The organism is Brevibacillus borstelensis (assembly GCF_003710865.1).
Classification (GTDB): domain Bacteria; phylum Bacillota; class Bacilli; order Brevibacillales; family Brevibacillaceae; genus Brevibacillus; species Brevibacillus borstelensis.
Map to the genome: position 1 here is coordinate 115,344 of NZ_RHHO01000037.1, position 57,671 is coordinate 173,014.

The 57,671-nt window shown below is 50.7% G+C and carries 51 protein-coding genes (2 of these 51 cut by a window edge); 40 read left to right on the forward strand and 11 right to left on the reverse strand.

Annotation, left to right across the window (positions count from 1 at the left end; translation table 11 throughout):
- The 18 genes from EDM54_RS18125 to cobU all read left to right on the forward strand — a co-directional run.
- Positions 1 to 581, forward strand: partial view of an AAA family ATPase gene (locus EDM54_RS18125; RefSeq protein ID WP_122958587.1) — the 3' portion only. Its footprint begins 304 nt before the window's first position; the window shows 581 of its 885 coding nt (coding positions 305-885); its start codon lies off the left edge, out of view; its stop codon occupies positions 579 to 581.
- Positions 568 to 1,842 carry a vWA domain-containing protein gene (locus EDM54_RS18130; protein ID WP_122958588.1) on the forward strand — a complete coding sequence of 425 codons (1,275 nt, stop codon included), beginning with the start codon at positions 568 to 570 and terminating at the stop codon, positions 1,840 to 1,842. Before EDM54_RS18125 ends, EDM54_RS18130 begins: the two co-directional genes overlap by 14 nt.
- A 4-nt stretch (positions 1,843 to 1,846) precedes the next feature.
- The gene (locus EDM54_RS18135) at positions 1,847 to 3,037 is read left to right on the forward strand and encodes an XdhC family protein (protein WP_122958589.1); all 1,191 of its coding nucleotides are present in this window, start codon (positions 1,847 to 1,849) and stop codon (positions 3,035 to 3,037) included.
- Positions 3,038 to 3,089: 52 nt separating this feature from the next.
- Positions 3,090 to 3,785 (forward strand): nucleotidyltransferase family protein, encoded by a 696-nt coding sequence (locus EDM54_RS18140; protein WP_003386900.1) that lies wholly within the window; start codon positions 3,090 to 3,092, stop codon positions 3,783 to 3,785.
- Positions 3,745 to 4,632: a 5-oxoprolinase subunit B family protein gene (locus tag EDM54_RS18145; RefSeq protein WP_003386899.1), complete on the forward strand. Its 888-nt coding sequence runs from the start codon at positions 3,745 to 3,747 to the stop codon at positions 4,630 to 4,632. The genes EDM54_RS18140 and EDM54_RS18145 overlap by 41 nt, the downstream gene beginning before the upstream one ends.
- On the forward strand, positions 4,625 to 5,593 hold the full coding sequence (locus EDM54_RS18150) for a 5-oxoprolinase subunit C family protein (protein ID WP_003386898.1): 969 nt from the start codon (positions 4,625 to 4,627) through the stop codon (positions 5,591 to 5,593). The genes EDM54_RS18145 and EDM54_RS18150 overlap by 8 nt, the downstream gene beginning before the upstream one ends.
- Positions 5,594 to 5,618: 25 nt before the next feature.
- Positions 5,619 to 5,873, forward strand: coding sequence for an acetyl-CoA carboxylase (locus tag EDM54_RS18155; RefSeq protein WP_003386897.1), 255 nt, complete (start codon positions 5,619 to 5,621; stop codon positions 5,871 to 5,873).
- 70 nt (positions 5,874 to 5,943) lie between these two features.
- Positions 5,944 to 6,711, forward strand: coding sequence for a LamB/YcsF family protein (locus EDM54_RS18160; RefSeq protein ID WP_003386896.1), 768 nt, complete (start codon positions 5,944 to 5,946; stop codon positions 6,709 to 6,711).
- Positions 6,712 to 6,972: 261 nt separating this feature from the next.
- Positions 6,973 to 8,967, forward strand: coding sequence for a sigma 54-interacting transcriptional regulator (locus EDM54_RS18165; RefSeq protein WP_081924465.1), 1,995 nt, complete (start codon positions 6,973 to 6,975; stop codon positions 8,965 to 8,967).
- A 14-nt stretch (positions 8,968 to 8,981) separates the two neighbouring features.
- Positions 8,982 to 9,869: a 5-oxoprolinase subunit B family protein gene (locus EDM54_RS18170; RefSeq protein ID WP_003386894.1), complete on the forward strand. Its 888-nt coding sequence runs from the start codon at positions 8,982 to 8,984 to the stop codon at positions 9,867 to 9,869.
- Between the two features lies 1 nt (position 9,870).
- Positions 9,871 to 10,845, forward strand: coding sequence for a 5-oxoprolinase subunit C family protein (locus EDM54_RS18175; protein ID WP_024984776.1), 975 nt, complete (start codon positions 9,871 to 9,873; stop codon positions 10,843 to 10,845).
- Between the two features lie 225 nt (positions 10,846 to 11,070).
- A complete protein-coding gene (locus EDM54_RS18180) occupies positions 11,071 to 11,457 on the forward strand; it encodes a response regulator (RefSeq protein WP_003386890.1) in 387 nt (128 codons plus the stop codon).
- Between the two features lie 151 nt (positions 11,458 to 11,608).
- A complete protein-coding gene (locus tag EDM54_RS18185; protein WP_122958590.1) occupies positions 11,609 to 12,970 on the forward strand; it encodes an ethanolamine ammonia-lyase subunit EutB in 1,362 nt (453 codons plus the stop codon).
- Between the two features lie 21 nt (positions 12,971 to 12,991).
- Positions 12,992 to 13,864 (forward strand): ethanolamine ammonia-lyase subunit EutC, encoded by an 873-nt coding sequence (gene eutC / locus EDM54_RS18190; protein WP_003386888.1) that lies wholly within the window; start codon positions 12,992 to 12,994, stop codon positions 13,862 to 13,864.
- Between the two features lie 408 nt (positions 13,865 to 14,272).
- The gene (locus tag EDM54_RS18195; protein WP_122958591.1) at positions 14,273 to 15,262 is read left to right on the forward strand and encodes an ABC transporter substrate-binding protein; all 990 of its coding nucleotides are present in this window, start codon (positions 14,273 to 14,275) and stop codon (positions 15,260 to 15,262) included.
- A 1-nt stretch (position 15,263) separates the two neighbouring features.
- Positions 15,264 to 16,310, forward strand: coding sequence for a FecCD family ABC transporter permease (locus EDM54_RS18200; RefSeq protein ID WP_122958592.1), 1,047 nt, complete (start codon positions 15,264 to 15,266; stop codon positions 16,308 to 16,310).
- A complete protein-coding gene (locus tag EDM54_RS18205) occupies positions 16,307 to 17,089 on the forward strand; it encodes an ABC transporter ATP-binding protein (RefSeq protein ID WP_003386885.1) in 783 nt (260 codons plus the stop codon). Before EDM54_RS18200 ends, EDM54_RS18205 begins: the two co-directional genes overlap by 4 nt.
- A 42-nt stretch (positions 17,090 to 17,131) precedes the next feature.
- Positions 17,132 to 17,713 (forward strand): bifunctional adenosylcobinamide kinase/adenosylcobinamide-phosphate guanylyltransferase, encoded by a 582-nt coding sequence (gene cobU / locus EDM54_RS18210; protein ID WP_122958593.1) that lies wholly within the window; start codon positions 17,132 to 17,134, stop codon positions 17,711 to 17,713.
- A gap of 82 nt (positions 17,714 to 17,795) precedes the next feature.
- Here the strand turns inward: cobU and EDM54_RS18215 are convergent, their stop codons facing one another.
- The gene (locus EDM54_RS18215; protein ID WP_051567420.1) at positions 17,796 to 18,041 is read right to left on the reverse strand and encodes a cold-shock protein; all 246 of its coding nucleotides are present in this window, start codon (positions 18,039 to 18,041) and stop codon (positions 17,796 to 17,798) included.
- A 195-nt stretch (positions 18,042 to 18,236) separates the two neighbouring features.
- Between EDM54_RS18215 and EDM54_RS18220 the strand changes: the two genes are divergently transcribed.
- Both EDM54_RS18220 and EDM54_RS18225 read left to right on the forward strand, forming a co-directional pair.
- Positions 18,237 to 19,337: an inositol-3-phosphate synthase gene (locus EDM54_RS18220; protein ID WP_122958594.1), complete on the forward strand. Its 1,101-nt coding sequence runs from the start codon at positions 18,237 to 18,239 to the stop codon at positions 19,335 to 19,337.
- Positions 19,338 to 19,603: 266 nt separating this feature from the next.
- Positions 19,604 to 20,353 carry a sugar phosphate nucleotidyltransferase gene (locus EDM54_RS18225; protein WP_003386879.1) on the forward strand — a complete coding sequence of 250 codons (750 nt, stop codon included), beginning with the start codon at positions 19,604 to 19,606 and terminating at the stop codon, positions 20,351 to 20,353.
- On the opposite strand, the gene EDM54_RS18230 is transcribed toward EDM54_RS18225, so the two are convergent.
- Positions 20,293 to 21,333 carry a glycosyltransferase family 4 protein gene (locus EDM54_RS18230; protein WP_024984772.1) on the reverse strand — a complete coding sequence of 347 codons (1,041 nt, stop codon included), beginning with the start codon at positions 21,331 to 21,333 and terminating at the stop codon, positions 20,293 to 20,295. The two genes, EDM54_RS18225 and EDM54_RS18230, sit on opposite strands and share 61 nt — an antisense overlap.
- Before the next feature lie 265 nt (positions 21,334 to 21,598).
- On the opposite strand from EDM54_RS18230, the gene EDM54_RS18235 reads away from it, so the two are divergent.
- The gene (locus EDM54_RS18235) at positions 21,599 to 22,558 is read left to right on the forward strand and encodes a GDP-mannose 4,6-dehydratase (protein WP_003386877.1); all 960 of its coding nucleotides are present in this window, start codon (positions 21,599 to 21,601) and stop codon (positions 22,556 to 22,558) included.
- Between the two features lie 381 nt (positions 22,559 to 22,939).
- Here the strand turns inward: EDM54_RS18235 and EDM54_RS18240 are convergent, their stop codons facing one another.
- Both EDM54_RS18240 and EDM54_RS18245 read right to left on the reverse strand, forming a co-directional pair.
- Entirely contained in the window at positions 22,940 to 25,180 is a 2,241-nt protein-coding gene (locus tag EDM54_RS18240) for a glycosyltransferase (RefSeq protein ID WP_031933319.1), read from the reverse strand.
- 38 nt (positions 25,181 to 25,218) lie between these two features.
- A complete protein-coding gene (locus tag EDM54_RS18245; protein WP_122958595.1) occupies positions 25,219 to 26,346 on the reverse strand; it encodes a glycosyltransferase in 1,128 nt (375 codons plus the stop codon).
- A gap of 222 nt (positions 26,347 to 26,568) precedes the next feature.
- On the opposite strand from EDM54_RS18245, the gene EDM54_RS18250 reads away from it, so the two are divergent.
- Genes EDM54_RS18250 through EDM54_RS18255 form a run of 3 tightly spaced genes read left to right on the forward strand, consistent with a single transcriptional unit; the run spans position 26,569 to position 28,470 of the window.
- Positions 26,569 to 27,684, forward strand: coding sequence for a class I SAM-dependent methyltransferase (locus EDM54_RS18250; RefSeq protein WP_122958596.1), 1,116 nt, complete (start codon positions 26,569 to 26,571; stop codon positions 27,682 to 27,684).
- Between the two features lie 16 nt (positions 27,685 to 27,700).
- Positions 27,701 to 27,856: a hypothetical protein gene (locus EDM54_RS27055; RefSeq protein WP_227277727.1), complete on the forward strand. Its 156-nt coding sequence runs from the start codon at positions 27,701 to 27,703 to the stop codon at positions 27,854 to 27,856.
- Positions 27,857 to 27,867: 11 nt separating this feature from the next.
- Positions 27,868 to 28,470 (forward strand): FkbM family methyltransferase, encoded by a 603-nt coding sequence (locus EDM54_RS18255; RefSeq protein WP_228006726.1) that lies wholly within the window; start codon positions 27,868 to 27,870, stop codon positions 28,468 to 28,470.
- Positions 28,471 to 28,534: 64 nt separating this feature from the next.
- Here EDM54_RS18255 and EDM54_RS18260 read toward each other — a convergent pair whose 3' ends face one another.
- The gene (locus EDM54_RS18260; protein WP_003386872.1) at positions 28,535 to 29,320 is read right to left on the reverse strand and encodes an SAM-dependent methyltransferase; all 786 of its coding nucleotides are present in this window, start codon (positions 29,318 to 29,320) and stop codon (positions 28,535 to 28,537) included.
- Between the two features lie 306 nt (positions 29,321 to 29,626).
- Here EDM54_RS18260 and EDM54_RS18265 point away from each other — a divergent pair, with 306 nt between their 5' ends.
- The 9 genes from EDM54_RS18265 (at position 29,627) to EDM54_RS18305 (ending at position 39,943) form a co-directional block, all read left to right on the forward strand.
- Positions 29,627 to 30,082 carry a dTDP-4-dehydrorhamnose 3,5-epimerase family protein gene (locus tag EDM54_RS18265; protein WP_003386871.1) on the forward strand — a complete coding sequence of 152 codons (456 nt, stop codon included), beginning with the start codon at positions 29,627 to 29,629 and terminating at the stop codon, positions 30,080 to 30,082.
- A gap of 43 nt (positions 30,083 to 30,125) precedes the next feature.
- Positions 30,126 to 31,100 (forward strand): dTDP-glucose 4,6-dehydratase, encoded by a 975-nt coding sequence (gene rfbB, locus EDM54_RS18270; protein ID WP_031933322.1) that lies wholly within the window; start codon positions 30,126 to 30,128, stop codon positions 31,098 to 31,100.
- Positions 31,101 to 31,150: 50 nt separating this feature from the next.
- Entirely contained in the window at positions 31,151 to 31,996 is an 846-nt protein-coding gene (gene rfbD / locus EDM54_RS18275) for a dTDP-4-dehydrorhamnose reductase (RefSeq protein WP_170208347.1), read from the forward strand.
- Positions 31,997 to 33,187 carry a glycosyltransferase family 4 protein gene (locus EDM54_RS18280; RefSeq protein WP_031933324.1) on the forward strand — a complete coding sequence of 397 codons (1,191 nt, stop codon included), beginning with the start codon at positions 31,997 to 31,999 and terminating at the stop codon, positions 33,185 to 33,187.
- A complete protein-coding gene (locus EDM54_RS18285) occupies positions 33,184 to 34,677 on the forward strand; it encodes a glycosyltransferase family 4 protein (RefSeq protein ID WP_122958598.1) in 1,494 nt (497 codons plus the stop codon). The genes EDM54_RS18280 and EDM54_RS18285 overlap by 4 nt, the downstream gene beginning before the upstream one ends.
- A gap of 262 nt (positions 34,678 to 34,939) precedes the next feature.
- Positions 34,940 to 36,946: a glycosyltransferase gene (locus EDM54_RS18290; protein WP_122958599.1), complete on the forward strand. Its 2,007-nt coding sequence runs from the start codon at positions 34,940 to 34,942 to the stop codon at positions 36,944 to 36,946.
- A 143-nt stretch (positions 36,947 to 37,089) separates the two neighbouring features.
- Positions 37,090 to 38,106 (forward strand): glycosyltransferase family A protein, encoded by a 1,017-nt coding sequence (locus tag EDM54_RS18295; protein WP_051994743.1) that lies wholly within the window; start codon positions 37,090 to 37,092, stop codon positions 38,104 to 38,106.
- The gene (locus EDM54_RS18300) at positions 38,103 to 39,146 is read left to right on the forward strand and encodes a glycosyltransferase family 4 protein (protein ID WP_039071403.1); all 1,044 of its coding nucleotides are present in this window, start codon (positions 38,103 to 38,105) and stop codon (positions 39,144 to 39,146) included. Before EDM54_RS18295 ends, EDM54_RS18300 begins: the two co-directional genes overlap by 4 nt.
- A gap of 17 nt (positions 39,147 to 39,163) precedes the next feature.
- Positions 39,164 to 39,943: a carboxypeptidase-like regulatory domain-containing protein gene (locus EDM54_RS18305; protein WP_122958600.1), complete on the forward strand. Its 780-nt coding sequence runs from the start codon at positions 39,164 to 39,166 to the stop codon at positions 39,941 to 39,943.
- A 169-nt stretch (positions 39,944 to 40,112) separates the two neighbouring features.
- On the opposite strand, the gene EDM54_RS18310 is transcribed toward EDM54_RS18305, so the two are convergent.
- The gene (locus EDM54_RS18310) at positions 40,113 to 41,324 is read right to left on the reverse strand and encodes a glycosyltransferase family 4 protein (RefSeq protein ID WP_003386859.1); all 1,212 of its coding nucleotides are present in this window, start codon (positions 41,322 to 41,324) and stop codon (positions 40,113 to 40,115) included.
- Positions 41,325 to 41,361: 37 nt separating this feature from the next.
- Positions 41,362 to 43,098 (reverse strand): phospho-sugar mutase, encoded by a 1,737-nt coding sequence (locus tag EDM54_RS18315; RefSeq protein ID WP_031933330.1) that lies wholly within the window; start codon positions 43,096 to 43,098, stop codon positions 41,362 to 41,364.
- Between the two features lie 242 nt (positions 43,099 to 43,340).
- On the opposite strand from EDM54_RS18315, the gene EDM54_RS18320 reads away from it, so the two are divergent.
- Positions 43,341 to 44,714 carry a sugar phosphate nucleotidyltransferase gene (locus EDM54_RS18320; RefSeq protein ID WP_024984756.1) on the forward strand — a complete coding sequence of 458 codons (1,374 nt, stop codon included), beginning with the start codon at positions 43,341 to 43,343 and terminating at the stop codon, positions 44,712 to 44,714.
- A 221-nt stretch (positions 44,715 to 44,935) separates the two neighbouring features.
- On the forward strand, positions 44,936 to 46,672 hold the full coding sequence (locus EDM54_RS18325) for an amidohydrolase (RefSeq protein ID WP_003386855.1): 1,737 nt from the start codon (positions 44,936 to 44,938) through the stop codon (positions 46,670 to 46,672).
- Between the two features lie 156 nt (positions 46,673 to 46,828).
- On the opposite strand, the gene EDM54_RS18330 is transcribed toward EDM54_RS18325, so the two are convergent.
- The 3 genes from EDM54_RS18330 to EDM54_RS18340 form a co-directional block, all read right to left on the reverse strand.
- Complete coding sequence (locus tag EDM54_RS18330; protein WP_003386854.1) at positions 46,829 to 48,055, reverse strand: MFS transporter; 1,227 nt, start codon at positions 48,053 to 48,055, stop codon at positions 46,829 to 46,831.
- A gap of 336 nt (positions 48,056 to 48,391) precedes the next feature.
- Complete coding sequence (locus EDM54_RS18335; protein WP_003386853.1) at positions 48,392 to 49,084, reverse strand: response regulator; 693 nt, start codon at positions 49,082 to 49,084, stop codon at positions 48,392 to 48,394.
- 12 nt (positions 49,085 to 49,096) lie between these two features.
- Positions 49,097 to 50,278, reverse strand: coding sequence for a sensor histidine kinase (locus tag EDM54_RS18340; RefSeq protein WP_307723541.1), 1,182 nt, complete (start codon positions 50,276 to 50,278; stop codon positions 49,097 to 49,099).
- A gap of 205 nt (positions 50,279 to 50,483) precedes the next feature.
- On the opposite strand from EDM54_RS18340, the gene EDM54_RS18345 reads away from it, so the two are divergent.
- The 3 genes from EDM54_RS18345 to EDM54_RS18355 are packed head-to-tail and all read left to right on the forward strand — an operon-like array spanning position 50,484 to position 55,309.
- Positions 50,484 to 50,900: a MarR family winged helix-turn-helix transcriptional regulator gene (locus EDM54_RS18345; protein ID WP_003386851.1), complete on the forward strand. Its 417-nt coding sequence runs from the start codon at positions 50,484 to 50,486 to the stop codon at positions 50,898 to 50,900.
- A 19-nt stretch (positions 50,901 to 50,919) separates the two neighbouring features.
- Positions 50,920 to 54,048, forward strand: a complete 3,129-nt coding sequence (locus EDM54_RS18350; protein ID WP_031933333.1) for an efflux RND transporter permease subunit — start codon at positions 50,920 to 50,922, stop codon at positions 54,046 to 54,048.
- Positions 54,049 to 54,073: 25 nt separating this feature from the next.
- Positions 54,074 to 55,309, forward strand: coding sequence for an efflux RND transporter periplasmic adaptor subunit (locus tag EDM54_RS18355; protein WP_024984751.1), 1,236 nt, complete (start codon positions 54,074 to 54,076; stop codon positions 55,307 to 55,309).
- Between the two features lie 164 nt (positions 55,310 to 55,473).
- On the opposite strand, the gene EDM54_RS18360 is transcribed toward EDM54_RS18355, so the two are convergent.
- Entirely contained in the window at positions 55,474 to 55,845 is a 372-nt protein-coding gene (locus EDM54_RS18360) for a winged helix-turn-helix transcriptional regulator (protein ID WP_003386848.1), read from the reverse strand.
- Between the two features lie 200 nt (positions 55,846 to 56,045).
- Between EDM54_RS18360 and EDM54_RS18365 the strand changes: the two genes are divergently transcribed.
- Both EDM54_RS18365 and pgoN read left to right on the forward strand, forming a co-directional pair.
- Entirely contained in the window at positions 56,046 to 57,242 is a 1,197-nt protein-coding gene (locus tag EDM54_RS18365) for an MFS transporter (RefSeq protein ID WP_024984750.1), read from the forward strand.
- Between the two features lie 39 nt (positions 57,243 to 57,281).
- On the forward strand, positions 57,282 to 57,671 hold the 5' end (the start) of the coding sequence (gene pgoN, locus EDM54_RS18370; RefSeq protein WP_003386845.1) for a glyoxal/methylglyoxal reductase. Its footprint extends 453 nt past the window's final position; only the first 390 of its 843 coding nucleotides appear in the window; the start codon lies at positions 57,282 to 57,284; its stop codon lies beyond the right edge, outside the window.

The following is a 57,671-nucleotide window of genomic DNA, read 5'->3' on the forward strand; positions in this document are numbered from 1 at the left end:
AGCGTGAGGAGGAAATTTTTGGCCCGGCTTTCCTGTTGAAAAGGCCCATCCTTGAAGCTTTGACAGATGAAAACCGGGCTCCCGTCCTCTTGATCGATGAGATCGATCGTGCCGATGAGTCATTCGAAGCGTTTTTGCTGGAAGCCTTGGCCGAGTTTCAGGTCACGATTCCCGAGCTGGGGACAATCCGGGCGGTGCATCGTCCCTATGTCATTCTCACCTCGAACAGGACCCGTGAACTGAGTGATGCCCTGCGGCGCAGATGCCTCTATCAATGGCTGGCGTATCCGGATATGCAGAAAGAAGCGGAGATTTTGCGGGTGAGGCTGCCCGATATAAGCCAGCGCTTGGCAGAGCAGATTTCGCTCATGATGGCAAATCTGAGAGCACTCCCGCTGCAGAAGGTGCCGGGCGTAGCGGAAAGCCTCGACTGGGCTCAGGCGCTGATCAAGCTGCATCGCAGCGAGCTCGATCCATCTGTCGTGCAAGCGACGATGGGGTGCTTTGTCAAATACCGCGACGATTGGGAAACGGTGGAGGAGCAGCTGCGTTCGGGGAGGTTGCTTGTTGAAAAACGGTGATGCCAATTGCCTGGCACAAAATAGTTTGTCGCACCATCTGATTTGTTTTTCCCGGATATTGCGGGGAAGAGGCGTACTTGTCAGCCCGCAGCAAACGGCCGATGCGCTCCAATCGTTAGCTGTGCTGGATATTTCCGATGAAGCCCTGTTTCGCTACGGACTGCGCCTCAATCTCTGTTCGAGCCCGGAGGAGCAGCAGATATTCGACGAGGAGTACGAGCGGTACTTCCATGAAGAAGCCATCCGGGAGGACAGAAAGCCATCTCCTGAAATGGCAAAGCGAAAATCGCAAAAAGAGCAGTCTTCCCCGCCTGAAGCCTCTGCCCGGTCCGAGGAACGGCAACCAGACTTGGCTGATGCCGTTTGGAGGCCAGTTGATCAGGAGCTGGAGGCCGAAAGCACAAGGCAGGTCGGAAGACACGTCATTCCGACAGCGCCCTGGGAAGCAAGGAAACAAGTGCTCGTGCGCATCCCGACAAAGCGAAATCCGCTGATGGAGGAAGGTGCCAAGCAACTCATCGCGGAATTCCGGTTGAGGCAAAGGAGGGCGTGGCGACGCCAGCTTCGCGGCGCGCTGCTCGATTTTCGCCGTACCATTCGCAGTGGTTTGCAGACGGGAGGAGAGCCGCTCCTCCTTTCTTGGAAAAAGAGGAAGCCGCGAGAAGCCAATTTCTTGCTCTTTTGCGACGGAAGCAGGTCCATGAGCGGTTTTGCAGAAACGTTCCTGCAATTTGCCTATGCCTTGTCTGCCCGTTCGCGTCAGGTAGAGGTCTTTCTTTTTTCCACGAAGCTGCGGCGGATCAGCAGAGCGCTCCGGCATGCGAGGCAAGCTGATCAAACGGGCCAAACAGGTCAAACAGGTAAAACTGCTAAAACTGCCAATACGGCCAAAACGGCCAAAACCTCACCCCCTACCGTCATCGCAGAGTCGGCGGAATGGGGGAGCGGAACCCGCATCGGTGAATCTCTCCATACCTTTGTTCGGTTATACGGCGGCCGCCTGCTTAGAAAAGATACAGTAGTGCTAATCGCAAGCGACGGTTTGGATACCGGCGATGGGAGCAGGCTTGAGGAAGCCATGAAAACCATCTCCACAAAAGCTGCATGTGTGATCTGGCTAAATCCGCTGCTCGATGTGCCCGGCTATGAGCCGATTGCCCGCGGGATGCGTACGGCCCTGCCCTACATCGATGTCTTCGCATTTGCACGAGATCTTGGCTCGTATCGTACATTGGCCAAGACCATTCGTCTTTGGAGGTGAGTACATGAGAGATCATGCATGGATCATAAACATGATAAAGGAAGCGAAAACTTCCGGGAAGCGATACGCGATGGCAACAGTCGTACATGTCAAAGGATCGGCTTATCGCCGTGAGGGAGCCAAAATGCTTGTCGATGAGGAGGGGAAGTGCACAGGCATGATTTCGGGCGGCTGCCTCGAAGCTGATGTGTCGGAAGTAGCCAAACAAGTGCTGGAGACGGGGGCGCCAACTGTAAAAACGTATGTCATGGACGAAGACCTGGTCTGGGGCTTGGGACTTGGGTGTCCCGGTACGGTAGAGATCTACATTGAACCGCTGCTGCATGCCTGCTCTGCAAGCGATGAGCGGCAAGCATCAGCGGAGGGCAGCTTTGGAAATCAGGATGTGCCTACGCACGGCGATTCCGTTTATGACGCGTGGCTGTCTGCCATAGAGGATGAACGCGCAGGAATTCTCTTTACCCGATTGGACACGGTTGGAAGCGGCCAGACACCAGCGCCTTTTCGGCTGTTCGTGCCTGAGGCGGGAGAGAGTATTGGAAGTACCGGCGATTTGTCATTGGACTGGCTCGTGACTGCCAAAGCCAGGCAGCTTTTCCTCCAAAAAAATCCGAAGTCTGCTTCGCTCCGCGTTCCTTTCTCGGAAGAACGGGAAGCTGTAGTTTTTGCAGACGTGTATATTCCGCCTGCGGAAGTGATTATTTTCGGGGCAGGGCATGATGCCGTACCACTCGCAAAAACAAGCGTTGCCGCAGGATTTCGTACGACGGTGGTCGACCCGCGTCCGGCGTACAATACGGAAGACAGATTTCCTGGAACGACACGCCTGTTGACAGATGACAAAAACGGATTTGAGCCGTTAAAGATTGGGAATCGCAGCTATATCATCATCATGAATCACCATCTGGAACGGGACATCGAAGCTCTCCGCTTTTCCCTGCAAACGGAAGCGCCGTACATCGGGGTTCTTGGTCCGAGAAGCCGATGTGACAGAATATTGAAAATAATTGAGGGGCGTGGCGATCTTCTTCGGGAGGAACGGCTTGCCCGCCTGCACAACCCTGTCGGCCTGGACATCGGAGCGGAAACCGCGGAAGAGATCGCACTGAGCATCGTCACCGAAGTACTGGCCGTCCACAACGGACACCAGGGCCATTTTTTGCGCGGAAAAGAGAGAATTCACCAGCCTTCCTAGGTTTGGCCGGATATGTCGGAAAGTCAAGCCTGATACAGGCAGGAGGTTATTTGTGAACATCCAAATCGACGCGGTCATTTTGGCTGCCGGCTCGTCCTCCCGGATGGGCAGGCCAAAACAATTGCTCCCTCTCTCGGGTATGTTTCTGCTTGAACATGTGATCCATCAAGTGGCGGACTTTCCCTTTGCCCGTATTTTTACCGTAATCGGGCATCGGGCGGACTTGATTCAGGAGAAGATTCACATCGCAGACGACAGGTTTCAGTGGCTGATCAACCGTGACTATCAAGCGGGGCAGGGAACATCACTGGCTCTTGGACTCAGGCAAGTGACCGGTACACATCCGGCAGCCATGGTGTTTCTGGCAGACACTCCTTTTCTTCGGGAAGAGACGGTCCGCACGATCATAGAGTGTGGTCAGGAGCAGCTGCAGCAGGCCCCTGATCCATTCATGGTTCAGCCATACTTCGGAGATACCCCTGGACACCCGGTATTTTTTGGACACCTGGAAAATGGGCTGGAGTCGGTTGGGCCAGGCGATCGGATCGGGCAGAGGCTTGGGGAACAAATCAGACGTTTTCCGGTGCAGGTCGATGACCCGGGTATTTGCTTTGACATCGACACGCCGGAAGCGTATGAGCGAGCGGTCAAAATAGCGGCATTGAATAATGAGAAGCACGCGAATTTACATGGGGGTGAAGAAACCGATGAATCAGTTGCAGACGCGATACGAATACGGCGGGGATGAATTTGTCTTTGTCCAGCTTTCCGAGGAGATGAGTCTGGAGGCGAATTTTAAAGGTATGGCCATCACCAGGGAGTTGAAGCAGCGCGAGCTTCCCGGGATTGTAGATATTTGTCCGGCGAATGCCTCCTATATGGTGCGCGTCGATCCAGACGTGCTGCATCCGGAGGAGCTGATCAAGGAGCTGAAGGATATCGAGCAAAAGATGGCCGATCTGGACCACATTACGATTGCTTCCCGATTGGTGGATGTTCCCGTGCTGTTCGAAGACCCGTGGACACATGAAGCGGTCATGCGTTTTCGCGATCGGCACCAGGACCCGGAATCGACTGATCTGGAATATTCCGCCCGAGTGAACGGCTACGACAGTAAAGAAGCGTTTATCGAGGCGATCACGAGCGCTCCCTTTCTGGTCTCCATGATCGGATTTGTCCCCGGTCTGCCCTGGTGTTTCCAGATGGTCGCCCGGGAAAAGCAGATCGAGGTGCCGAAATACGTTCGTCCGCGCACGTTTACGCCGGAGCGCACGTTTGGCTTTGGCGGAGCGTTTGCCGTGATCTACCCGGTGCAGGGAGCAGGCGGGTATCAGATGTACGGGATTGCCCCTGCGCCGATTTATCAAAAGGAACAAACGCTGCCGGACTTCCGTGACTCGATGGTGTTCCCGCAGCAAGGGGACATTTTCCGTTACAGGAGTATTACGCGGGAAGAGTACGACCAGATCCGCAGCGAAGTGGAGAATGGTACCTTTGTCTACCGGAAAAAAGACTTTTCCTTTACCCCGCAAGAGGTTTTGGAAGACCCGGACGCATTCTCGGAAATGGTGCTGAGGAGGTTGTACCATGATTAAGGTAATCAAGCCTGGCTTGCAAACGACCGTACAGGATCAGGGGCGCATCGGCCTCTATGAGATCGGCATGCCACCATCCGGCGCCATGGATAAGTTCTCTTACACGGTTGGCAATCTGCTGGTCGGTAATCAGCGGAATGCAGCCGCTTTGGAAATCACGTACCTCGGTCCGGTCCTGCAGTTTGGACGAAAACTGCGAATCAGTATCACAGGCGGAAATATCCCGCCCAAAATCAACGGACAGCCGGTGGCGATGTGGGAAACGCTCGAAGTGCAGGAAGGAGATACGCTGTCGTTTGACTTTGTACAGTCGGGAGCGAGAACATACCTCGCCGTGGAAGGCGGCATTGACGTGCCGGTTGTGATGAATTCCCGCTCTACCTACACCTTGATCGGGATCGGCGGCTTTCAGGGCCGTGCGCTCGCGGAAGGCGATGAGCTTGCGGTGGGAGATATGCATGAAAAAAAGGTGCCGGTAGGAACGAGGATTGATCCTTCCCTCATCCCGGTGTTTCAGAAAACACATGAGATCCGCGTCGTCGTCGGACTCTGCAGCTATCGTTTGACAGAAGAGAGCAAGGCGGTCTTTCTGGAAAGCGAGTGGACGGTTACGCCGGAAGCCAACCGGATCGGGTATCGGCACAAGGGAGAGCGCCTGAAGTTTGTCGAGCGGCAGCAGCCGTTCGGGGCAGGCAGCAACCCTTCCAACGTGACGGACCTGGGCTATCCGATCGGGTCGATTCAAGTGCCGGACGGGGTAGAGCCGATCGTGCTTCTGCATGATGCGGTTACCGGCGGCGGATATGCGACCATTGCCACAGTGATCAGTGCTGACTTGAACCGGATGGCGCAGATCAAGACAAATGAAAAGGTAAAATTTGTTTCCGTTACGCTGGAAGAAGCGATAGGTGCAAGACGAAATCTCCGCGACCAGTTAATGAAAATTGCCGATGCGATCTGATAATGAACAAAAAGGAGGACTTGTCATGAGTGATAAAAAAGCGATTCTTTCCCCGCTTCCCGGTGTGTTTTACCGAAAGCCGAGCCCTGAATTGCCCGATTACGCCAAGGAAGGGGATGTCATCAAAGCAGGAGAGGTCGTCGGATTGATCGAGGTCATGAAAAACTTTTACGAGATCAAGGCGGAAGAGGATGTCCTCATTGAGCAGTTCGTGGTCGAGAACGAAACAATCGTCGATGCCGGCCAGGAGCTTGTTCTGGTAAAAAGCCAGGCGTCTTGATCGGAATGCGGACCCATAGGCTTGTTTTCTGAGCGGGATATAGAACGTGGGAAAGGGGGATCTATCGTAGATGAGAGTAGACCTCAATTGCGACATGGGAGAGAGCTTTGGTCTCTATCAGCTTGGACAAGATGAAGAAATGATGAAGTACATCTCCTCGGCAAATATTGCCTGCGGCTTTCACGCCGGCGATCCGCACGTCATGAGACGGACTGTGGAGCTTGCCAAGGCGAACGGAGTCGGGATTGGCGCTCACCCCGGGTTTCCAGACTTGATGGGTTTTGGGCGAAGATATATGAAATGCACACCGGAGGAAATCCGCGATTACGTCATGTATCAAACCGGAGCCCTGCGAGAATTCGCTGCATGGACAAAGACTGAGCTGCAGCATTGCAAACCCCACGGCGCCCTGTTCATGATGGCGATGGAAGATGAGCAGATTGCCAGAGCTATTCTGGAAGGTCTGGCCGCTCTCTCCGAAAAGATGATTGTCTTTGCGTTAAACGGTTCGGCAGTGGAGGAAGTGGGACGGCAGATGGGCATGCCAATCGCCCGGGAGGTGTACGCCGATCGGGAGCACACAGCCAATGGCTCCATTGTTCTCACTCGCCGGGGGCCTTCGATTACAGACAAGGAGGGAATGGCCCGTCGCGTCGTCCGCATGGTCACAGAAGGCCGGGTCCTGACGCCGGATGGCGAGGATGCTGAAATCAAGGCTGACACGATCTGTATCCACGGCGACACGCCTGGTGCAATCGATCTGATCAAGGAAATTCGTGCGGCGTTTGAACAGGCCGGGATTGAAGTGACACCGGTACGGGATTTGCTGTTTCATTAAAGAACGATTTCAGAAGGTCGATATCTTTTCATGGGGCAGGAAGCTGATCGGAGGAAGAACCGGTCAGCTTTTTCTATGTTGGACAGCATATTTCAAAAGTGAAAGAACGGAGAAGGTGTGGTAAAATGTAAAATGAGTGAAAAGTCGGAAAAGTAAAAATAATCGTCCGGAGGGGTCCTTGTGCTCGTTTGGAAAGATGTTTTACAAAAGGTTTCCGCACCAATTTCGAAAGACCGGACTTTGCAAGAGGCGATACTCGCCATGGAAGAACAAAAGGGAGAGCTGCTTTTCGTCAGCAGCGAAAACGATGAGATCATCGGGTATGTGGACAAGGATTCTCTGTTGAAACAACTGCAGAGCCAACAGTCGTTGCAAGGGAAAATTGCGTATCGGGCTGATATGGTGAAGGTGCCGGAAGAAGGGGCCATTTCGTTTTATCACAACATCTCTGTCGTACTCGGGGTTAATGAATCCGGAGCGATTACGGGCTATACGACAGCCAGGGATACAAAGAATCTGTTGAATGTATACAAGCTCCAGCAGGTAAACCGCATCTTTGACAGCTCCGGGATCGGAATTATCACGACCGATTCCGATTTTGAAATCACTTTCATGAATGAAACTGCGGAACAAATCCTCGGCCTTCCCAAACACGTCCTTCTCTATCGCAACTATAAAACGCTGATCACGGTCGAAAGAGATCTCGATGAAGTGCTGACCGGGAAACAAATGGTAATGGTCGAGTGCTCGATCAATTTTAAACGGACAAGCGGCAATATTTCCCCGTTGTATGAAAACGACAAGATTATCGGGATCGTTCACCTCTTCTCCAATCGGGAGAAGCTCGGGGATGCCGTCAACGAGCTCGAGTTTCTCCGCAATTTCAACGATGACTTGAAAGCTGTGTATTCATCGACGAACAAGCAGATTACCGTCGTCAATCGGGCAGGAACCATCATTCGCGTGGCGGGTACTTTTTTGCAAGGGTTTTGGCAGCAGGAGTCAGCAGAAAAACTGATCGGGAAAAACGTCTATGAGCTGGAAAAGGAAGGCGCCTTTTCTCCCAACATCACCGATTTGTGCCTTGCCCAAAAGAAGCGTTTGTCGCTGATCCAGGAGGCGAAAAACGGGAAAAAAGTCTGGTCGGTGGCGACGCCAGTCTTTCACGGAGACAAAATCGAGAAAATCGTGATTCTGTCGGAGGACATTACGAGCATTCACGAGCTGCGCGCCGAGCTGGAAATGGCCAAAAAGCAATCAGAGGAATACAAGCAGGAGCTGGACCAGCTATTGACACAGAAACATGACGGTCAGCGCAAGCTCATCTTTCGCTCGCAAGTCATGGAACGGTTGGTGGACGAGTGCAGGCATATCGCCAAAGTGGATTCGACCGTGCTGTTGTCCGGCGAGTCCGGTGTCGGCAAGGAGGTCTTTGCCAAAGCCATCCACGAGTACAGTCACAGACACAACGAGCCGTTCATTCGGGTAAATTGCGGCGCGATACCGGAAACCTTGATGGAAAGCGAGCTGTTTGGTTACGAAAAAGGAGCGTTTACTGGCGCAGACCAGCGGGGAAAGCCGGGACTGTTTGAGCTTGCTCACAAAGGAAGCATCTTTTTGGATGAAGTAACCGAGTTGCCTTACAACATGCAGGTAAAGCTCTTGCGTGTCCTGCAGGAAAGAGAGATGATGCGGGTCGGCGGCACCCGGACAATTTCCATCGATGTGAGAGTGATTGCGGCCACGAACCAAAATATTCACGAGCTGGTACGGAAAAATTTATTCCGCGAAGACTTGTACTACCGCTTGAACGTCATTCCCATCGATATTCCGCCCCTTCGCCAGCGTACTCTGGACATCATTCCGTTGTCCGTCCATTTTTTGCAGGTTTACAACCAAATGTACAAGCTGGACAAGGTATTGACCAAGGAAGCGCTGCATGTCCTGGAGGGATACCACTGGCCCGGGAATGTTCGGGAGCTGCAGAACATGATCGAGCGTCTGGTGGTGACGGCGAGGGAGGAGCATATCAGTGCCCGCGATGTGCTGTCCAACCTGTACGAAAGCAAGCCGCGCGATCAGGAGAAAAAACCGATCGTCCGTGAGATTATTCCTTTGAAAGAGGCGGTCGAGGAAGTAGAGACGCAGCTGATCAGTCTCGCCTTGCAAAAGTACGGGACCGCTGCCAAGGTCGCCCAGATTCTGGGCGTCAGCCCCGCGACCTTGAGCAGACGGATGCAAAAGCTGCTTTCCTGAAAGGAGGGGTGACGATGTTCACACTGCCCGAGACGAGATTCGACTTTGGCGGAGATGAATACATCTATGCGGAAATTTCCCGAGACATGAGCGAAGAGAGCAACTTCAAAGCACTGGCGATCACGAGCGAACTGCGAAGAAGGCAAATCCCGGGCATTCTTGACATCTGCCCATCCAATTCTTCGTACCTGATCCGTTTTGATCCGGAAGTGATCCCGGCAGCGAATTTGCTCGATTATTTAAAGGAAATCGACATGACCAAAAGCAACCCTGCCGCTTTGAATCTCGAAGTCCGTATCGTCGAGATTCCAATCTGGTACGACGATCCGATCACGAGGGAGTACAGCAGACGCTTTCAAGAGCGCAACATCATCAAAGAAAACATCAGCAACTTTGAGCTCGTGATGAAGCTGAACGGCTTCAAGGAAAAGGAAGCCTTTATCGAGGCGCATTCCCGCAGTCCATACTTAATCTCGATGATGGGCTTTATTCCGGGAACCGCATGGGAGTACCCGCTGGGCCTCAGGAAGGATCAGATCATCCAGACACCCAAATACGCAAGTCCGCGGACGGATACGCCTGGAAGAGCTGTCGGCCTCGGAGGAGCCTTTACGGTGATCTATCCGCTGTCCGCTCCGGGCAGCTACCAGCTGATCGGAATGGCCGCGGTGCCAGTCTTTGATCAGTCAGGCAAGCTTGAGGATTTGCGCGACTCGTTTTTCCTGGCCAGGCCCGGTGACATCTGGAAGCATCGTCCGGTTGAAGAGCGGGAGTACAAGCAGATTCTTTCGCAAGTAGAAGCCGGGACGTACCGTTACCGGATGAAATACGTCGATTTTTCCCCGGAGGAATACTTCGCGAAAAGAGAAGCGTACATCAAGCAAGTAATGGAGGACTTTTAATATGCTGCGGATCAGGGATGGCGGCTTGCAGACACTGGTTCAGGATATGGGCAGAAAGGAGTTTTATCATCTGGGGGTGCCGCCTTCGGGAGCCGCTGACAAATACTCCTATGTACTGGGCAATATTTTGCTGGGGAATCCGCATGATTACGCCGCCTTGGAAATTACGCTGCTCGGTCCGGTGATTGAATTTTGCAAAAGGACGGTAATCGCCATAACGGGAGCTCCATGCGAGGTGAGGCTCAATGAGCAGCCGGTGCCGATGTGGGAATCGCTGGTGATCCAGGAAGGAGATATGCTCGCATTTCGGATGACCACGCAGGGAGTCAAAACCTATCTATGCGTATCCGGAGGCATTCAAGTGCCGGATGTCCTCGGCTGCAAGTCGACCTATGTGCTTAGTCAATTAGGCGGCTTTCACGGCAGAAAGCTGCAGGCGGGCGACGAGGTGCAGATCGGAGAGCCTTTGCCCGGCGTTTTTCACCAGGTTGGCCGGCGAATTCCCGACGAATACATCCCTGCATTTTCGAATGAGATGGACATCCGGGTGGTGGTGGGCTTATCCAGCTACCGCTTGAGTGATGAAGGGATAAAAACATTTCTCAACTCGGAGTGGCAGGTGGGGCTGGAGTCAAATAATATCGCCTACCGATATACAGGGGCCACCGTATCGTTCAAACCGTTCGATCCGCCGTTTGGAGCGGGAAACAACTCATCCAATGTCGTCGATATCGTCTACCCTATTGGCGCGATCATGGTGCCAAACGAAAAAGAATTGATCCTGCTTTTGCGCGATGCGACGACAGGAGGGGGCTTTGTCACGATCGGAACGGCCATCAATGCTGATCTCGACTTGATCGCCCAATCCAGGCCGAATACGAAAACGCGGTTTTTGGCAGTCACCGTGGACCAGGCAATCGAAGCGAGGTTGTCCAAAAAGCGAAAAATTTTGGCCGTGCAAGAGCTGCTCCGTTAAAACCACGTTTTTGCCAGAGGACATTAGGACTGGCGGACGACATGAATAATCGGTATAATATGATTATTCCAACTATTATTTGGTGCTTCTTGCCCTACGCATTTCGGCAGTCTTTCATGGCAACAGCCGTCTGTAAACCGTGATGGCGACAATGGCGTCAAAGTCTCGGGGAGAAGGACGGAAAATGGGCGGCCACGATCCATCTCATGTAAAGGGGGAGGAGAATTGCGTCAGCGCTACAAAATACTGGTCATCGACGATGAGCCGATCACCCGGATGGATATCCGGGAAATGCTGCAAGAAGTAGGCTATGACGTTGTAGCGGAAGGCAGAAATGGTAAAGAAGCGATCGAATTGACGCAAAAGTGGAAGCCCAATCTCATTATTATGGACGTAAAAATGCCGATCATGGACGGCCTGAAGGCGACAAAAATAATTCGGGACACCTCAAACTCGGCTGTTCTGCTTCTCACGGCCTACAGCCAAAGAGAAATGCTCGTCGAGGCAGAGAGGGCCGGCGTTTGCGGCTATCTGGTCAAGCCGGTTTCCGAAGAAGAGCTGCTGCCTGCTGTAGAGATGATGATTGTTCGTCACAGACAGGCAGAGGCGTGAGCATTCACCTGCGAACCGTAAAGTTGATATTGGAAAAGCGACGGCGCTTTGAGTGGGGACAACCATGTTGTCCTGTATTCAAGGCGCTTTTTCTTTTTGTACTGCCCATGAATAAAGACCGCTTGCCAGTCAAGCGAGGGAGGAACGAGATATGAAGTTGTCTTGCGTAATCCGGAAGCAGCACTATCAATTTTCATCTGTCAAAGATGTTTTGGCCAAAGCAAGCGAGGAGAAGTCGGGTGACCAAATGAGCAGGATCGGCGCCCAGTCGGCCCTGGAGAGGATGGCAGCCAAAGTAGTGCTGAGCGAGATGCTGCTATCTGACATCTATGAAAATCCCGTTATTGCCTATGAAGACGATGAGGTCACACGCATTATTTACGACGATCTCAATTTGACCGTCTACAATGAAATCAAGCATTGGACAGTGGGTGAACTGCGCGATTACATTTTGTCTCGAAAAGCCCGCATGCCAGAGCTGACCAGGCTTAGCCGCGGACTTACCAGCGAGATGATAGCGGCGGTAGCCAAGCTGATGTCCAGCATTGATCTGGTCATGGCTTCTCAAAAGATGAGGTACCAGGCCTATTGCAACACATTGATTGGAGAGCCGGGGCGCCTTGCCTTCCGCTGTCAGCCCAATCATCCGATCGACGACCCGGAAGGCATCCTCGCCTCGATCAAAGAGGGGCTCTCCTACGGATCAGGCGATGCAGTCATCGGAATCAATCCGAATAACGATTCGGTTGAAAGCGTTACCAAGCTGCTCGTCATGTCGCATGAATTCATTCAACGCTGGCAAATCCCGACGCAAAACTGCGTACTGGCTCACATTACTACGCAGATGCAGGCTCTCCGGAACGGCGCTCCTATCTCGCTGATGTTTCAAAGCCTGGCCGGTTCGCAAAAGGCAAATGAGGCCTTCGGTGTCTCCAAAGAAATTTTGGACGAGGGCATGGAGTTGATGCTTCGCTACGGAACGGCGACCGGTCCCAATGTGATGTATTTTGAAACAGGGCAAGGGTCTGAGGTATCTTTGGATTCACACGAAGGAGTCGATATGCAGACATTGGAATCTCGAACCTATGGTTTTTGCAGGCACTGGAAGCCGTTTATGGTGAATAACGTTTCCGGCTTTATCGGTCCGGAGACGCTGTATGACGGCAGGCAGATGATCCGGGCGGATCTGGAGGACTTGTTTATGGGGAAAATGCACGGACTGCCGATGGGCATCGCTCCCACCTATACGAATCACATGTACGCAGACCAAAATGATCAGGAAATTGCCGGCATGCTGACTGCTTTGGCAGGGGCGAATTTTTACATGGGCGTGCCCGGGGGAGATGACGTCATGCTCAGCTACCAGGATACGAGCTATCACGATGACGCGAGCCTGCGGGAAATACTCGGGCTGAGGCCGTTGCGGGAATTTGAACAATGGCTGGAAAAGATGGGGATCATGGAGGACGGCAGGTTGACTGAGTATGCAGGAGATCTGACGATTTTTGATTAGAGTGGCGGGAGGCGAAGAAACATGAAGCAGGTTAATCTTGATGAGCTTGTCGATCGCGTGTTGGTTGAGCTGGCAAAGCAGAGTTCCTCGTCGGCAAAAAAAGAGCCACTTCAGGCGGGGGCTCATTCAAGTGATCCCATATACTTTCCGGAGGACAAAGAAATGGGGGTCGAGAAGCCGAAGGACCGGGAGTCGCTGGAAAGAGCGATGAGTCGGACACCTGCACGTATCGGGATCGGCCGCGCGGGAACGAGAATGAAAACGCGGAGCTACCTGCAATTTCGGATTGATCAGGCAGCAGCCCGAGACGCGGTGACGAAGGATATCGGCGAAGATCTTCTGCGTGAGCTGGGTCTGCCCATCTTGCAGACGAAATCTGCCGATATGCAGGAATACCTCATGAATCTGGAATCGGGGCGCAGACTATCCGATGAATCCGTGCGATGGCTGGAGCAGAACGGGGATAAAGGAAAGGATGTGCAAATCGTCGTATCCGATGGACTCAGCACATCGGCGATCGAAGCGAATATTCCCGATCTGCTTCCCGCCCTCCTGCAAGGTTTGGCTTTGCGCAACATTAGCACGGGAAAACCTGTATTTGTAAAACGGGGACGGGTCTGGGTACAGGATCAGATCGCCTCTATCGTCAAGTGCAAGGCGGTCATATCGCTGATCGGCGAGAGACCTGGACTTGCTACCGCGGAGAGCCTCAGCGCTTATATGATCTATCAGCCAAGTGCACAGACAGTGGAATCTGACCGGACGGTTATTTCCAATATCCATCGAGGGGGGACGCCGCCGATCGAGGCTGGGGCCTATCTGGCAGAGCTGCTCGATGATATTCTGCGTTATCAGGCAAGCGGCGTGACTCTTGCCAGGTTGAGATCAAGATAAGCTGGGGCGAGCCACTGGGGCTGAGACAGATGAGAATGATGAACCAGATGAAATGACTGAGCGGGTGAAAAAGACGAAATAGATGAAATGACTGAACAGAAGAATTGACAGAACAGTTGAATTGACAGAACGAATGAACTAACTGGATGCGGAAGGGCGGTTGCAGAAGCAAACCGCCCCGAAACCAAATGACAGAGGAAAATGAGGAAAGAAGCATGCCTCTGCTGCGGACAAGAGCGGAGATATGTTTCTTTTTTCATGGCCGCAATGATATAATGATAGGCGCCCTGATGTACGTGCCCTCTGTTTTCCACTTAGGAACAAAGGGCGTTTCGCTGCGTCCGGGCTGCGGGATACAGGGTTGAGCGACCGGTTTCCTCGTATTTCTTGAAAGAAGGGAAGATTCGTATGAAACGCTGCATGTTTCTCCTGTTTTCACTGTTCGTGGCGATCAGCCTGGCGGGATGTGGGGAGGGTAGCCAACCGGCGAAACAATCCGAGCAATCATCCACACAACAACCACCTTCTCAAAGTACAGAGGCGAAGAGCGAAAAAGCAACAAGCTATCCCTTGACAATAAAGGATTCTACCGGTCAAGAGCTGACTTTTGCCAAGGCGCCGGAGCGGATCGTCTCTGCCTCGCCAGCTGAGACGGAAATCCTGTTTGCGCTTGGGCTCGGCGATAAGGTCGTCGCTGTTTCCGATTACGACGACTACCCCGAGGAGGCAAAATCGAAGCCGAAGGTGGGCGGGGTTCTCTCGCCTAATGAAGAAGCGATCCTCGCGCAAAGCCCGGATCTCGTCGTTGGCGGTATTTCCATGAAAGAGGATGTCGTCACAAAATTGCGGTCCCTGGACCTGCAGGTCATTACGCTGCGTCCGAAAGTGGTTCAGGATATCATGGAAAACATTTTGCTTTTGGGACAAATTACAGATCATCAAGTTCAAGCGGAAGAACTGGTTTCCCGGATGAAAGCCGATATCGGCAAGGTGACAGACGCTGTCAAAGATTTGAAGCCGGAAGAAAAGAAGAAGGTGTATTTGGAGTTTTCAGCAGGGTGGACAGTCGGGAAGGGCGAGTTCCTGGACGAGTTGATCACGATGGCAGGAGGCATCAACATCGCCTCCGACACCCAGGGCTGGAACCCGGTCAGCGAAGAAAAAATTGTGAAGGAAGATCCGGATGTGATCTTGTTTGCGCAAGGCTTCACAGATGAAAAGACAGGCGAAACGTTGGACCAAACCATTCGGAAAAGAAGCGGCTGGGACAAAATCAAAGCGATCCGGGACAACCAGGTGATCGGCTTGGACCATAATATTCTGTCCCGACCAGGTCCGCGCATCACACAGGGATTGTACGAAATGGCCAAAGCCATTTATCCGGAGCGGTTGAAATAAAATGAAAGCACGCTTCCTGTTGTTCGGAGGGGCAGGTGTACTGCTCCTCTTTCTGTCTGTCGGCATGAGTCTTTCGCTGGGCTCGGCAGAACTGCCGCTCACACAGGTCTGGGGCATTCTCCTGCATAAGCTGCCGGGAATTGGGACATTGATAACTGTCCAATGGCCGGAGTCTGCCGAGCAAATCGTCATGAAGGTTCGTTTTCCCCGCGTTCTGCTGGCTGTATTGGTGGGGGCTTGCCTTTCATTGGCCGGGGCGGGCTTTCAAGGGATATTGCGCAATCCGCTGGCTGATCCGTACACGCTCGGGGTCGCATCCGGCTCTGCGATCGGAGCGGCGACGCTTATTTTATTTGGATGGCAGTTCAGTTTGCTCGGTCAGTGGTCCGTTCCGCTCGCTGCCTTTACGACGGGTCTGATCAGCTTGTGGCTGGTAATCAGGCTGGCGCATTCACAAGGCAAAATACATATTGAAACGCTGATCTTGTCAGGTGTCGTTGCTCAGGCGTTTCTCGGGTCGATTGTCTCCTTTCTCGTCTCCCTGTCTGACCAGGTCGTCAATGAGATCGTCTTTTGGCTGATGGGAAGCCTGGCTTTCCGCGGGTGGTCTTTCTCGGTCGTATTGCTTCCCTGTCTGCTTCTCGGTCTTATCATTCTGATGGGGTATGGACGGACGTTAAATTTGTTCGCTCTCGGCGAGAGGCAAGCGGCGCATCTCGGTGTGCAAGTGGACCGTACGAAGCTGGTTGTACTCACAGTGTCGACCCTGCTGACAGCCGTAGCGGTATCCGTATCGGGAATTATCGGATTTGTCGGACTGGTTGTACCGCATCTGGTGAGACTGATGGCCGGACCTGATTACCGCCTGCTGCTGCCTATGTCAGCGCTCTACGGGGGAATCTACGTACTGTGGGCCGATACTCTGGCCCGTACGCTGCTCAGCCCGACAGAAATACCGTTGGGCGTCGTGACGGCTTTTCTGGGTACACCTTTCTTCGCTTATTTGCTGCGGAAAAAACAGCGTGCCGGAAAGGAGGGAGAAGCTTGATTCGCGTCGTGGATGTGTGGAAGTCATACAACGGCAAGTCCGTGCTGCAGGACATCGCCTTTGAAGTGAAGCCGGGCGAGTTTTTCGGGATTATCGGTCCAAACGGGAGCGGCAAGTCTACCCTTCTAAAGCTTCTGTCTGCCGTGGAGGCGGCTGATCGCGGACAAATCTGGCTGAGGGGAAAACAGGCCGAAGCGCATCAGCGCAAGGACTTGGCTGCGTGGCTGGCTGTCCTGCAGCAGGAGCCGTTGCCCTCTATCGGGTTCAGTGTGAGAGAGGTCGTGGAAATGGGCAGGTTTCCGTATCAAAGCTGGCTTGGGACGGAACGGGGAGACTCGGCTCCGCTGATTGATGGCATTTTGCAGACGCTGGGTCTGACGGAATTGCAGCATCGGACATTGGAAAAATTGAGCGGCGGGGAAAAACAGCGCGTCGGACTGGCCAAGGTGATGGCTCAAGAGCCAGAGCTGCTGCTGCTGGATGAGCCGACCACCTTCCTGGATATCGGCTATCAAATCCAGTTGATGGACACCGTTCACCGTTGGCAAAGGGCGGAGCAGGCAACAGTAGTTGCGGTACTGCATGATCTGAATCTGGCTTCTCTGTACTGTGACCGGATTCTCCTGCTGGACAAGGGACGGCAGATCGGGGTAGGAAAACCCGGCGAGCTGCTTCGCGAGGACTTGATTTATGAGGTTTACGGGATCAGACCTATCATTCTCGACCACCCGTTCCATCATTTGCCCCAGATGCTGCTCCGATCTGCAAAAGATTCATAAATCGAGCCGGCGTCTGCTTTTTTCAGACAAGGAGGCTGTACGATGATTTCGTTGATAACCGGAGGCGTCAGAAGCGGAAAGAGCAGGTTTGCGGTGAGCTATGCAGCCCATCTGGGGCAGAGTGCGTTGTACGTAGCAACCGCCACGATTGGCGATGAAGAGATGCGTCAGAGGATTGAGCAGCATCGGGCGGAGAGAGCGCGCTCAGCATTTCCGTGGCTGACAGTGGAAGAGCCGTTCGATTTGTGCGGCCTTTTGGACAAATGGAAGGGCGAGCCTCCTATTATTAACCGGGAAACAGTGATACTCGTAGATTGTCTGACGCTTTGGCTGTCAAATTGGCTGCTTCGGTATGAGCACGAACGGCCGGTGGAAAACGTCACTCGCCTGATCGGAGAATTGACGGACACAGTAAAGACCTTCCCCGGTACGGTCTTGCTCGTGTCCAATGAGGTAGGGTACGGCGTCGTCCCGGACCATTTGCTGGGGAGACAGTTTCGAGATTTGGCGGGTATTCTTAATCAGCAGGTAGCCAGCATCAGTGACCAAGTATTTTTGGTCACAGCAGGAATCCCGATCGAGATAAAAAGCCGGGCGTATCGCTTCGATACGGGCTGTCAATAGCCACCATTTAGATGGAGCGGCATGTATTTTTTGAAGGCGAAAGGCCTACCTAAAAAAAACGGGTAGGCCTTTTTCCTGTACCTTATTTGAACACGTTCCAGGTAAGCGGAGGAAGCATTCTCATATCTCTCATCATCGAGGAACTGCAGATGGGGCAGGTCGGCTCTTTTTCAAAGGTTAGATTTTCCCTCATCCAGCAAGAGCAATCATCCTTGCTGCAGGTCCAAATGGCCGTTTCCTCTTCCACCACGGGCTCCTGATTTCTTTTTGAATACAACTGCAAACACCTCCAGCTTGTTTCCGTAGCAATGCAGCTTGAAACACTCATTTTCCGGTCGATTTCTAATCTTTCTTCGGTGGTGTTCTAGTACTCCCTATACTATATGACAATCTCTGTATTTTATTCAGGAAAAATAGTAAATACAGCGTGGTTCACTTCGGCGGAAAGCTTGCATAAACTGCAATAGTTATCGTACGGCGTAAATTCGGAGAACCACATGGATGGTTGAGAAATAAGGGAGGAATGAACGTGCCTGGAATAAAAGTCGCGATAGTCGGGGTCGGAAACTGTGCCTCCGCTCTGTTGCAGGGGATCACCTATTACAAGCACAGGAGCAACGGAGAAGATGAGGGGTTGATCCACCGCTCGATCGGCGGGTATCTCCCTGGAGATATAGAGGTTGTCGCAGCATTTGATGTCGATAGTCGCAAGGTGGGAAAACCTCTGCACGAAGCTGTTTTCGCTCCTCCCAACTGCACCAATGTGTTTGTGCGAGAAATCGACCAATCACCCGTTATGGTCAAAATGGGCCATCTCCTCGACGGCATGTCTCAGCACATGCACATGTACCCGGTGGAAAAACGGTTTCACTTGTCAAACGAGCCCGCGTGTGATGTTGTCGAGGAACTGAAATCCAGCGGTGCGGAGATGGTCATCAACTTTCTTCCGGTCGGGAGTTTGGAAGCCAGCAAATTCTATGCAGAGGCAGCGCTTGAGGCAGGTGCAGGTTTTATCAACTGTATACCAGTCTTTATCGGATCGGACCCTGTTTGGGTGGAGAAATTTGAAAAAGCCGGGCTTCCGATTATTGGCGATGATATCAAGTCCCAGGTAGGGGCCACCATTATCCATCGCGTCCTGACGAGGCTTTTTGCCGAACGAGGTGTCAAGATTGACCATACGTACCAAATCAATATCGGAGGCAACACCGACTTTTTAAATATGCTAAATCGCGATCGGGTGACAATGAAACGAGTGTCAAAAACCGAAGCGGTCCAATCCCAATTGGAAACGCCTCTCCATGAGGAAGATATCTATATCGGTCCCAGCGACTATATAAGCTGGCTTCAGGATAATAAAGTCTGTTATGTCCGGATGGAAGGAACCCAGTTCGGGGGAAACAAAATCAGTGTGGAATTGAAACTTTCGGTCGAAGATTCGCCAAACAGCGCAGGGGTTGTGATCGATCTGATCCGCTGCTGCAAACTGGCGTTAGACCGCGGGATAGCGGGGGCATTGACCTCTGTCGCCGCCTATACGATGAAACATCCGCTCGTGCAGTATACAGACGAAGCAGCCCGCAGCCTTTTGGAAGCTTTCATCGAGGGGAAAGAAGACCGTTAGTGAAAATGCCTCTCCAGCCAATTACCGGAGGGGCATTTTGATTGATGCAGACAAAGGACAGTCGCCGTTTCCAATCCGGAGCAGGCTTAATATGATGAAAAAGATAACAGGGAATCACGCAAGACTTTTGCCTACAGTCAGGTGTGCCATTACGTGCCAACTATAGGTGTCACGATTCTGGACGGGCAGTTGGCATTTATACAAGAGCGCTGGCAAGTGAAAACAGGAAGGCAAAGCGGTGTTTTCGGGGAAGGAGGAGGAGATCCGTGAAAGGCATGATACTCGCTGGAGGAAAAGGAACCCGGCTGTACCCGCTAACGAATGTTGTCAATAAACATTTACTGCCGGTCGGAACATTCCCTATGATCTTCCATCCCATCTACAAATTAAGGCAAGCGGGTATCACCGACATCTTGATCATTACGGGAAAAGAAGATTTGGGCTATTTTTCGCGGCTTCTCGGGAGCGGCAACGAGTTTCAGGTCCGTTTCACCTACCGTGTTCAAGACCGGCCGGGTGGCATAGCGGAAGCAGTCAGCCTGGGAAAAGAATTCGTGGGCGATTCCCCCTTTGTCGTCCATCTCGGTGACAACCTGTTTCAAGCCGAGTTGGCCCCTTTTATCCATCAATTTGCCAAGGGGCGGGAAAAAGCGCACCTCCTGTTGGCGGAAGTAGCTGATCCCCAACATTTTGGCGTTGCAGAATTCGAGGGACAGCGTTTAATAGCGATCGAAGAAAAGCCGGTCAACCCGAAATCTCCATTTGCGGTAACCGGCATTTACATGTACCGACCAGACGTATTTGACATCATCGAGAAAATCCATCCCTCCTCGAAAGGAGAGCTGGAAATAACAGATGTGAATAACCTCTTTATTTCCGCGGGAGAAGCTACCTATCATATCTTGCCCGGCTGGTGGGAGGACGCAGGGACGCTGCAGTCCTATCACCGTGTGAATCAACGGCTCCAATCCGTGAACCTTTTTTCCAGCTCCAGCACCAGGCCCTTTAATGAATAGTGGACAAATGCTCTTTCTCTCGCATACGTGCTCATTCTCTGCCACTCGATGGGATCGCTCAAGAGCGTAGTCACCGTATCCGCGAATGTCTGATAGAAGCATGAATCATAATCAGGCAATGTATAAATCAATTTCCCGGTCTTGCCGTCTTGGACTGTAGTGGAAAGGGCGCCCTGATTGGTCGCGATGGTCGGTGTTCCTGCTGCCTGGCACTCCATGGAAGCCAAGCAAAACATCTCATAGGGACCGTCGCAGGGGTATATATGAATCATGCTTGTTTTTTGCTCATGGACCAATTGCTGCTGCGAGACTTTTCCCAAATAGGTAACGCCCTCCATTCCCTTAAACAATTCGCGATACGGTTCTGTTTCAGGCTTGAATCCCCATAAGCTGTAATCCATGGTGATGACGAGCGATACATCAGGTATCTTTTTTTTGATCAGGGAAAAAATCTGCGGAACATGCCTCAATCCGCGGTCAGGAGCTGAACAGAATATGAGTTTGTTTTTTGTTTTCGGGAGGCAATCCCAGTAGTCTTCTGTCTGTATCCCGAGGCGGGCCTCGTATATCTTGCTTTTGTCGATGTGAAAAATATTGCTCATCATTTTCGTATGGAATGGACTGATGGTGATGACTTTGTCAATAAAGGGAAGGTCTTTTTCGACCGTATTGTCACCGGGATCGATGCACCAGTGAAGCTTGCATGCCGCATTTACTCCGCTACTGGGCAATGCGCATCTGTAACTGACAAACACATCCCAGAATTGGTCGCTCCTATACGTTTGATAGTTGCGGTAGGTGACGCCGTTGTATCGGCCCTCTTTGGTTGTGCTGTTGAAAACAGTCACCTCGTGGCGCTTTGCCAGTTCTCTAGTCATTCTGATAAGCGTCGATTGAGATCCACCGACCCCTTTATTTTCAAGATCATTGTCGTTCCAATCAAATGACGAATCGTAATAAAACGCAATTTGCATAGACATCACGATCCTCTTACTCATTGTTTTGCCGCTTCTAACAGCATATGAAAGGAGCTAGTACGCTTTTCCAACAGTTTCTGACGATTGTAGGGGCGAAGAAGTCCCGTTCGTCATAAATTGCGGGTGTGTGGAATATTTCAATACCAATGCTGCAACCTGCATGAGTTCTGTCCCTTCATGGGGGACCGTACATCAAAGGGGATCATGCCAGCCCAGAACACCGCCAGCATGGCCCAAATAATTTGACTGAGGATCAGGGAGGAACACGATGCCAAAAGCTCTAATCACCGGAATCACCGGATTTGCCGGAAGCCACCTCGCAGAATGGTTGTTAGCGAACAAAAAGGATATGGAAGTATACGGTACCTATCGACTCAGGAGCAGAATGGATCACATCAAGCATATCCAGGATGACATCCATATGGTCGAATGTGAGTTGAAAGACCCGCGTTCCGTTGATGAGATGATCAAAGCGGTTAAACCCGATTACATTTTTCATCTGGCCGCTCAAAGTTTTGTACCGACGTCATGGAATGCACCGGCGGAAACGTTAATCGTCAATCAAATTGGTCAAGTGAACCTTTTTGAGGCTATACTAAAGCATCAACTGGATTGCACCGTTCAAATCGCTTGTTCCAGTGAAGAGTACGGGCAAGTATATGCGCATGAAGTCCCGATTAAGGAGGATAACCCGCTCCGTCCGCTAAGCCCTTATGCCGTAAGCAAAGTAGGGCAGGATTATTTGGGCTATCAGTATTACCAGAGCTACGGTCTCAAAACGATACGTACCCGAACCTTCAATCATACAGGCCCGCGTCGAGGCGAAGCGTTTGTGACTTCCAACTTTGCCAAGCAAATTGCAGAGATCGAGAAGGGGATCAAACCTCCTGTTCTGTACGTTGGCAATCTTCAGGCGAAAAGGGACTTCACGGATGTCAGAGATGTCGTCAGAGCCTACTGGCTGGCCGTGGAAAAAGGTGTCCCGGGCGAGGTGTACAACATCGCGTCGGGAGTTACCTACACGATTGAGGAAATGTTGAATAAGCTTCTTTCACTGAGCCAGGCAGCCATTACCATTACGCCAGACCCAAGCAGAATGAGGCCATCTGACGTTGAAATCCTGCTTGGGAATTACGACAAGTTTCATCAACAAACGGGATGGAAACCGGAAATTCCTTTTGAGCAAACCTTGAAAGATCTGCTCGATTACTGGCGTGCCCGCGTATGACCGCGAAATGCTGATCGAAAAATTGGATGGGAAAACGGAAGTAGGGGGGGAGAATTTCCCTCTCTTTTTTTGTTGATAGGCGGATGAGAAGCGACAGGGACATCAGGAGCGACAGGGCTTGTGCCCTCAAAAGGAACAATCGCCCCGCAAAAACTTACCTGGTTCGTTTCCGCCTGCTGATCAAAGCCGAGAGCATCGGGATGCAAAAAAACCGCCTCTGAAAAGGCGGTTCCGCACAACAAGCATCGTCAGTTTCACTTTGGTTCTCCCGCCTATTTGCAATAAAGCGGCGATGGTTGATGCATCCAAACGGGTTTACTGTTCGGCGGGGACCGGGGTCCTTCTGCTTATACCAACTACCTGCTTGGGGCCTTGCTATATTCAGGAGGAGGCTTCAATCGCTTTGTTCAGTTGTTCGATATACTGTTCGACAGAATGGCACCTCGATACGTACTCTTTGGCTTTCCGTGACATCCCTTGGCGGAGGTCTGGGTCTTGATAGAGCTTCAGCATTGCGGCAAACAGTGGCTGGTCGTCAGGCAGGGGCGACGGTACCTTGAGGACCACCTCGTCGGAAATCTCGCGAAAGGATCCGATATCGGAGACGATCGACGGAATCCCCAGGCTTAGCGTATCCAGCAATGTAGCGGAGGACTCGCCGCAAGTAGGATAGCGCAAATTGATGACGGCATCTGCTTGGGATAACTGCTGATAGTACTCCTCATTTGGCAAGTAACCGAGGAAGGTCACGTGAGATTGCAGTTTGAGCGATGTGACCAGACTTTTCAAGGTATTGGCGTAATCGGAGTCAAAGCTTCCGACAATTCGGTATTCTACGTTGTCATGCCCTTTGCTCACAAGCATTTTGATGCAGCGGATAGCTGACTCCAGACGCTTGTGCGGGCCGGAAAAGCCGAAACTGGCAAAAACGAACCGGTTGTTGCGATTCTTTGGCGATTGGAAAGGCATACTGGCGGGGAGACGGGCCATAATTACGGATTCGACCCCGTCATTGACCAGAGCGTCGTAACAATAGCGATTATGGACCACGACCGACTTTGCTCCGTTTATATAAAACTTATTGATGATATGATCAAATTGACTTCCCATGTTTCCGCTCAGGACAGCACGGAGCAGGGAATCGTCACCGTCTTTTGCTTCTTCTTTGATCATGGTGAGGTAAGTGTCCAGATCATTTTTATCAAGCGCCCACCACTGGCCGAGCCCGTGCAAATTCAGGTCGTGAAGCACGACCACCCCATGGTATTTCCTCAGATACGGGATGATATACGCATGGTAAAAACTGTTTCCCATCTGATACAAAATCGCATCGTATTCATCCGCTTTTTCCGGGAACATGCGATGATGATAAACATTTGCTGTACGTGCAGTATCTGAAAGCTCGGGTGTGTAGCCATCGTCGATATACAGATCGCAATCGTAGTTTTTCAGCAGGGATGGAAGGATACTTGCCATATAATTGGCGATTCCGGAGTGAATCGGTGGGAGAGGTGAAAAGATTGCGATTTTTTTACGGACAACGAGCTGGTACCCATCCATTACTTTGCGTGCAACTTCGCTCCATTGGAATTGCTCTGCTCGAACAAAGCCTTTTTTGCGGTATTCGATTTGCAGGTCCGGGCTTGTTAGCATCTTGTAGATTCCCGACGCGATTTCGTCTGTGCTGTGCGGATTGATTAGATAAGCAGCATCGCCCGCAATCTCGGCCAGCGATGAATTGTTGGAAGTGACCACAGGCACGCCGCAAGCCATCGCCTCCAGTACAGGCAAGCCGAAGCCTTCGTACAAAGAGGGAAAGGCAAACAGAGCGGCCCCATTGTAAAGCTTGACTAAATCACTGTCGGGCACATAACCGGTGATAATCAAGTCGTCGGCCGTGCCGGCATTCTGCGCGACCTTCTTCAAATGTTCGACGTCAGTAGGAGAAACATCGCAGCACAGCACGAGTTGATAGGAAAAGTGTAACGCTTGGTTTGCCTTGGCAAAGCCCTCTATCAACTTGTCTGTATTTTTTCGAAAATCCATGCCGCTTGTACACATGACATACGGCTTTCTGATGCCGTAACGGGAGTTGACCTCCATTTGGTTACAGTTAGGAATACATGTAAACTGTTCGTTCATGCCTCCCATGACTACATGGATTTTTTCAGGATCCATGCCTGCAAGCTTGACAGCATCCTGCTTGGTAGCCTCCGATATCGCAAAAATGATATCGCAGGATTTTACGAATTCCAATACATTTCGATAAAATTCGCGGTATTGCGGATTCGATAAATAGATATGCTGGTAAATCCAAGGGATCATGTCGTAGAGAGTAGCGGCAACCCTCGTTTTTCCATACCATTCTCTGTTCATCATGGCAAAATTGGTCCATTCAAACGGACTCAAAATATGGAACAGATCGATTTTATTTTGCCTGATAAAAAGCTGCAGTTGCTCCCTTAGCTGTTCGTGACTGACGCTCAGGTCCGGATAAAAATAAAAAAAAGAATGGTCTCCACTTTGAAGGGCGATATGCTCCAGCAAGCTTTTGGAATATCGACCGATTCCTCTTACATTGCTCACATTTTGTGAAAATGTCATATCGAACGCAATGTTCACCTTTGATCACTCTCTTCTGTAGAATGCAGGTTTCGTTTTTATTGATGAAACAGCTCTTTTATGACTTTGCCGATGGAGGCGGGGGAGTAATGGAGATGCATATCCAAGGCGGCTTTTGTGGCAAGCTGCCTGCATCTGTCTTTGTTGACATAAGCTTCTCGCATCACCTTTCGCACTTTCCCCACATCGACGTCCGCCCATTGATGATTCAAGTAGTATTCGGGCCTTGCGTCTTGGAGCTTTTGGTTAACGGGAACCAGCTTCTTCTCCGTTTCGATCAGAAAGCTGTTTGCATCATTCATAAACTGTGTGGATCCGCCCCAATTTAGGGCAATCGCCGGTTTGCCAAGTGCCATCGCCTCCATGATGGGCATGCCCCACCCGCAAGCGCGATCCATTGAGATGTAAATGTCACAGCTTTGGTACAAGTCGATGAGTTGGTCCGCACTAACCGCTTCGATCAGGAGGACAATCTGGTTTTTATTGCGCTTCTTAGGAATATAAGACGAGATTTCCTTGCGGACAAACTCGGGTGACTGCCCGCTGTGAATGTATACTTTCAAGATCAAGGAGACGTTTTCTTTGGACGAAAATTCTTTGCAGAAAGCCTCGATCAAAAGATCGTATCCCTTTCGAAAGTCGAACCCGAATACATATAAAAAGGTAAACGATCCAACCGAGGGTGCCGGAGCAAACTTGGTGTAGGGGCGTCCCGGAAAGTACTTGGTTACTTCGATGGGGTAAGGTACCACCCTCAACTTTGAAGGGGCTACGCCACTACGGGTAAACGTGTTGAAATTAAACCGCGACGGAACCCAGACTTCATCCATCAGATTGATCGAGGATGCCCAGCCTTCGGGTAGACGATCGGTTTCAAAAAGTGTGATGCCGATGTTTTTGACAACGTGGGGGACTTGGTAAGAAAGTCGAAAAATGTCGGGTAACCCGTGTCGGATCAACACGACCCTGTTGCCGATCTGGTCAGTGGACAAATTTTCCAACCAGCGCATGGTCGTTTCGCCGATTTCCGCGTGCTTGGGACCATAAGCGTCAATATAAACGGGAATCCCTATCGTCTCTAGCGCCCGCAAATAATTTCGCGATACATTTCCATATCCCCCCATGTCATAAACAGGGCCGATCCAGTACACCCCTGTATACTTCATGTACAACTACATCCCCTTTGTCAGTCGCTAGCAATTGCGTTATTAACAAGTATATAAAGGACGGACAGGGAGTGTGTTGGGTACGTGTATCAAAATGGCAAAAATTAAGGCTTGCAATCAGGCTCGCTATCCGTGATGGTTGCGTAAAACCTTGATTTCAGACCGTGCATATATTACAGCGATGCTTCCTAGAGTCTTAATGTTTGGAAGGGGGGACGCCTAATGGGGATTATCGGACATGACACCCTGCCTTTTTTCATTTACCAGAACAAGCAGCTTACGTACAATCCAATCCACTTTCAGAACTTTTCCGAAAGAGCGGTTGAAGTCCCAATCGCTATTGATTTTCTTAAACGGATAGGAAAGGAGAAGCGAATTCTCGAGGTAGGCAACGTCTTGTCGAATTATGCTCCACTGCTCTCCCAACATCCAGAGATCGGCGAGATTGACGTTCTAGACAAATTTGAAAAGGGACCTGGAATCATGAACGTCGATTTGATGGATTTTAACGAAAAATACGACGCGATCGTATCGATCTCTACAGTAGAGCATATCGGGCAAAATGCGTATGGAGAACACAGCTCTGGTGACCGGGAAGCACCGCTGAAAGCGATCTTGAAAATTTATAACTTGCTTCATCCGGGGGGAAAAGCGTTGATTACCGTTCCCTTTGGTAAGCTGATGGACATGGGGTGGTTGATACAATTCAGCAGTGAATACGTGGCTCTTCTCGTTGACAAATACGGCATCCCGCGGGAAGCGTTATCGATGAGTTTTTTAAAAAAACTGGATGCTGATACATCCGTAACAATTTGCCAGCAAGTCTGGATTCAATGTGAGGAGCGGGAGCTGGAAAACACGTATTTTCAAAGTCCGTTCCCGTTTGCGAACGGAATTGCCGTGATCGAACTGGACAAAGTGGCAGAAACGAGAGCTGTCATTCAAGGTCGGCCAGAGCCGTTGCACTACCGTTCGCCGGTTAATATCCCAAACTACTATTACACTCCTTTTTACAAATTGTTTCCATACGATCTGAACGGGTGGTTCGTAGTGGATCAACCTGGCCTCGCTTTCTACGGGCCATTTATAAACTTGCCACGTCAGGTATATCGATTTGAAGCATGTATTGAAATGAAAGGAGAAGGGGAATTCACGCTGTATATTATGTCAGACTCGGGCAAGAAAGTACTGTGGGAGAGGAGACTGTCCAAATCCTCCGTGATTAGGGATCTGATTTATTTGAACCATGAGGAAAAAAATGTGGAAGTCCGCTTGCATAAACACGATCCCACAAGTTGTACGATTCGCATTCCCAACATGTTCCTGTCACAACTATAATTGAGGGGTGTTTTATTTGGAGCGATCTCATATTTATCTGGGAGACCATACGGTAGTAACGAGGTTGAAGAATGGACCATACATGTTTTTGGATAGCCGCGATCCGGTGAACGTCGTCATCATGCTAGTGGGCTACTGGGAAGAATGGTTGACCAATGCTTTTATGTGGTGATCAAACCAGGTATGACAGTGGTTGATATCGGAGCCCATCACGGCTACTACTCGCTGTTGGCAGGGATGCTTGTCGGCCCGACCGGGAGTGTGTATTCCTTTGAGCCGAATCCGTTTCACCATAAGAATTTTTTGAAAAGCGTTTCGATCAACGGCATGTATGGCCGTGTAAAATTAAATAAAGTGATGTTATCCGATAGCAGAGGACAAACCGAGATCTGTACGTCCGGCGAGGGAGGAACAAGCATCGAATTCCAAGGTCTTGGAGAAATGACTGGAAATACATGCATGACTGTAGAGAAAGGCATTTTGACTGATTACTTGCCCAATCTGAAGGCAGATGTCATTAAAATTGATATTGACGGTTCAGAACCGCTTATTATGGACAGTTTATGTGAAGTCATTGACCACAATCCCGGGATCCTCATCTTTATGGAGTATTGCCCGAAAATATGGCCTGTGAGCTATGAGCCCATGTCAGTTCTGAGACGGTTCACGGATCGCGGCTTCCGTTTCCATATTCTGCATGATGACGGTAGAATCGTTGAGACGAACATAGCAGAGCTTGCCGCCCATAGTGCGGTTGAGCACCTAGATTTATTACTATTCAGGTGAGCCCGAGAAAGCCACAGAAAGCAGAAACACCGTGCGGTATTCTATCGCACGGTGTTTCTCAAATTTACTCCGCCTTTTTAATGATCAGCCCGATAGAGGTGGAGACGTATTGTCCCAATAGCAGTCTGAGATGCAAGTCATTTGAGTAGGGAGGCACATCGACATACGATTCGATCTCTCCGGTACCTACTGAATAATCGATCTCGATGGAATGTCCCTGTGCCCGCAGTGCCTCCACCATCCATTCGATGTCCTGCAAGCGAAAAATAACAGTGATGCCGCTTTCGATAGTATCGTCGTTCGAGGAGAGATTGAATTCTGTCGTATGAACCGCGACACCGCCCGGCTTCAAGCAATTCATTTGGTTCAGAATAAATTGCTTGCCCAGTTCAATCGAACCGACATGCTCGAACGAGCAGGAAGACCAGGTGAAATCGTACTGGTTGTAATACTCGGGCCCGATTTCGTTCATGTTCAGCGTTTTGAATGTCACCAGATTCTGAAACTGAACCGGATCGCATATCCCTCGTTCGTTTATTTTTTCCATACTGCTGAAATGCTGGTCAGTCTGGACCCATCCCTGGGTGAGAGCACTGTCATAGTCAAGGTCAGTTGCCACGATTTCGCAACCGTGCGAGGCAAATAACGGAATCAATGGTTCTGTTCCGACGCCAAATCCGAGCCCTTTTTTACCGGGAGCCAATATTCCCCGCTCGAGCAAGGCTTGATAAATGTAGCAAAACTCCCACAGCTTTCTGTGATAGCGAAACGGTTCCTTCAGCCTTTCACAGGCTTGACGGAACCAGGGAGTATCAAAGTCTTGCTGTTTGCACATTTGAGACTTCAGCACGATGCAAATCGCCCCTTTACTGGTGATTGGTGATGGAAAAACTACTCGTTTACTATATGCCGACAGGCAGGAAAAGTTATAGGGGTTTGAGACTATATCACTCCTTAAGAACAGGGAAAAGGGGAAATGACGGCTTTATAACACCGGTAGCTAGACGTGAATCCCGATGGCCTCTTGAGGGATTAGGTCGTTTTTGTCCGAAGCATTCAAGAGCGTTTTCCATCATCACTACATAGCATAAAGTAAGAAGATAAACATGAAAGAAAGGATTCTTCATCAGATCAGAGGCAAGAAGGGAGGATTCCTTTGATCGAAGGTGTGAAAACGAAGAAGCTAATCAAGCATTGCGACGATCGGGGTTATTTCATGGAAATGCTGCGTGATGATGACGGGTGGCTTGCCAGCTTTGGCCAGCTATCCGCTTCGCTTAGCTATCCCGGTGTCATCAAAGCGTTCCATTACCATAAGCAGCAAGACGATATCTGGTTTTTTCCGAAGGGGAACGCCCAAGTGGTACTGCATGATCTGCGTGAACATTCTCCATCCTTTCAGCAAACGGAGGTGTACTACATGGGCGAACACAACCCGATTTCTCTGTTTATTCCCCGTGAGGTCGCCCATGGCTATCGCGTGCTCGGCAATGAACCTGCGATGATCCTTTATGTGACCAATCGATCATACAATCCGGAACAACCTGACGAATACCGGATTGCTTTCGACGATCCCGTAATCGGTTTTGACTGGTCCACCAAGTTCAGGTGACGGGCTTTTTCCATAGAGAGAAGCTGCCATAAGGAGGGAGAAGATGAGGCTGCTCATAACAGGAGGAGCGGGCTTTATCGGTAGCAACTTTATCCGGTATATGATCGAGAAATACCCTCATTATCAGATTGTCAATCTGGATCTCCTGACGTATGCGGGGAGCAGGGAAAAACTGAAGGATGTCGAGTCCCATCCACACTATGCATTTGTACAGGGAAATATTTGCGACTCGCGATTGGTAGATGCACTGGTGTCCGGCAAAAGCGAGGCATATGGAACGACTGCACCGGCTCCTGTTGACGTCATTGTGAACTTTGCTGCTGAATCCCACGTGGACCGCAGCATAGCCGATCCCGGGGTCTTTATCCGGACGAATCTGGTCGGAACCCACGTACTGCTGGAGTCAGCCCGCACATACAAGGTGAAAAAATTCGTGCAAATATCGACCGACGAGGTGTACGGTTCACTGGGAGACACAGGATGTTTTACGGAGGAATCGCCGCTTTCTCCAAACAACCCTTATTCGGCCAGCAAAGCAGGAGCCGATCTGTTGGTCCGCGCCTATCATGAAACATACGGGTTGCCCGTCAATATTACACGCTGTTCCAACAACTTCGGTCCTTATCAGCATCCGGAAAAACTGATTCCGCTTATGACAACGAATGCTTTGCTGGGCAAAAAGCTTCCGATCTACGGCGACGGCGGACACGTGCGGGACTGGCTGCACGTGGCAGACCACTGTTCGGCTGTAGACCTCGTCATTCATTCGGGAAGGCCAGGGGAAATTTACAATATCGGCGGCAACAACGAACATAAGAATAGCGAGATTGTCCGAAAAATTTTGGCGGTATTGCAAAAACCGGAGAGTCTCATTGAATTTGTCGAGGATCGGCCCGGACATGACCGCCGGTATGCGATCAATGCCGATAAGATACGCAGGGAACTCGGATGGCGCCCCGTCTATGAATTTGCAACTGCGCTCCGAGAGACAGTGCTTTGGTACAAAAACAGGCTTTGATCATGGACATGCGTCTAAAAACCCGGGTTTCCGGAAACAGGGTGGGAAGCATGAAAATCTTGGTGACAGGTGCAAACGGCCAATTGGGTCGTGAGTTGGTCAAGGTTCTTTCCGCTCATCACCAGGTGATTGGCTGCACCCGCAACGAACTGGATGTTACCGATTTGTCCAAAGCTCGGGACATCGTACAGGAAGCACGGCCAGAGATCGTCGTACACACGGCTGCCTACACCCATGTCGATCAAGCAGAAGCCGATCAAGACCGCGCATTTCTCGTGAATGCGTACGGAACGCGAAATATGACGGTAGCCGCTCAGCAGGCAGGGGCAAAGATGATGTATATCAGCACGGATTACGTATTTGACGGCCGCAGTACTAAGCCATACCGGGAGTACGACTTTGTAAATCCTGTGAACGTATATGGCAAATCGAAGCTGGCTGGCGAGGACATGGTAAAAACTTTATCAGACAATTATTTCATCGTACGGACCTCCTGGGTATACGGCAGACATGGGAACAACTTTGTAAAGAACATGTTGCGGTTGGCTGAAACGCGCACGGAGATCGACGTTGTTTGCGACCAAGTGGGCTCTCCGACCTATGCGCCGGAATTGGCCTGGTTTATAAAAGAGCTGCTGGAGAGCGAGAAATATGGCATTTATCACGTTTCCAATACGGGAGCTTGTTCCAGATATGAATGGGCAAAAGCGATATTTGCTGCCGCGGGATTGGGGGTAACCGTACGTCCGGTTGACACGGCAAAATTTCTCCTCCCCGCCGCAAGGCCTGCATACTCCGTTCTTGACCACATGGCCATACGCTTGAACGGGTTCTCGACCTTGCGACATTGGAGAACCGCATTAACCCAATTTATTGATGAGCTAAGGAGCATTTAAATGAACATCAGCGCACCGTCTGCAAGTGAACGGGTGGTCATGCTTATCAGCCATCATGCACACCCGGAGATCGTAACAGGGGCGGAAAAAGTACTGCTTATGCTTGGCGCTGCACTTCTGGAGATGCGGCTGAAGGTAGTCTGGATAAGTCCGGGACCTGGACTGTCCGTAGTGCGGGCGGATCAGATGGGGATGGAATCGCGCATCATCCCCTTTCCTTTATTGTGGAGTTTCATTTACAGTCCCGGTCGTTTGGGAGATGAGATCGGCATGCTTCAGATGAGAGCAGAAGGGAGTTTGCTCGATCAAGCGATTGCTGAGATATCCCCGAGCCTGATCATTGCCAACAGTGCCATAAACGCATTTCCGTTGGTCATCGCCCAAAAAAGGAAGATTCCCGTTTGGTGGTATATTCACGAAACCGTCCCGAGCAAGCCGGAGACATTGCCTCTTTTGGCTTTGATCCACGGTCATGGCGATCGAATCCTCGTTCCATCCGCGATCATAGCACAGTCTCTGGCGTCAGCAGGACAACGGCAGATTGATCTGCTTCCCTACGGGGTTGTCATTCTTGATCATTTGTTTGTGAGGGAGAGAAGAAAAGTGGTCCGTCAGACCTTGAGCTGGACTGATTCAGATGCCGTGATCGGATGGTTTGGCTCTATCTATGCCGGAAAGGGACTGATTGAGCTGATCAGAGCCTGCCGTTCTCTCAAAAGCCAGGAGAAAATCGTATTGTTGGCGGCGGGAAACATAGGAGACGACGATTACTTTCGAATGTGCCAGGAAGAAGCAAAATGGATGGAGGCGGTCGAATATCACTATCTGGGTGCGCTTCCGGATATTTCGGATTTGCTGCTCGCAGTCGATATGGTCGTCGTCCCGAGTCTCGTCGAAGAAGCGTTTCCCAACGTCGCTCTGGAGGCAATGGCACTTTCAATCTGTATTGTCGCCTACAAATCAGGCGGTCTGAAGGAAATCGTCATCGACGGGAAGACAGGAATGTTGATCGACAAAGGAGATACCGCTTCGCTTGGCGCCGCGATACAGAAATTGATCGACGAACCGGATATACGGGCGGCTATGGGGCAGCAGGGGAGACAACGGGCTGTTGAATTGTATCATTATGACAACTTCAAGAGGCTGGTCAACGCGATGATCAGTCAACAAGGCGGGAGGGGTCCTGTTTGAAAATTCTGCTTGCTTCCTATTTTCCTTTTCCTCACGTTGGCGGAGTAAATCGCTACATAGATACGCTAAAAAAAGAGCTTGAGGAAAATGGACATCACGTCGACATTCTCGCCCATCATCAGGACATGCGAACCATTTACAAGTACAGTCACATCCGAGATGAGTTTGGACGGAGCCTGACCGGGCGTGAAATCGATAAAACGACGAACAGTCACGAAAAGCGCTTGACGATTAAGGATGTCATTGACCATCAGATGTTTCAGTATTTTGAAAGGCATCTTCCTGGCACCGAACCCGCCATTCGCTGGCGGGAAGTCGAGCGATACACGTTTGAAGTATCGGCTGCCTTGCTCGATCTCCAGAATTACGATGTGATACACACCCAAGACATCCTGTCCACACGCGCCCTGTCTCGTGCGAAGCCGCACCATATCCCCCTCGTCGCGACCATTCACGGCATCCTTGCAACGGAATATATCCATTCAGGAGCAATCGCAAGCAAGGAAAGCCTGAAATGGAAGTATGCCGCAGCCGAAGAGTATGTCGGTCACATGTCCTCCGATGCGACGATTGTACCGACCAGATGGCAAAAGAAGATACTGGGGGGCGAATACGGCGTCCATCCAGACAAACTCACCGTACTCCCTTATGCATTGGATTTGCCCCCGTTTTTAACCCGTTTCGACTTTGAACCGTACCCGCCTTTGACTGCAAATCAGCAGGCGGGAGGGAGATTGATTATCGCTTGTCCTGCGCGGCTCGTTCCGGAAAAGGATCATAAGACATTGATCGAGGCTTTGCGCATCGTAAAGGAAAGGGAGAGCAACTTCGTCTGCTGGCTTATCGGGGACGGAAAGTTGAGAGATGAGCTGGAGATGCAAGCGAAAAAATCAGGGGTATGGGATCATCTCGTTTTCTTCGGGGATCGATATGATGTCGAGGCTCTACTGAAATTATCGGATATCGTCGCGCTGGCGTCGATACAGGATATGCACCCGTATACGCTGATGGAAGCGCAAGTGGCAGGAAAACCATGTGTCGCATCTGATGCCGGGGGGATTCCCGAGGTAGTCTGCCACGAAGAAACAGGCCTGATCTTCCAGACGGGCAACAGCGTCCAACTGGCCGAAAGCCTGATTCGGCTGCTAACCAATCAGGAATTGCGTTTCACACTGGGTATGAACGCTGCCGGACGGGCTCGAATCCGTTTCTCTTCCAAAACCATGTTTGAAAAGACGATGGGGATATATGTTCAGGCAATCGAGAGAAAAAAGCACGGATCGGAAGAGCGGCGGGAGCAGCCGGATTTGTCTGGCAAGCACGGTTTGGTCTCCAAGAGAATAGATCGCTCCGGGAAGGCAGAGAGTATTTTCTCCTTCGACATCGATCCGGCAAAATTTGATGCTGCGCAATGGAGCAACGTGCTCAAGAGGGTACCGCCCGACTATTCGATACCGGATCCGGCCTTTATAAAAACATTGACGGAATGAAAAGAGGGGCATTTCCCCTCTGTTTGATCGCACAGAAACACCTGGCAGCCTTCAAGTGTTCACACAAAAGGCTTCGGCTTGCAAGAAGCATGTTCACCGCGTGAAAGGCGCGTTTTTGGTCGGAATGGCCAGTTTCCATCAGGTCACTTGTTTCATAAAAATAGATGTAAGCATAAGTGGTTCACTGTGTAATGATGGCTATTCGGCCTGTCCTGATACAAACGTGACGACAACATGGAGGTAACCACCCGGAGGCAAAAAAATGAATGAAAGAAGTCAGCTTCAAGAACAGCTTGCCACTTTCCTGAAGGTAAAACTGGGCGTTTTTCTTGCCAATCCCAGCTCGACGCTGCAGTATCCGAACTGGGAACAGCCAGTTGTCTCTATCATTCTGGTCGCTTACAACAAAGCTGCGTATACGTTCCAATGCCTCGAAACGATAAAAGCCCACGCTGATGTCCCTTATGAGGTTGTCATCGTCGATAATGGCTCAAGTGACGAAACAGTCCACCTTTTGAAAAGGACCCACCAGGCAGCTATCATCCGCAATGAGCAGAATGAGGGCTTTGTGAAGGGATGCAATCAGGGAGCTGCCGCTGCGCGCGGGAAATGGCTGCTTTTTCTTAACAACGATACACAGATCACTCCTGCATTGCTGTCTACGCTGCTCCGGACTGCGGAAACGACAAAACATTGCGGAGCCGTAGGGGCCAAAGTCATCTTCCCCGACGGACAACTCCAGGAGGCGGGCAGTATCATTTGGCGAGACGGCTCTTGTGCGGGATACGGTCGGGGAGATCAACCTTTCAAACCGGAGTATTCGTATGTGCGCGAGGTCGATTATTGCTCCGGTGTTTGTTTGTTTCTCAAAAAAGACGTATTTATGGAAGCGGGGATGTTTGACGAGCGTTACCACCCAGGATACTACGAAGAAACAGATTTGTGCATGAAGCTGCGGGAGCTCGGTTATCGGATTATGTATCAACCTGCTGCTGTCGTCATTCACTATGAATTTGGAAGCAGTTCCCCGGAACAGGCCATGCTGCTTCAGGCCAAACACAGGGAAGTATTTGCCGGGCGATGGAATCACCGGCTGCAGGATTACCATTTACCCGGAGCCGGTGCGAGCATCCGGGCCAGAGAACATCAGCGGGACAAAAAATGGAAGGTGCTCGTAGTCGATGACCGGATTCCAATCCCTGCGCTTGGCTGCGGATATCCGCGAAGCTGGATGCTGTTGCAGGGGCTGGCCGACGCGAATGTTTCCGTGACGCTGTTTCCTTTGCAATTTTCGGAGTCAGTGCAGCCCTACACGGAACAGTTGCAACAAATGGGAATCGAAGTCATTTACAACACGGGCGATCAACAGATAAACTTCCGTGACTTCTGGGAAGAAAGAAAGGATGCGTATGACCAGGTGCTGGTCAGCAGACCGCACAACATGCGGGAAATTGCCGGCATCATGCAAAACACCAACCCCAAACCCCAGATCGTGTACGATGCGGAAGCTCTCTTTTTCCACAGGGAAATCGGCCGGCAAACTGCGCTGGGCATCCCACTGACTGAAGAAACCGTACAAAGCCTGATTCTGGAGGAAATGCAATTGATGGCCCTGGCAGACAAGGTGATTTCGGTATCTGAACGGGAAAGGAAAACCATTCAAAGTCTCGGTGTGAAGCAGGTCCAGGTGCTGGGCCACCGTATCGAAGTCCAGCCAACGCCCAATCCATTTTCACAACGTCAAGATTTGCTATTTGTCGGAAGCTTTACGCCAGGATCGCCGAATGAGGATGCGGCACTTTATTTTGTAAACGAAGTCTATCCGCTCGTCTTCAAGGAATTGGGAGTCAATCTGTGGCTCACCGGCACAAATCTGCTGGATTCGATCAAAAACCTGGCTTCCGATCACATCAAGGTCACCGGGACCGTCCCTGATCTGCAGCCATATTACAATCACAGCAAAGTGTTTGTCGTGCCTACCAGATTTGCTGCCGGAATACCCTTGAAATTGCTGGAAAGCATGTCATACGGCGTCCCGGCTGTTGTGTCCCCTCTCATCGCGGATCAGCTCGGTTTAACGGAAGATACGGTGCTGATCGGAAGGGATCCTCGGGACTATGCAGATAAAATCATCGCTTGCTACACAGATAGTCTGGTATGGGAGCGCCTTAGAACCAACGGCCTGAAATTTGTAGAAACCGAATACAACGCGAGGCTGTTTCACCAGCAGATTCTGGATATACGAGAGGTGCAAGGAGCGAGCGGATGAACCGCGGGTGACGATCGCTCACAGGTCTCGTCTCAGCTTCTCCGGATGGAGTCAGATGGGGTGGATGGAAAGCGCGGTTTCACGTGGCGAAAAAGTGTCGCAGCACCAGATGAGCGACGGGGAGGACAGAAGGGGGGATGGAAATGGGGCAGGTCGATGTTTCCATTATTCTTCTGACGTATAACGGTATCCGGTATATCGATGAAGTTCTTCGCGCGATCTATCGGCAGCAAACAAGCTTTCCTTTTGAAGTGATTGCCATTGATTCCGGCTCATCGGACGGAACAGTCGACGTGCTGATGTCATATCCCGTCCGGTTTTATCCCATTGACAAGAAACAGTTCGGACATGGAAAAACACGGAACTACGGGGCCGAATTGTCCCGCGGGCAATACCTTGTTTTTTTGACGCAAGACGCAACCCCGGCCGATGAGTTTTGGCTGGAGGAGATGATCAGGGGTTTTAGCCTCGACCCCAGAGTCGGCTGTGTGTTTGGCAAGCAGATTGCCAGACCTGAATGCGATCCCTTTACACGGCGCGATTTGATGCTCCATTTCGAAATGTTTTCCAAGTCGGATGAGCCTCTCGTGCAATATGTGGAGGATACCCCTGAAGGCCGGGCTCTCTATCACCAGAATCCGCTCTGGTACGGATTTAACTCAAATGTCAATTCGGCTTTAAGGAAAGAGGCGTGGGCTGCTATCCGATTTCGCGATGTGATATACACGGAAGACCAAGTAATGGGCAGAGACATCATCGTCAATGGCTGGAAAAAGGTATATATGCCAAAGGCGGCAGTCATCCATTCCCATAGTTACTCCTCGTTTTTTCGCTATTTTCAGCGTTTCTTTGATGAATTGCGGGGGATGCATATGGCTTTCGGCTACACCGAAGATGTTTCGCTTGCAACCTTGATTCCCGCCTGTTATCGAATAGCCAGAGCCGAAGCGCAATTCATTTTTTCCGAGACCGACTATCGTCGGCACGAAAAGTGTTACTGGGTTTATTTTCGCTGGCGGTGGCATATCGCCAGAAGGTTGGGCGCTTATTTTGGCTGCAGACACGACAAGCTCCCGCATTTTTTGCGGAGGTTTTTTTCGCTGGAAAAAAATCCGGGGCCAACAATGAACGCTTGCTCAAAAAATGAGGTGGATCGATGAGGATTGCCATTGCCTCCGTTCAAGTGCCATTTGAATACGGGGGAGCAGAGATATTGGCCAACAATTTAAAAATGCAGCTTATTCTCAGGGGACACGAGGCGGAGGTCGTGACCATCCCCTTCAAGTGGTATCCGGCTGAGAGTCTGGAAAACAGCATCCGTATGTCCCGCTTGATCGACTTGTCGGAAATGAAGGGGAGACCGATCGACCTGATGATTGCCCTGAAATTTCCGATCTACTATGCCCGGCACGACAACAAAGTGTTATGGCTGCTGCATCAGCATCGCGAAGCATACGAGCTGTGGGGAACCGGTTTCGATGGTCTGGACAAAATGGAGGGCGGCGACCGCTTGCGAAAGATGATCGTAGAGGAAGACAGCCATGCCCTTTCTGGATGCGCCAAAACATACACGATCTCGGCGACTGTGTCAGAGAGGCTGCGTACGTACAACGGGATTGAATCGATGCCTCTCTACCACCCTCCGTTCGGATGCGAACACTTCTACACGGGAGAGATAGGAAACTATATCTTTTGTCCCTCCCGATTGGAAGAATTAAAACGGCAGCAGGTACTGATCGAAGCCCTGCGCTATACCAAAACACAAGTCAAGGTTGTGATCGCCGGCAGAGGAAAGGAAACCTTTATCAACAAAATGAAATCCGCTGTGGAAACATACGGATTGCAAGACAGGGTGCACTTTCTCGGCTGGATCTCCGAAGAAGAGAAAAGAAAGTACTATGCGAACGCGTTGGCAGTTTATTACGGACCGTACCAGGAAGATTACGGCTATGTCACGCTGGAGTCGTTTCTGTCCGGCAAACCCGTCATTACGCATGTCGACGCTGGCGGTCCGCTCGAGTTTGTAAGGAATGGCGATAACGGCTTCGTGCTGGAGCCCGATCCGAAAGCTGTTGCGGAAAAGCTCGACTATTTGTTCTCAAACAAGCGGAGCGCGCAAACGATGGGGATGAACGGACTGCGTTTGATTGAAGATATGGAGCTTGGTTGGGATTCCGTGATCGAGAAGTTGATTGGGTAAACAGCGGGGGGATGGGAATGACAAACATGGTATTTACGGACCGCTATCAGGATGGGTGGGTATCAAAGCGCCTCGTTTTACCATTGAAAAATATAAAAGAAGCTGCGTCTCTGACGATTTGCGGGCGGCGCCACGAATATCCGGAAAATCTCACGCTCTCCTTTTACGTCAATGGCCAGTTGCTTCATGAGGAAATCAATCCGACGGAAAAATTCTCAATCACCGTGTTGCTTCCGGCGATGATGAAAGGTGTTTTGGAGATCGTAGCCAGCGATGTGTTTGTTCCACAGGAGGTGGGGTTGAACGAAGACGTACGGCAGCTTTCGTTTCTGTTGGATGAAGTGAAGCTCACTGGGGTAGCAGATTTAATGGAGCCGTATCATCACTTGTTTTCGTTCACGCCGTCGAAAAAGGTTTATTTTCTGGATGAGGAAACTTGGGATGAGGTCGCTTATTCATTGCCCCCCGATTACAAAGTGCCCGATGAGGATATGCTGCGTGAATTAAAGGAACCGGGGAAGCCGAGAGAGTGCTCCTCTGCTTCTATCAAAGGAATCGTATACGATAAATTTTCAGGGGCGCCTGCAGCGTTATCATACGTTCTCTTGCTGAATGAGAGAAAACAGCTCATAACCGCAACGGCTGTCGACGAGTACGGACACTATCAGTTTGACGAACTGTCTGACGGAAATTATATAGTTGTAGGCAGATCGTATCAGTATGGCGAACAGCAAATCCACGTCACATTGAACGGGGACGGCATGGTGATACACATACCCGTATTGCCGCTTCAGTAAAAAGGTGAAATGCCAGGCCGAAGGGGAAATTTGCGAAATGTCGACGGCTTGGGCCAAATTGGAACCATAAACAAACGAGCATCCCGTTTCACTTTCAAAAGTGGACGGGATGCTCGTTGTTTAGGCCATCCCTCAACAGAGAGAGAAGGCATACATACGGAGAGGGGGCTTATTTTTTGTGCAGGCGTACCTGTTCGTATACCTCCAGTGTCCGGTTCACCATGAAATCGTGCCGCCAGTATTTTCTGGCCCACCTCCTGGCATCGTGCGAGAGCTTTTCCCGAAGAGTTTTGTTATTCATCAGCATCAGAAGCGCTTGAAACAGCTCTTCACTGTTTTGGGGTTCGACCAGCAAGCCCGTATGGTGATGCGAGACGAGCTCCGCATTTCCTCCCACACGGGTGGTTACGATGGGCAAACCGATAATTTGCGCTTCCATGATCGCCAGGGAGTGATTTTCGACAAGGGAGGGAAGCACGAAAATACTCGCCTGTTTGAGCAGATGAAAGATATCGGATCGGTTGCCCAAAAATTCAATATGATGGTCCAGGTTGTGCTGTCCGACCAACGCTTCCAGCTCCGTTCGGTCCGGGCCTTCCCCGGCAAATTGGCAAACGAAGTCATCGCGGACGCGAGCCAATTTTGCCAAAGCCTCGATCAAATACCGCTGCCCTTTGTACGGAACCAGCCTGGCGGGACAAATAATGACTTGTTTGCCGTCTGACCGGGGGATGTGCTGGATTGCGTCCGTCTGTTGGGCTATCGCTTCTGCCTGTAATCCATAGGGAACGACCGTCAGCTTTTCCGGAGCCACAGAGAAGCGGTTTGTGAATTCCCTGCGAAGCCATTCGGTCGGGAGAATCGTGGCATCTGCGGAGGAGCATCCCAGTTTTTCTTCCAAATAGCTGTACTTCCAGCGCATCGAGTCCGCCTGATCGATCTCCCCGGTTAAAACAAACTCATCGTGAATCATGCCGTGAATCGTTGCGACATGCGGAATGTGTTTGGGAATGACACGAGATAGAGCCCGCGTGGAGATGATGTCCTGCGTATGAACCAGATCATACTGATTCAGTTCGAGCATGACAGTGGCCATCTCAAATACATGCCGCTCGATAAGGCGGTACCGCGCCCAGTGATCGAGAAGCGGAAACTCCCGGTCAAAATAATCCATCAAAATATCATAAACAGGAAGGTGAATCGGTTTTTTCTCCACGCTTTTTTTGTCGTCCAGCAAGTGCACCCGACTCATGTCCGGATGATGGCCAAGCAAATCTACTTGATGGCCGCGTTCTTCCAATCCTTGCTTTAAAGTACGTAAATACGTGTCTACCCCTCCTACGTGGGGGAGTATCCAGTACGTAGCGAGTAAAATGTTCATGAATAAGCCTCCGCTGCGCTTTATTTGTACAGCGTACTCATATGAGCCCGAGCGCGTTGAACTGCTCAAGCACAAAATTCTTCAATGCTCGAAGCTTTTGACTGCTTTCTTCCGAAGTGACACCTTTCGTCCCCAGATATACTTTTAGTTTTGGTTCGGTACCGGAGGGCCGCAGGCAAAACCACGACTCGTCATCTAGCCGGTACTTCAACACATCGGATGCCGGCAAGGGAATCGCGGTACTGGTGCCGTTGACCATTTCTCTACAAGTGCCTGCCAGAAAATCTTCCACGACCATAACTTTTTTGCCGGCAACCTCGGTAAAACCTTGCTGGCGAAAAAAAGACAGGGTGGCCCTGATTTTCTCGACTCCCGCCTTCCCTTTGAGGGATAAGGAATACAAGTCTTCGCTGTAAAATCCGTATCTCTTGTACAGTTCGATCAGTCCGTCGTATATGGACTTTCCCGATGACTTATGAAAAGCGCACATGTCTGCTAACATCAGAGCCGTTTGGATGCCGTCTTTATCCCTGACAAAGTCGCCGATCAAATAGCCGCTGCTTTCTTCGAATCCGAACAGAAACGTGTACTGACCCGATCTCTCGTACATGCTGATCTTCTCTCCGATATACTTGAAGCCCGTCAGCGTATCCACCGTATCTACACCGTAATCGGCCGCGATTGCTCGGGCGAATTCGGATGTGACAATGGTTTTGACGATGGTGCCGTTATCTGGCAGTAGCCCTTTTCTTTTTCGCTCGGATAGGAGATAGTCCAGTAAAAGGGCACCGATTTGATTGCCGGACAGTATCGTATATCCCTGCGGACCTTTTTTGACTGCGACACCGATGCGGTCCGCATCTGGATCGGTTGCCAGGATCAGATCAGCGTTTGTCCGTTTACCGTATTGCAGCGCCAGCTCGAATGCTTGCGGCTCTTCCGGATTGAGCGATGCTGCATTGGTGAAATGCGGGTCCGGATTCGCTTGCTCGGTAACGACAGTGACCTGATTGTAGCCGAACCGGCTCAGAACGAGCCTGATGGGTTCGTATGCTGTTCCATGTAAAGGGGTAAAAACGATGTTTACCTGCGAAGTACCCGATGGTTCAGGGTTCAGCCTGATCGTCTGCAGTCGCTCGACATATGCTTCCAGGATATCATCATGAATCTGCACCAATAGGCCGCTCTGCCTCAATGATGCTTCGTCACCACTTTCTACGGACAGTTCGTCTGTTACCTCGTTTACCTTTGCCATGATTTGTTCGGCGGTCGCCGGCGTGATTTGGACACCGTCGCTGCCGTAAATTTTATAGCCGTTATACTCGGGCGGATTATGGCTCGCGGTGATAACGATTCCCGCGAACGCATGCAGGTGGCGCACCGCAAAAGACAGAAGGGGGGTTGGACAGAGCCGATCAAACAAATAAACACGGATGCCGTGCCTTCCTATCACCTTTGCGGATTCAATCGCAAAATCAGACGATTTGTTTCTGGAGTCATAGGCAATCACTACGCCCTGCGCCTTCGCCTGTTGGCCAGACTCTGCGATAAAGCGGGCCAGCCCTTCGGAAATTTTTCGCACCGTATACACGTTCATCCGATTGGGGCCAGGTCCCATTTCCGCCCGCATCCCTCCCGTACCGAATTCCAGATCGGCATAAAAGAGGTCCTCTAGAAGTGGTTCATTATCCTTTGCGCGCTGTAACTCTTCGCGTAGTCTTTCGTCCAGATCGGGGTAATTCATCCAGCGATTATATCGCTCTCTCCAATTGATCATGAGCCGAAAACCTCCACATCGATTCGCACACATCTGCGAGTATAAAACATAGTATGAGCGGCGGTATAAATGGCAACCGGAGACAGTGCCACAATATTCATGTGCAGATTGGCTTTGGACGAGCCCGTTGTCGGTTTTCCACTCTTAAGCTGGTCGATACACACATACCTTTTCCGGCGAGTGATCATATGGATATTACATGTGTACATCAGGATCAGACAGAAGAGAGGTGCTTTCCGTTGAGGCTCGTTTTGCTTTCAGGAGGAACAGGGAAACGACTGTGGCCGCTTTCCAACGAATCCAGATCAAAACAGTTCCTAAAAACGATACGAACTCCCGATGACGAGATGGAGTCGATGATACAGAGGATATGGAAACAACTGAAGACGAAAAAAATGGACCATTCAGCCTATATATCGACAAGCAAAACGCAGGTGGACATGATTACCTCCCAGTTGGGGAGCAATGTGCCTCTTATCATTGAACCGGAGCGTCGAGACACGTATCCGGCTATAGCCTTGGCAGCAACGTATTTCTATTCGAAGCAGGGCGTAGACCTGAATGAAGTGATCGTCGTCATGCCAGTCGATCCTTATACGGATTATCAATTTTTTGATAAAGTCAAGGAGTTGGAGGACGCGATACGACAATCCGACGCAGATATTGCATTAATCGGGGTGCAGCCCACCTCCCCATCCGAAAAGTACGGTTATATTATTCCGGTTCAAAATACCCTAAAAACCTCCGAAGGCTATATCCCTGTTGATTCCTTTACGGAAAAACCGTCTAAAGATGAGGCAGCCAAGCTTCTTCGGCAAAATGCATTGTGGAATTGCGGTGTTTTTTCATTTCGGTTAGGCTACCTCATTCAATTGCTGGAAGAAAAAAAGCTGCCGGTTGAGTTTGATGAGCTTGTGGAGAAATACGACCAATTGCCAAAAATAAGCTTTGACTATGAAGTAGTTGAAAAAGCAGATCGGGTTGTAGCGATCCCGTATCATGGCACCTGGCGGGATTTGGGCACGTGGGATACACTGACGGCGGATATTCAAACAAAAGTGATCGGAAAAGGCATCATTAGCGACGATAGCAGCAATACACATGTCGTGAATGAATTGGATATCCCGATAGCGGTAGTGGGAGTGCCGAATGTCGTTGTAGCGGCAAGCCCTGACGGCATACTGGTATCGGAAAAATCGGAAAGCCACCGAGTGAAGGATCTGGTGAAAAAGATAGACCAAAGACCGATGTTTGAGGAACGGCGATGGGGATGGTATCGAGTCCTCGATTATCAAACAAGGACGGATGGAACAGACATCTTGACCAAGCGCTTGTGTTTATACGCAGGAAAAAACCTCAGCTATCAATATCACCAGATGCGCAGTGAGGTATGGACGATTGTAGCCGGTATCGGTGAATTCGTATTGAATGACCGGTTGATTCGGGTAAAGGCAGGCGATGTCGTCAGAATTCCTGTCCATGCCAAACATGCAATCAAGGCAATCGAAGAGTTGGAGATTATCGAGATTCAAATGGGCACAAGACTTGTCGAAGAAGATATCGTCCGCCTATTCATGTCGTGGGATGATCTCTTGGACTCCTTGAGGCAATGACAGAAAGCGATCATGAGACAGGCGCCGCCATGCCAGAGGACAGGGGGCGCTTTTTCATGAATCTTTCCAAACTTATGTCGTTTTCTTTCCTATATGAATTGCCAAACATCGCCATTGTACCTTATGATGGATGAGCGGAACGTACATATACGCAAAAGCTTATTTGTCCGTCGCAATCATTTATTATTCTGCATAAGTCAGACAGAAAAAGGAGGAGTAGCATGTTTGCAAAGAAAGCGGCAGGTGCATTGCTGCTGGCATCCCTGCTGGTGCCGTCGATCGGACATGCCCAACCGGTTGTCCAGACAAAATCTGCTGTCCAGCCGGCTGACATGATCCTGCAAAACGGTGCCGTCTATACGGTAGACCGGAACCGGAACTGGGCCGAAGCGGTCGCAGTCAAGGGAGATACCATCGTTTATGTCGGTACCAACGAAGGAGCAAAAGCGTACGCCGGGGCACAGACTAAAGTGGTGGATGTAAAGGGGAAGATGGTTCTGCCGGGCTTCATCGACAGCCATACCCATGCCAGCAAGACGACCGGCATGATTTACACAGTCGATCTGTTTGAACTGGGGTCGATCGAAGAATACGTGAAAGCTGTCAAGGAATTTGTGAAGAAGTATCCAGAGGAAACCGCGATCCAGGGGCGGGGCTGGACGAACTCGGCTGCCACCGGAATTGGACCGCGTAAAGAGGCGCTGGATGAAGTATCCAAAGACATCCCGATCGCACTCACATCGGATGATGGTCATTCTCTGTGGGTAAACTCCAAGGCATTGGAAGTGGCGGGAATCACAAAAAGCACGCCGAATCCGGACGGAGGTCTGATCGAGCGCGATCCGGCTACTGGAGAGGCTTCAGGAACACTGCGCGAAAAGGCGATGGACCTCGTGCTGAAGAAAATTCCGGGTCTTTCAGTCGAGCAGTATATGAACGGAATTTTGGAATATCAGAAGCTGGCCGCCGAGCGTGGGGTCACGACAGCGCGCGATCCGGACATGCTGCGCTATCCAAACGTGCTCGAGGCGTACAAGCAGCTCTCTGAGGAAGACAAGCTGACTGTCCGCTTCCGCAACGCCATTACTGCAGACCCGGCGAAGGGTCCGGAGCAGGTGAAAGAGTTCATCAAGCTGCGCGAAGAGAACAAAGGCCCTCATTTTCAGATCAACGCGGTGAAAATATTCATGGACGGCGTCGTAGAGGGTGCTACCGGCTATCTGGAAGAGCCGTACAAGCACAAGCATACGAGGGGCCAGCTGATCTGGGACCCGGAAGTGTACAACGAGACGGCGGCGGCTGTCGATAAAGCCGGCTTCCAGCTGCACGTCCACTCGATCGGCGATGCAGCGACGAGAATTACTCTCGACGGATTCGAATATGCGGAGAAAAAGAACGGACAGCGGGATGCTCGTCCTTCCATTGTTCATTTGCAATTGTTCAATCCAAAAGATATGGAGCGCTTTAAAAAGCTGGGCGTCATCGGAATCCCGCAGCCTTACTGGTTCTTGAAGGAGCCCGGGTTCTTTGAAGAAATCGAGGTCCCGTATTTGGGCCGGGAGCGGGCCGAAGAGGAGTACCCGATGAAAAGCATGATCAACGCAGGCATCGTGATGGCTTCCGGCAGCGACTACATTGTGACCCAGGAGTTTAATCCGCTGCACGGCATTCAACAAGGCATCACCCGGATTGAAGAGGGCAAAACGGACCCCAAAGATATTGCCAACCCGGATGAACGCGCCACACTGGCCGACATGATTGCCAGCTTTACGATTGACGGGGCTTACGCCAATTTTGTAGAGGACATTACCGGTTCTATCGAAGTGGGCAAGAAGGCAGACCTGGTCGTTCTGGATAAAAACCTGTTTGCGATTCCGGCAACGGAGATCAAGAAAACGAACATTCTCTGGACGCTGTTTGAAGGCAAAGAAGTGTATCGAAACGAGGCGTTCAAGTAAAGGGAATAGTGAATAGGGAATGAATTGGCTTTAAGTAAAAAAAAGCTGCTCTTCCAGTAGACGAATCTGCTGGAACGGGCAGCTTTTTTTACCTTCAATCAACATTCAAAGTGCGATAGACCTTATAGAACGGTGATCTTTTGCCGGTAGCAATCATCAAGCAGTCGAATGATCTGCCTTTACGTCCCTGCTTTCTTTGGCGGGGGCCTGGATCGCAAATTTTGTTTTCATCAGTACGGCAATGACCAACAATGCCATCCCGTTGATAATAAATACCGTCCGGATGGGAATCCAGCCTCCCAAAAAGCCTCCCAGCACAGGACCGATCATGTTGGCGAGCTGTGTAGAGGATTGATTGAGGCTAAATGCTCTGCCGCGGAATTCAGGGTCTGTTACTTTCACGATCAGCGCATTCAAAGACGGATAGACGGCCGCGAAAAACAACCCGTAAACAAAGCGCAGGATGCCAAAGCCGTACAGGCTGGTGAAAAAGTACTGAAGCAGGTTCCCGATTCCGCCGCCCAACAAGCCGATAAAGAGAATCTTCGAGTAGCCGATCTTGTTGCCGATCTTGCCCCATTGCGGAGCGGCCAGCACCGTGGCGATTCCGACCGCGGAAAAGATGATGCCCGAGCTGAGCGAAGCATCTTGCTGAGATGCCCCGAGCTGCAGGACGTAGACGGTGAGCAGCGGCTCCAGAAGCATGACGGAGATCGTTACGACCATGGCCAGGCCGAGAATGGTGACAAAGGAGCGGTTAGCCATCGCGAGACGAATATCGTCTGCAACATGCGAACGCTCGCCGGACCGGTTGAAATTCGTTTCTTTTACGAAAAATGTGGCAATTAATGCCGCGATCAAGACGACTACAGCGGAGAAAAGGAACGCTTCCCGGTTTCCCCACAGATGGCTGACAAAGCCCCCGATGAGTGGCCCGATGATCCCGCCGGTAGCACCAGAAGTAGCCATGATGCCAAGAGCGTAGCCGACATGCTTGTCTGGCGTATTCGTCGCGACAAGTGCAATCGAGGCAGGCACAAATCCGGCCAAAAGCCCCTGCAGGACTCGAAGTGCCAGGAACGAATAAGGGTCCGTCACCAAATAGTTGAGAAAATACAAAACGGCCAAGCTGTAACCCGACCGAATCAACATGGGTTTTCTCCCGTACTTGTCAGACAGAGATCCCCAATAGGGAGATATTAACGCACTGGCCAGAAACGTAATCCCGAAAGAAATGCCCGACCATGCTTCCAGATGCTCATTAACACCCAGCGAGGTATGGAGAAAGATCGGCAAAAAAGGGATGGAAATGGAATAGGCAGCGCTGCAAAAGAAGACGCCGATCCACAAGACGACTAGATTCCGTTTCCACGAGAAAGACATGCTGCAACACAACCTTTTCAATAGAAAGAACAACGTTCACAATATGTTCATTTTAACACTCCTTTATCGTGGAGAGTTATCAAGAAAATACATAGGCCTATTGCAAAAGCTTAATAACAGATTTTCATCCGCACTCACACTGGCAGATTTCTGAAAGATGCACTTTGCGGCAGAAAACTCTCGATAGAGTGAAATCTTTTTGCAAGTTGTTCGTATATCCATATTGGGTGAAGCGAAAGAAGACAAAAAAGCCGGAAACCCGAAACAGGATGACCGGCTTCACATCTGCAGCGCGATTGTAAAACGCAGACAAGGGGGGGATGAATTGGAGCTCACTTATTTTACAAGCTTGTGCCGGAGTGCCAGGGCAACGGCTTGGGTACGATCTTCAACGCCCATTTTTTGCAAAATCCGATGGACGTGTGTCTTGACGGTTCCTTCCGAAATAAACAGGTTTTGGGCAATCTGGTCGTTGCGGAAACCATACGCAAGCTGCTGAAGGACGTCCAATTCTCTATCCGTCAAGTCTTCCAATAGGACATACCCTTTTTCGGTCGGCTCTGCCGCAACGGGCTCTTGACTGCGGAGCAATTCTGCCAACGCCTTGGCAGCCGTACCGGTATGAAAAAGGACAGCTCCCTGATAAGCGCTGCGAATCAGTTCGAGCATCTCCTGGGAATCGGCATCCTTTAGCATATACCCGACAGCGCCCGCGCGAATCCCATCCACTACGTAATTCTGGATGTCGAAGGTAGTGAGAATCAACACCTTGATGCGGGGCGATTGCTTCAAGATTTGGCGTGTTGCTTCGATTCCGGAGCACTTGGGCATCTGCACATCCATCAAAATGACATCGGGCTGGCAAGCTGCCGCTTTTTCTATCGCTTCTTCGCCGTCTGCCGCTTCGCCGACGACTTCCATATCCGGCTGCATCTGGATGACATAGCCTAAGCCTTGTCGGATCATCGTCTGGTCATCGACAAGCAACACTTTGATTTTTTTTGCGCCTTCGTTTTCTGTTTGCACCATCGTTATCCCTTCCTAAGCGATATCCTGGTACGGAATCACCACTTTTATTTCAAACCCATGTGGTTCAACCGCGGTGTAGGAGAGGGAGCCATTCAGCTCCGTCACACGTTCTTTCATGCTTGATAGTCCAAATCCCGGTGCAATGGTTTCACCAGGTGTCAGCTTTCCATCGTCACGGATGCACATAAAGCAGTGGGAATCATCCTGGGTAACGATTACGTCCAATTGACCTGCCTCGGAGTGGCGCAGCGTATTTGTAACCGCTTCCTGCAAGATTCGGTAAAAAGCGATGGAAATGGTTTGTGTCAACCCAAGCTCGGGATCGTCTGCAACCAATTTGCAGCGCAGCCCGGTGTTTTTCTCCGTTTGGGAAAGGAACGCCCGCAGCGGAGCCAAACCAAGGGAAGACTGGTCACTCGCCAGCGTGTGAACAGATCCGCGAATGTCTTCCAGACTATGCTTGGCTACATAAAGCATGTTTCGTACCGCTTCCTGTGCGTCGCTAGGCCCATTTTTCAGCATGAATTGCAAGGCGTGAAGCTGGACGATCAGAGATGTGAGGGAATGCCCCAACTGATCGTGGAGATCGCGGGCAATCCTCGTGCGTTCTTCCAGGACGGCCACCTGCATCGTATGGACGGCAGCCTCCTGCAGCTCGTTATGGGCTTCTTTCAGTTGGGCATGGGCCTTTTGAAGCTGCTCCAGATGAAGCTGGTTTTGCTCATAGGCATCGAACTGGACCCGGTACCCTTTTGCTCCGACATAGCAGCCAATAAAGGTGAGCGCGAAGGGGACCAAATGCGGCGAGAAGAACGAGTGGTCCTTGATCAAAAGCAATAGTCCGATCAACCCAAGACCGGTGGCGTAGATCAGGGCCCGTTTTTCTTCCATTCTGACGCCGACAAAAATGACAAGGGGGAACAATAGCCCAATCGTCTCCGAACCTCCGGCGAGCGCTTTGATGATTGTAACCAAACCGATCAACAACGTAACGCATTCGGTGCGCAAAGGGGTCCACAGGCTCTTTGGCGTCCAGAACAGCCAGAAGTGACAGACCAGAATGGCAAACGAAAAAGCGAATTGGGTCGGAGTTTCATGCATATATGAATTCGGGACTAAAATCAGGACAATTAAAGCCAGAAACCAAACGGTAAAGTATCGCTTTTGCAAGGCTTCCAGTATTCGTTTAAACAAAGCGACACCCTTCTTTCCACACATTTTCATTTTCTTGCTTCCATTCTACCACGTGTGTCATCTATCTGTAGATAGACCTGCTCGAATCTATAATCAATCCGTCGATAGATCACATACGGAAGTCCTATGTTTACAATATACGTTGTGACAATTACATCCAGAGAAAGGATGTTGTACGTTGCTGGTTTGATAAGGGAGGCTAGGAATGAAGGAACTGATTCAGTTGGCAAAGCTGTTGCGTGAAGCGAATGCCGTGTTTTCTTCCATTTCGGAAGAAGAACTGGATACACAAGACCTGACTTGGCAACAGGTTCTCATTTTGGAACAAATCAAGGATGGACCGAAAACAATCGGCGAGATCAGCAAAGCGGTCGAACTTCCCTACAGCACCACGTCAGGGCTTGTAAACCGATTGGAGCGAGAAGATTTGGTGAAACGGTTGAGAGACGGAAACGATCGCCGGATCGTATGGGTTTCTCCGACTTTGCGCATAACCAAGGGGGAAGAGGTGGAATCTGACGAATCATACGTAGGGACACTCGAAGGAAAAACTGCTCAGATCATCTCATCACTCCATGTCCTTCACGAGATGTACACCTATAAAAAAAGAGCTACTAGTTGACTGGAAGAGGTGAGTGGATGTGAACCTATCTGCACTTTCGATTAAGCGACCCGTCACGATGATCATGCTGACGGTCGCCATGATTATTTTTGGATTCGTGTCTCTGCCTCGTTTGGCCATCGACCTGATGCCGGAGCTGAACTTTCCGGTAGCCGTGGTCGTTACCTCTGTAGACGGAGGTTCGCCAAGCGAAGTAGAAAAGCTGGTGACCAAGCCGATAGAAAATGCGCTGGGTACGGTAGCGGACCTGGACAGCATTTCATCGGTCTCCATGCAGGGGGCTTCCCAGGTCATTTTGTTCTTCAACTGGGGAACAGATCTGGACCAGGCGACCCTGAATATGCGGGATAAGGTAGACCAGGTGCGGGGGATATTGCCGGATTCGGCACATGCTCCGCGTGTACTTAGAATTGATCCGAACAGTCAGCCGATCCTTACCTACGCGCTGACTGGCGAACAAGATGTAAACCAGTTGAAGAAAATCGCCGAAGATGTCATTCAATCCCGACTGGAGCGGATTGATGGCGTCGCTTCCGTATCGATTGGCGGCGGTCAGGGCCGGGTTGTCGATGTGACATTGGACCCGGCGAAGCTGTCTGCATACGGACTGACGCTTGAACAAATTCAACAAGCCATCGGAAGCAACAACATCTCGGGTACTGCCGGTTCTGTTCGTGAAGGCGACGGCAAAATGAACATCCGGGTGCAAGGCGAGTTCGCGAGTGTCGATCAGATCGCCATGACACCAATCCCGGTAGGAAGCAGCTCGATCCGGTTAAAAGACATTGCGACTGTCGAAGATACACTGGAATCGATCACCCAGTTGAACTACGTAAACGGGCAGCCAAGCCTGGGCCTGTCCATTACGAAAGCATCAGGGGGCAATACGATCGAAGTCGCTGATGCTGTGAAAAAAGAAATGGAGAAGCTGAAGAAGGATCTGCCGGAGAACATCGTCGTCACAAATACGATGGATACTTCTACTTATATCAAGGACTCCATTTACACCACTGCTGAGCACGCTTTGCTGGGTGGCGGTATCGGGATCATCATGCTGTTCTTCTTCCTCGGAAGTTTTCAATCGATGTTGATTGCCACGATCGTTCTTCCTGTTTCGATCGTCGCGACCTTCCTGTTGATGTACATGACAGGACAGACGATCAACCTGATCTCCCTGTCCGGTTTGACTCTCGGACTTGGTTCATTGATTGACTTTGCGGTTGTTATTTTGGAAAATATTTTCCGACAGCGGGAAAAAGGCAAGAGCATGATGGAGGCCGCACTGGTCGGCTCCAAAGAAGTCGGAAACGCCGTAATGGCGTCCGCTTTGGCGCAAATTTGCGTATTCCTTCCGATTGCCATGACGGAAGGAATCGCTTCTGAATTGTTCGGTCCATTGGCGCTGACTGTCGTATACTCCCATATCGCCGCACTGGTGTTCTCGCTCATGCTGGTGCCGATGATGAGCTCGCGCATCTTGAAAAAAGTGCCGCATCATGGTGATATGAAAGGGTACCGGGGCGTCAACCCTGTCAAATGGTTCAATATCGGATTCAAGAGAGTGGAAAACGGCTATCGCGGCCTTTTGAAATGGTCCCTGGGCCACCGGAAAACCGTTCTTTTCGTGACCATCGGTACGATGATCGGCTCTCTGCTGTTGACGCCGATGATCGGAGCAGAGTTCATGCCGGCCATGGATGAAGGACAGGTGTCCATTTCCATTAAGATGCCGAACGGCACGATTGTAGAGGAAACAGAGAAGGTTGCCAAGCAAATCGAAGAAATCGCCTCGAAAGTACCGGAACTGAAAACCTTGTCTACCTCGATCGGCAGCAGCGGTTCGCCGATTGCAGCCACTGCAACATCAAACCGGGCGTCAGTGACATTGCTGCTTGTCGATGTGACCGAGCGGACTCGTTCGTCGAGCGATATCGCCATCGACCTGCAAAAACAAGTGGCGTCGATACCTGGAGCTGAAATTACCGTAAGCTCCTCGCAAGGCTTCGCGACAGGCTCCCCGGTAGAGCTTACCCTCCGTGGTGATGATCTGGCTGTCTTGCAAGACATCGGCGGCATCATCAAGGAACAAATCAAGAGTATCCCGGGTACAGCCAACGTAGCGACAAGTATGGAAGATACGCTGCAGGAATACGAAGTGCTGGTGGATGCCGAGAAAGCTAGTATGTATGGACTTACTACGGGGCAAATCCTGTCCAGCGTCCGTACGTCTTTCCAAGGACAGACTGTAACGAAATATCGTACAGGCGACGATGAAATCGATGTAAAGATCAAACTTCCTGAATCTTACCAAGAAGATATCAACTATCTGAAAAACCTGCGGATTTCAGCGCCGGGCGGAGCGCAAGTCGCGCTTTCCTCTGTAGCGACGATTTCCAAGGTAGAGGTTCCGCTGGCGATCAATCGTTCCAATCTGTCTCGCGAGATCAAGATTACGAGCGATCTGGCCGGGCGCGATCTGAATTCGGTGACGCGAGACATTCAGGCGAAGCTGTCGAAGCTCACGCTGCCGGATGGATATAAAGTTGATTTTGGCGGTCAATCGGAGGACATGGCTGAGTCCTTCGCTAGCCTCGGACTGGCAATTATCCTGTCAGTCGTACTCGTGTACATGGTTATGGCGGGGCAGTTTGAATCCTTCTACACGCCGTTTATCATTATGTTCTCGGTACCGCCGACAGTTACCGGGGTACTTCTCGGACTGCTGGTGACAGCGACACCGCTCAGCGTATCCGTATTGATCGGTTACATTCTTTTGATCGGTCTCGTCGTGAACAACGCGATCGTATTGATCGACTACGTGAATCAACTGCGTGCGAAAGGGCATTCCCTGCACGAAGCGATTCTGGAAGCAGGTCCGATTCGTCTTCGTCCGATTTTGATGACGACCATGACCACGATCCTTGCGATTGGACCGCTTGCCTTCGCAACGGGTTCCGGTAGTGAGTCTCAAGCGCCGATGGCCATCACCGTTATTTTTGGTCTGAGCTTCTCCACGTTGATTACATTGGTGCTGGTGCCTGTTGTCACGACATTGTTCGATGATTTCGGCAAGAAACTGCGCGACAGACGCAACCGGAAAAGAGAGAAGCGGAAACAAAAACAAAGCGTTCCAGTCATCGAATCGTAAGTGCATGTGGGATAAGGAGGGAAATGTGAACGTGAGAAAACAACCCATTATTTTAGCGCTATCCGTGGCATTGCTCGTAGCTGGCTGCTCCCAGCCGGAAGCAGCTGCTCCGTCAGATACGCAGGCAGAAGAAGCGGCGACTCCCGTACAGATTGAACAGGTGAAAAAAGGAGTCGTCAGCAGCGAAGCGGGAATTTCAGCCAAATTGGCTCCAAGCGAGGAAATACAGATCAGTCCCAAAGTCAGCGGGAAAATTACAAGCCTCCCGGTAAAGCTGGGTCAGCCTGTTAAAAAGGGAGAAGTCTTGTTTAAACTGGACGAGACGGATCTCGCCAATACAGTCGCCCAGCAGGAAGCAGCGTATAAAGTGGCACTGGCGAATCTCAAGCAGTCGGGAAGCAGTACGGATCAAAGCCTGGTACAGGCACAAAACAGCTTGAAACAAGCTGAACAAGCACTGACGGATGCCCAGCTGAACCAGCAACGGATGAAACAACTGTTTGATCAAGGGGCTATCTCATCCCAGCAGTTCGAGCAAGCAAACACAAGTCTGATGAATGCACAGACTGCATATGAAAACGCTAAGCAAACGTTGGAAACAACCAAGCAAAAAACAACCCTGCAAGTATCGGAAGCATCCGTGAACCAAGCAGCGGTCGCTTTGCAAAATGCTAGAGAGCAGCTGGCGAATGCAGTCGTGACAGCGCCGATCAGCGGCTTTGTTTCGAGCGTAAACGGAGCGGTTGGACAGATTGCTTCGCAGGGAACTCCCGTTGTCGTCATCGTCAACACAAACCCGCTCTTGGTCAAAGCGAATCTTTCTGAACAAGACATCACAAAAGTCAAAGTGGGTACGGCCGTAAAGGTAAACATCCCGATTCTCGGCAAAGAAGTGGAAGCAAAAGTATCGGCGGTGAGCCCTGTGATGAATTCACAGCTCAAGGCGTATCCGATCGAAATTTCGATCCCGAACCCTTCCAACGAGCTGAAGGCGGACATGGTCGTGAACGTTACGTTTGCAGGTCAAGTCTCCGGCAAGGAAGAGGAGCTGATCGTTCCGCGCAAAGCCGTGTTTGAACGAGAGGGCAAAAAATTTGTATTCCGTATCGAGGATGAAGTCGCCAAGCAGGTGGAAGTCACTACTGGTGAAGAAACGAGCGACCAGATCGTGATTAAATCCGGTTTGGCCGAGGGAGATAAGGTAGTCGTCAAAGGACAGACATTGCTGCAAGACGGTAAAAAAGTATCGATCATTCAGTAATAAAGGCATTTCGGGATGGGCCTGTACGGACCTTCCCGGGAAGGCTGACAAGACAGAAAAGAGCTGTGCAATCGCAGGAGGCTGCGGCACAGCTCTTTTTTTGTGTCGGTTTGGATCAAGCGGTTTGGAACAAAATAACGAAGGAGCCCTCCGCTCAACAGCGTTTATTTCAGTTGTTCATTTAAGATGCTTTCCTCCAGGACAGCAAATTTATCTCCGTATACTTTGGTAATATGTCTTTCTCCCCAGGCACAAAGGGAGTCCAGTATTCCTTTCAAGCTCCACCCATACTCGCTGAGCTCATATTCGACCCTGGGCGGGACTTGGTTGTACACAATTCGGTTTATGACCCCGTCTTCCTCCAGCTCGCGCAATTGTTGTGTCAGCATTTTTTGGGTAATGGCTGGCATCAGCCGTTTCAATTCGCTCGTCCTCTTTTTGCCGTGGGTCAAATGGCAGAGGATGACGCATTTCCATTTGCCTCCGATGACTTCGAGCGTTGCTTCGACAGCGATGTTGTACTTCTTCTTTTGCATGGTGCTACCTCCTGAAAACAGGCACCAAAAAGTGCCTATCATACTTTTGAGTACCTATGACACAAAAAAGTGCGTTCTTTTCTTTTTGACTTATAACTCCCATAATAGCATTTGCCGGCGGAAAATCACTATACTTTTTTATTTAGATAGTCTGTTGGCAACTAGGGCCCTAGAAATAGACACAAACAGGAGGAGGAACCATGCCTTTGGATCATAAGCGTAATATGTGGGCACTGCTGGCATTGGCAGTGAGTGCATTCGCGATAGGAACCACAGAATTTATCAGCGTGGGATTACTGCCGCTGATCGCTCAAGATTTACACATCTCTGTCACGACAGCCGGGCTGACCGTTTCCCTCTATGCACTTGGGGTCACGGTCGGCGCGCCAATCCTGACATCACTGACTTCCACCATGAACCGGAAAACACTTTTGCTATGGATCATGGTCGTCTTTATCGCGGGGAACAGCATTGCAGCCAGTGCGACCAGCGTAAGCATTCTGCTGATAGCCCGTGTTTTGTCCGCCTTCGCGCACGGTGTATTTATGTCAATCGGGTCTACCATCGCCGCCAATTTGGTGCCGGAGGATCGCAGAGCCAGCGCGATCTCGATCATGTTTACAGGCCTTACGGTGGCTACCGTTACTGGAGTGCCGATCGGAACCTTTATCGGTCAACAGTTCGGGTGGCGGCTTGCCTTTGTAGCGATTGTTGCGGTAGGGGCTATCGCCTTGATTGCGAACGGCATCCTGGTTCCTCGCAATTTGGCAAAAGGGATTCGCACAAAATTTGGCGATCAGCTCAAGCTCGTTACAAATGGGCGGTTGCTGCTGGTATTCTTGATTACCGCGTTGGGGTATGGGGGCACGTTCGTCGTCTTCACTTATTTGTCTCCACTGCTTCAGGATATAACAGGGTTTAAAGCTGAAACGGTCGCGGTCATCTTGCTTGTGTACGGCATCGCGATTGCAGTCGGAAACGTAATTGGCGGAAAAGTAGCGAATCGAAAGCCGATTGTGGCCTTGTTTTATATGTTTATCGTGCAAGCGGCAGTCCTTTTTCTTTTGGCGTTCACCGCACCGTTCAAAGTAGCTGGCTTGATTACGATCTTTCTGATGGGACTGTTCGCCTTTATGAACGTGCCTGGTCTGCAAGTGTACGTCGTCATGCTGGCAGAGCGTTTTGTCCCCAGTGCTGTAGATGTCGCCTCAGCGATCAATATCGCCGCCTTTAATGCAGGTATCGCCATCGGCTCCTATCTCGGCGGGGTCATTACCGATTCCATCGGTCTCATTCATACCTCATGGATCGGCGGCTTCATGGTACTGGCGGCTGTCGTCTTGTCCGGCTGGAGTCGGGCATTGGAGCAAAGGGATCAAAGAGAGCAACGCGCATAATCATCATTTCCATTTCACATAGTCAGGAGGACTTTCATCATGGCAAAACATTTACAAGATACAACAACATTGCATAACGGGGTAAAAATGCCTTGGCTCGGCTTGGGAGTATTTAAGGTAGAAGAAGGGCCGGAATTGGTGAATGCCGTAAAAACCGCTATCGTTCATGGGTACCGGAGTGTCGATACTGCAGCGATTTACGAAAATGAAGCAGGAGTCGGAGAAGGGATCCGTGAAGGGATGAAAGAAGCTCGCATCGCAAGGGAGGAGCTGTTCATCACCTCAAAGGTTTGGAATGCCGACCTGGGATATGAATCGACAATCGCCGCCTACCAGGCAAGCCTGGACAAGCTGGGGCTGGACTATCTTGATCTGTACTTGATTCATTGGCCTGTAGCGGGCAAATACAAAGAGGCATGGCGGGCACTG

Excerpts from the sequence above, each read along its gene's own strand:
- EDM54_RS18185 (WP_122958590.1), top strand. The coding sequence starts at position 11,609 with ATGAAGTTGTCTTGCGTAATCCGGAAGCAGCACTATCAATTTTCATCT.
- EDM54_RS18145 (WP_003386899.1), top strand. The coding sequence starts at position 3,745 with ATGAATCAGTTGCAGACGCGATACGAATACGGCGGGGATGAATTTGTC.
- EDM54_RS18170 (WP_003386894.1), top strand. The coding sequence starts at position 8,982 with ATGTTCACACTGCCCGAGACGAGATTCGACTTTGGCGGAGATGAATAC.
- EDM54_RS18155 (WP_003386897.1), top strand. The coding sequence starts at position 5,619 with ATGAGTGATAAAAAAGCGATTCTTTCCCCGCTTCCCGGTGTGTTTTAC.
- EDM54_RS18250 (WP_122958596.1), top strand. The coding sequence starts at position 26,569 with ATGGGGATTATCGGACATGACACCCTGCCTTTTTTCATTTACCAGAAC.
- eutC (WP_003386888.1), top strand. The coding sequence starts at position 12,992 with ATGAAGCAGGTTAATCTTGATGAGCTTGTCGATCGCGTGTTGGTTGAG.
- EDM54_RS18290 (WP_122958599.1), top strand. The coding sequence starts at position 34,940 with ATGAATGAAAGAAGTCAGCTTCAAGAACAGCTTGCCACTTTCCTGAAG.
- EDM54_RS18335 (WP_003386853.1), bottom strand. The coding sequence starts at position 49,084 with ATGGTGCAAACAGAAAACGAAGGCGCAAAAAAAATCAAAGTGTTGCTT.
- EDM54_RS18255 (WP_228006726.1), top strand. The coding sequence starts at position 27,868 with ATGACAGTGGTTGATATCGGAGCCCATCACGGCTACTACTCGCTGTTG.
- EDM54_RS18150 (WP_003386898.1), top strand. The coding sequence starts at position 4,625 with ATGATTAAGGTAATCAAGCCTGGCTTGCAAACGACCGTACAGGATCAG.
- EDM54_RS18295 (WP_051994743.1), top strand. The coding sequence starts at position 37,090 with ATGGGGCAGGTCGATGTTTCCATTATTCTTCTGACGTATAACGGTATC.
- EDM54_RS18300 (WP_039071403.1), top strand. The coding sequence starts at position 38,103 with ATGAGGATTGCCATTGCCTCCGTTCAAGTGCCATTTGAATACGGGGGA.
- EDM54_RS18175 (WP_024984776.1), top strand. The coding sequence starts at position 9,871 with ATGCTGCGGATCAGGGATGGCGGCTTGCAGACACTGGTTCAGGATATG.
- EDM54_RS18360 (WP_003386848.1), bottom strand. The coding sequence starts at position 55,845 with ATGCAAAAGAAGAAGTACAACATCGCTGTCGAAGCAACGCTCGAAGTC.
- EDM54_RS18220 (WP_122958594.1), top strand. The coding sequence starts at position 18,237 with ATGAACGTGCCTGGAATAAAAGTCGCGATAGTCGGGGTCGGAAACTGT.
- EDM54_RS18330 (WP_003386854.1), bottom strand. The coding sequence starts at position 48,055 with ATGTCTTTCTCGTGGAAACGGAATCTAGTCGTCTTGTGGATCGGCGTC.
- EDM54_RS18305 (WP_122958600.1), top strand. The coding sequence starts at position 39,164 with ATGACAAACATGGTATTTACGGACCGCTATCAGGATGGGTGGGTATCA.
- EDM54_RS18280 (WP_031933324.1), top strand. The coding sequence starts at position 31,997 with ATGAACATCAGCGCACCGTCTGCAAGTGAACGGGTGGTCATGCTTATC.
- EDM54_RS18325 (WP_003386855.1), top strand. The coding sequence starts at position 44,936 with ATGTTTGCAAAGAAAGCGGCAGGTGCATTGCTGCTGGCATCCCTGCTG.
- rfbD (WP_170208347.1), top strand. The coding sequence starts at position 31,151 with ATGAAAATCTTGGTGACAGGTGCAAACGGCCAATTGGGTCGTGAGTTG.
- EDM54_RS18165 (WP_081924465.1), top strand. The coding sequence starts at position 6,973 with ATGGAAGAACAAAAGGGAGAGCTGCTTTTCGTCAGCAGCGAAAACGAT.
- EDM54_RS18200 (WP_122958592.1), top strand. The coding sequence starts at position 15,264 with ATGAAAGCACGCTTCCTGTTGTTCGGAGGGGCAGGTGTACTGCTCCTC.
- EDM54_RS18245 (WP_122958595.1), bottom strand. The coding sequence starts at position 26,346 with ATGAAGTATACAGGGGTGTACTGGATCGGCCCTGTTTATGACATGGGG.
- cobU (WP_122958593.1), top strand. The coding sequence starts at position 17,132 with ATGATTTCGTTGATAACCGGAGGCGTCAGAAGCGGAAAGAGCAGGTTT.
- EDM54_RS18135 (WP_122958589.1), top strand. The coding sequence starts at position 1,847 with ATGAGAGATCATGCATGGATCATAAACATGATAAAGGAAGCGAAAACT.
- EDM54_RS18310 (WP_003386859.1), bottom strand. The coding sequence starts at position 41,324 with ATGAACATTTTACTCGCTACGTACTGGATACTCCCCCACGTAGGAGGG.
- rfbB (WP_031933322.1), top strand. The coding sequence starts at position 30,126 with ATGAGGCTGCTCATAACAGGAGGAGCGGGCTTTATCGGTAGCAACTTT.
- EDM54_RS18235 (WP_003386877.1), top strand. The coding sequence starts at position 21,599 with ATGCCAAAAGCTCTAATCACCGGAATCACCGGATTTGCCGGAAGCCAC.
- EDM54_RS18230 (WP_024984772.1), bottom strand. The coding sequence starts at position 21,333 with ATGTCTATGCAAATTGCGTTTTATTACGATTCGTCATTTGATTGGAAC.
- EDM54_RS18215 (WP_051567420.1), bottom strand. The coding sequence starts at position 18,041 with ATGAGTGTTTCAAGCTGCATTGCTACGGAAACAAGCTGGAGGTGTTTG.
- EDM54_RS18345 (WP_003386851.1), top strand. The coding sequence starts at position 50,484 with ATGAAGGAACTGATTCAGTTGGCAAAGCTGTTGCGTGAAGCGAATGCC.
- EDM54_RS18195 (WP_122958591.1), top strand. The coding sequence starts at position 14,273 with ATGAAACGCTGCATGTTTCTCCTGTTTTCACTGTTCGTGGCGATCAGC.
- EDM54_RS18365 (WP_024984750.1), top strand. The coding sequence starts at position 56,046 with ATGCCTTTGGATCATAAGCGTAATATGTGGGCACTGCTGGCATTGGCA.
- EDM54_RS18160 (WP_003386896.1), top strand. The coding sequence starts at position 5,944 with ATGAGAGTAGACCTCAATTGCGACATGGGAGAGAGCTTTGGTCTCTAT.